This is a genomic window from Sphingomonas sp. BAUL-RG-20F-R05-02, assembly GCF_022662305.1.
Lineage (GTDB): Bacteria > Pseudomonadota > Alphaproteobacteria > Sphingomonadales > Sphingomonadaceae > Sphingomonas.
Genome location: NZ_JAKNQH010000007.1, coordinates 112,921 through 170,029, shown reverse-complemented (window position 1 = coordinate 170,029; position 57,109 = coordinate 112,921). Strand labels below are relative to the sequence as shown.

The following is a 57,109-nucleotide window of genomic DNA, read 5'->3' as shown; positions in this document are numbered from 1 at the left end:
CTGACCGCGAAAGGCGGCGTCGCCGACCGTGTCGACGGGCTGAATGCCGGCGCCGACGACTATCTCGTCAAGCCGTTCGCGATGGCCGAACTGGTCGCGCGCTTGAACGCGCTGGTGCGACGCGCTCCTCTTAATACTGCGGTGACCCGGCTGGAGGTGGGCGATATCACGCTCGACAAGCTGCGCCGGGATGTCGTTCGCGCGGGCCGACCGGTGCATCTGCAACCCCGTGAATTCGCGCTTCTTGAAGTGTTGATGCGCAATGCCGGCCGCATCGTGACACGCACGATGTTCCTTGAGGAAGTGTGGGGTTTCCACTTCGATCCACAGACCAATATCGTCGAAAGCCACCTCAGTCGCCTGCGCGCCAAATTGCGCGAGGGGTTTGCTGACGACCTAATCGAGACCGTGCGCGGCGCAGGCTACCGAATGCGCAGCGATGGCTAAAACCTGCAAAAGTGCCGCATACCGGATCGCATTGGTCTATGCCGCCGCCTTCGCCACTGCCATCCTGTTGCTGGGGACGGCTGTGTATTTTGCCGCCGACGCCGAATTCCGAGGTCAGCGCGACGACCATGTCGCTGCGGAATTGCGTGACCTCACGCAGGAGCCGGGGGGCACGCCCGGCCTGATGACCGAAATCGCCGAACGCGAACGGTGGCACGGGCATCTGCCGGAAAGCTTCGGCTATGCGCTGTTCGACCGCTCCGGGCGCCGTATCGCCGGCGCGGTGCCGATCCCCTATCCCGAGCTCGGCTTCGCAACCATCGCGACGACGGGGGTTGCGGAACGGGGAAGCACGGTGCGAGTCAAGGCGACCGACCTTCCCGGTGACAACCGCCTGGCGGTCGCGCTGGACTCCGCTTCGATCGAAACCATCGACGCGACGATCCTGTCGCTGTTCGGTGCGGCGTTCGCGGGCGTACTGGTGGTGGGAATGGCGGGCGCTTTGCTGCTAGGCCGGTATCTGCGCCACCGGCTCGGCGGGATCAGCCGCACCGCCGATGCGGTCGTCGCCGGCGACCTCACGCAGCGCATGCCGGTCAGCGCCGCCGGGGATGAATTCGACGCCGTAGCTCTCGCACTCAACGCGATGCTAGACCGGATCGCGGGGCTGATGGAAAATCTCCGCCAGGTTTCCAGCGATGTGGCGCACGACCTGCGTACACCGCTGCTGCGGCTGCGTGCACGACTGGAGGACGTCGGCCGGGTCGAGGGTGCCGCCGAACGCGCGATCGAGCAGGGAGAAGCGCTGCTCCAGTTGTTCAGCGCAATCCTGCGAATAGCCGAGGTCGAAGGCGGCGGGCTTGAACAGGGTTTTACGCTGCTGGACCTGTCAGCGCTTGTGCTGGACGTCGGCGAGAGCTTTCAGCCTGCCTTGAGCGATAGCGGGCATGATCTTGCCATGAGCATTGTGCCCGACCTGCAGGCGCGCGGTAACCGCGAGTTGCTCGCGCAGGCGATCGCCAATCTGCTCGATAACGTGCGCGCGCATACCCCGCCCGAAACCGGGGTGCGGCTCGACCTCAGCGCAACCACCGGCGGGGCGCGCATCACCGTAGCGGACGACGGCCCCGGCGTGCCCCCGGACGAGCGAGCCGCGATCCTGCGGCGCTTCTATCGCGGCGAGGCGAGCCGCACCACGCCGGGCAACGGCCTCGGCCTGAGCCTGGTCGAAGCGGTCGCCGCCGCGCATGGCGGAACGATCTCCATCGAAGACGCGCTGCCCGGCCTCGTCGTGGCGCTCACGCTCCCGAGGATGGCATGATCCGCCGCGCAATGCCGGTTTTGTGCCTGCTCATCGCCGGGTGCCAGAGCTATACGCCCGCGCCGCTCGCTTCCGCCCCCTCCACGCTCACGCCCGTCGATATGGCGGCGCTCTCGATCGCGGCGGCGAGGATCGAAAGGCCATACCTCAAACCCGTCGCGATCGACCTTGCCAAGCCGCTCGACGGCAATGCGGTAGCGACGCTGGTGGTGCTCAACAGCCCGGATCTCAAGGCGGCGCGGGCCAAGGCGGGCGTTGCCGAGGCGCAGATCTTCGCCGCGCGGCTTCTTCCTGACCCGACACTGAACATCGGGGCGAGCAAGGTGCTGAGCGGACCCGACCCGCTTGCCGATCTGGTCGGCGCGCTCGCGCTCGATCTGAATGCGCTCAGGACACGCGGCGTGCGGGTCGCGCAGGCGCACGCGGCGGCCGATCAGGTGCGCCTCGATCTCGCCTGGAGCGAATGGCAGGCGGCGGGTTCGGCACGGCTACAGGCGGTGCGGATTGTCGCACTTACGCAGGCGCTAGCGCTCGCGCAGGCGAGCCGCGAAAGTGCGCGCTCGCTGCTGGACCGCAACCTGCGCGCCGCCGGGCGCGGCGACATCGCGGGCGACGCGGTGCAGACCGCAAGGCTCGCCGCGACCGATGCGGAGAGTAAGCTGCAAATTGCGGCTGGCGACCTCAACACGGCGAGGTTCGAATTGACCCGCTTACTCGGCCTGCCGCCGGCCACGGAACTGCGCCTCGCGCCAGCCGCAGAAGATGCGCCACCTCCGACGGCTGCGGCGCTCTTCGAGATTGCGCAGGAAAATCGAACCGATCTGCGCGCGTTACGTGCAGGCTATGCCTCCCAGGAAGCAGCCTATCGCAAGGCTATTCTCGATCAGTTTCCGACGCTGGCGCTTACGCTGACGGCAAACCGCGATACGTCTGGCAACATGATCGTCGGTCCGACCGTCGATTTCACCATGCCGCTGTGGAATCGCAACCGGGGCGGCATCGCCGTCGAGCGGGCAACCCGCGAGCAGCTTCGCGCCGAATATGCGGCGCGGTTGTTCCAGACGCGCGCCGAGATCGCCGCCGCCGTCAGCGGGCTCGGCATCGCGCGAGCGCAGCGCGAAGCGATCCTGCGGGACCTGCCGAACGTCGAGCGTTACGCAACGAGCAGCGCGGCGGCTGCGGCACGCGGCGATCTCGCGCAATCCACTGCTGATGCCGCCGGGCAAGCATGGTGCGACAAGCGTAGCCAGCTTGTCCAGGCAAACCAGGCGATCGCCGAGCAGGACATCGCGCTCGAACTTCTTACCGGAACGCTGCGGGAGGCGTGGACGCGATGACGAGATTCTGGATCGCCGCGCCGCTGGCGTTGCTCGCCGCGTGCTCGGCCAGCGACGAGACCGATACCGCCGCCGTCACGCCGGTCGCGCTGGTAACGCTCGCGCCGGCGACACAGGGTGCCGCGCGTGAGGACATGACACTGTACGGGGCGGTCGAACCCGGGCCGGAGGGGCGGATGTCGCTGGTCGCGCCGGCCGAGGCGACCGTCGCCGAAATCCGCGTGGCGACCGGTACGACGGTACGCCAGGGACAGGTCATCGCCCGGCTGCAAGCATCGGCGCAGGGCCGCGCCGATGCCGCCAAGGCCGCAAGCGATGCCGCCGCCGCTGACAAGGCGTTCGCCCGCGCGACCCGCATGCGCGGTGACGGGCTGATGAGCGACGCCGACGTCGAGACCACCCGCGCGGCCGCCGCCGCCGCCGATGCGCTGCGCAACAGCTTCGCCAGCCGCACCGCCGGGTTTGTGCTGCGCGCGCCGGCGGCCGGGACGGTCGATACCGTCGCGGCTACGGTCGGCGATCTGTTGCAGGCCGGCGCGGCGGTGGCGAGCATGGTACGCGCCGACGCCCTGCGGGTAAGGTTCGGCATCGATCCGGACAGTGCGCAGGCTGTCCATCCCGGCATGACGATCCGCATCGCCGGCACAGGCTCGCACGCGCCGATCGCCGCTGCGGTCGACACGGTCGACGCCAATGTCAATCCACAGACCCGGCTTGCCTCCGTCTACGCGCGCGTGCCCGCCGCCAGTGGCCTGCGCATCGGCGAGACGCTGAGCGCGACGGTGGCTGTCGCGGGTGCCGGCGACGCACTGACTATCCCCTATGCCGCGTTGCTCGACGATGGCGGCCAGCCCTATGTCTTCGTCGTCGCAGGCGGCGTCGCGCATCGCCGCGATGTGGAAACCGCAGCATCGAGCGGCGCACGCGTTGCGATCACCAAGGGCGTGCGCGCCGGTGAGCGGGTCGTCACCGCAGGCGGCACCGCGGTCGAGGACGGCATGAAGGTCCGAACGCGGTGAAGGACGTCTTGCACCGCCATGCGCAGGCGCTGTGGCTCGCCGCGTTCCTGCTCGTCGCGGGCGGGCTGTTCGCGGCGACGCGGATGCCGGTTAGCCTGTTTCCGCATATCGACTTTCCCCGCGTCGTCGTCGCGATCGACGCCGGCGATCGTGACGCTGGCGCGATGACGGCGGAGATCACCCGCCCGATCGAGATCGCCTTGCGCGCGGTGCCGGGCGTCAGCCGCGTGCGTTCGACCACGAGCCGCGGTTCGGCGGAGGTCGCGATGGACTTCCCGTGGAGCCAGGACATGGTGACAGCGACGCTGGCGACGCAGACCGCGCTCGCCACCGTCCTGCCCGATCTCCCCGCTGGCACGCGTTTCGATGTGCGCCGTTCCGATCCGACGATCTTCCCTGTCCTCGGCATCGCGCTGACGTCGGACAGCCTCGACCAGAATGCGCTGCGCCAGATCGCCGAACTGACCATCCGGCCGGCGTTGACCGCAGTGCCGGGCGTCGCCGGTATCGATATCCTGGGCGGCGCTCCGCGCGAGATTGCGGTCGATGTCGACCCGGCGCGGGCGCAGGCGCTCGGCCTCTCCCTCGATGCAATCGCGACGACGATCGGCAAGGCCAATGCGGTACGCGGCGTCGGCAGACTGGAGGATCGTCACCGGCTGTATCTGGTGCTGAGCGAGCGGCGGATCGCGACGATCGACGATCTCGCCGCGACGCCCGTCAAGGCGGCAAGCGGCAGCGGCGCGGGTTTGGTCACGCTCGGCCAGCTCGCCACGATCCACCCCGCCATCGAGCCCGCCTTTACCAAGGTCTCGTCGGGCGGTCACGATGCGGTGCTGGTCAATGTCCGGCAGTCGCTGACCGGCGACACGGTGCGGATCGTCGCCGATGTCGACGCGCGGCTGGCGCAACTCGGTCTGCCACCAAGCGTGAAGGTCACGCCGTTCTACGATCAGTCCGAGCTGGTGACCGGCGCGGCGAATGCGGTACGCGATGCGATCCTGATCGGGTCGGTGCTGGCGGGGCTGGTGCTGTTCGCGTTCCTGCGATCGGTACGGCTGATGGTCATCACCGGGCTCATGCTGCCGGCCGTGCTTGCCGCCACGTGCCTGATCCTCGGTGCGCTTGGCATGAGCTTCAACATGATGACGCTGGGCGGCATGGCGGCAGCGGTCGGTCTTGTTGTCGACGATGCGGTGGTGATGCTCGAACACATCATGCGCCGTTTGCAGGAAGGCGGCACGTCGGTCGGTCGCGCGGCGGCGGAGATGTCGCATCCGCTGATCGGATCGACCGCGGCGACGATCGTGGTGTTCACCCCCCTCGCCTTTGTCAGCGGCGTGACCGGCGGGTTCTTCAAGGCGCTGGCACTCACGATGGTGGCGGCGCTCGGCCTGTCGCTGCTGTTCGCACGGTGCGTGCTGCCGTTGCTCGCCGAACGCTGGGTGCGGCCGCGGGACGTCGCGGCAGCGGAGCGTGCCGGCGCCTTTCAGGCGCGGCTTGCGCGGTGGAACGACGGCGCCGCGCGGCGAGCACTGGCGCGGCCGGGCCTGTTCGTCGGGGTGGTAGGTGTCGCGCTGGCGGTGCTCGGCTATGCGGCGTGGACGCAGGTGCCGTCGGGCTTCATGCCGGCGATGGACGAGGGCGGCTTTATTCTCGACTACAAGGCACAGGCCGGCGCCGCACTCGGCGACACCGACCGGCTACTGCGCGAGGTCGAGCAGATCATCACCGCGACGCCGGAGGTAGCAAGCTACTCGCGGCGGACCGGCGCGCAGCTCGGCGGTGGCCTGACCGAAGCCGACGAGGGCGATCTGTTCATCCGGCTGAAGGGCGGATCGCGCCGCCCGATCGAAGAGGTGATGGCCGACATCCGCAACCAGATCGGCGCAAAGGTGCCCGGCCTCGAAATCGAAACCGCGCAGCTGATGGAAGATCTGATCGGCGATCTGACCGCAGTGCCCCAGCCGATCGAGGTCAAGCTGTTCGGCGACGATCCCAAGCTGCTGTCCGCGTCGGCGAGGCGCGTCGGCACCGCCATCGGTAGAATCACCGGCATCGTCGAGGTGGTGGACGGCCTGCGGGTTGCCGGCGATGCGCTCGCCATCAAGGTCGATGCGGCGGCGGCACTCCAGCAAGGGCTGGATCCCGATGCGGTCGCGACGCAGGTCGAGGCGCTGGTTGCAGGCACGCCATCAACGCAGTTGCGCATCGGCGAGCAGCTCGTCACCGCGCGCGTCCGGGCCGCAGCGGCGCTTCGATCGCGCGCCGATCTGCTCGCCCAACTGCCGCTTACGGCGCCGGACGGGCATCTCGTCAGGCTCGGCCAGATCGCGCGTGTCGACGTCGCCGCCGGCCAGACGCAGATTACCCGCGAGGATCTTGCGCCTTTCGTCGCGGTCACCGCACGGCTGGAGGGCCGCGATCTCGGGTCGGGCATGAAGGACGTCCGCGCTGCCGTTACGCAGTTGCACCTGCCGACGTCGGTGCGGGTCGAATATGGCGGCCTTTACGCACAGCAGCAGCAGAGCTTTGCCGATCTCACGATGGTGTTCCTCGCTGCACTGATGCTGAGCGCACTGCTGCTGACAGTCCTGTTCGGTCGGCTGAGCTGGACACTTGCGGCGATCGTCACCGTACTGCTGTCAGCAGCGGTGGTGCTGGCCGGACTTTGGGCAACGGGGATCGAACTCGACATTTCGGCACTGATGGGGCTGACGATGGTGGTCGGCATGGTGACCGAACTCGTAATCTTCTTCCTCGCCGAACTGCCCCGGTGTGGCGTGGTGGACGCCGCCGCGCTGCGCGAGGCGAGCGCCAAGCGTTTGAGGCCGATCCTGATGTCGGCGCTGATCGCGGCGCTGACGCTGGCACCGCTCGCGCTAGGGCTGTCGCGCGGTGCGGGGCTGCAGCGCCCGCTCGCCACCGCAATCATCTTCGGGTTGAGCGCGGCAGTGCCGCTCGTGCTGGTGTTCCTCCCCACGCTGATGCTCGTGCTGACGCGGCGGCGCGGAACCGCCGCATGAAAGCATAATCCCGCCGGCTATCACAGTCATTCCGCCCGGGCCGCAGCGAAGCGCCGGCGAGACGGATGGAGCAATCGGAACCTGATGTACCCATCCCTCCCGCTATCCAACTACCACGAAGCGAACGTTCGCCTTCCACCACGTATTGTCGTTCCGGACGCCGTCAATCTTCTTAAATTCCTGCCGAAGACAGGTTTTAGGAAGCCGCTGGCGTTCTAATATGCGATCCTTTTCGGGACTGCGCATCGCACTATAAACCGCTGAAGCGGGTGCCAATCAGCGCTGATATTCATGACGTTGAATGTAAAAGAAGGGGACGCTCTGCAAACGAGCATCTACGTGACAGATCGGGGGGCAGTGCCACAAAGCAGCCCTTTCCTGTCATTTACCAGTCACTCCGGCTATGTCGTATCAACGTCATCACGACTTGATTGTGTGACAGCAGGCGGCACAGGATCAAGATAGTTGCGCGATGGCGATGGTCGCGTGCTGCAAGCACTAAAGGTGAGGGTACAACGTCGTAAGTTCGATTGCGGCGCCGGCCAAGCCGATCAGTATTATCGCGATCCGCTGACGCCGCAGGGTCCGGATCATGCGTGCAATCTGCTCGTCCAACGCCTGCTGGGCGATAGTCGGCCTTTTGACCGTCACGTTCGTTCCCCCCGAAAATTGACGATCAATCAAGTTTGCTCCGGCCTGTCGCAAAGAGCATCGTAACGCGGACTTTTAGGACCAATTCAACGATTCTTACAAGCTACTACGCTCAGCGGTATGATGTGAGGTCGCATGCCACACGCGGTAAAGCCGCGACGTCGATGTAAGACACTAAATGCAAGGATCGAATAGAAGCAGTATCAGAGAACGGCCTCAAAGGTAAAGTCACCTGCCACCGCATTTTGACATATCGCGCTTTGTTCTGACGTGAGAAGGCAAGTTTCGGTGTCAAAGGACACGGACGAAAACCAATCGTTAACAGCAAACCTTTACCAGTCCCTGCCGGGCGGCTCGTGCTCATCCCGTAAGTACGTCTCCGAAATGGAAAATCTACTGCCGTGCGGGTAGCGAGTCGTTGGTTGTTCACGCGTCGCCATAGGCGCTGATAGGATTCGGGGGTTTTCATGAAGGCGATGTTTTGGGCTGCGCTGGTCGCGGCAGTGCCGGTGCTTGCCCCGCCTGCGTCCGCGCAGGATAGGTCGGCTTCGAACTCGGGGCACGTCAGCCTGGGTGTGACCGGCGGTACGCTTGGCGTCGGACCGGAAGTCGGTTACCGCGTAAACCAAACGATCGGCGTGCGCGCGAACGCGACGTTCCTGTCGTTCAGCCACACCGTGAAGTCGAACGATGTCCGGTACGACGGCACCGCCAACCTGAAGTCCGGCGGCGCGATGATCGACATCTATCCGTTCGGCGGCGGCTTCCGCCTGTCGGCGGGCGCGCGCGCGAACGGCAATTCAGGCCGCATCCATGCCACGCCGATGCGTGACACCCGGATCGGCGGTATCAACTTTACGCCCGCGCAGATCGGCACCATCGACGGCGATGCGGACACCAAGGACTTCGCACCGCAGCTTACGCTCGGTTACGGCGGCACGCTACGCCGTGGCCTGAGCCTGTCGATCGAGGCGGGCGCGCTGTTCCAGGGCGCGGTGCAGATCCGCGATTACCGTGCAAACGGATCGCTGTCGAACAACGCGTTGTTCATCGCCCAACTCGATCAGGAGCGCCTCAAGGTCCAGGACACGCTCGACAAGTACAAGGTCTATCCGATCCTGCAACTCGGCCTGAAATACCGCCTCTGATCGTCAGCCGAGCGCACGCGAAGCCGGTCGAACCACAAGGTCCGGCCGGCTTCTTCCGTTTCAGCGCAGGTCGGGCGGGGTCGCCTCTGCCACCAGCCGCGCGATCGCCGCGTCGAGCGTCAGCACCTCCTGTTTGGCGCCCTCACCCAGCGGACGTAGCGCGACGGTGCCTTCCTCGGCCTCGCGCTTGCCGACCACCAGCAGGTTCGGCACCTTGGCGAGGCTGTGCTCACGCACCTTGTAGTTGATCTTCTCGTTGCGCAAATCTGTCTCGACACGCAAGCCAGCCGCCTTGAGCCGCCGCGCGACCTCGGCCGCATAGCCGTCCGCGTCCGACACGATCGTCGCCACCACCGCCTGCACAGGCGCCAGCCACAGCGGGAAGCGGCCGGCATGATGTTCGATCAGGATGCCGAGGAAGCGCTCGAACGTGCCGAGGATCGCGCGGTGAAGCATGACCGGGCGATGGCGCTCGCCGTCATCGCCCACATAGGACGCATCGAGTCGCTCGGGCAGCACGCGGTCGGACTGGATGGTGCCGACCTGCCACGTCCGCCCGATCGCGTCGGTGAGGTGGAATTCAAGCTTCGGTGCGTAGAACGCGCCTTCGCCCGGCAGCTCCTCGAACTTGTCCTTGATCGTGTTGCTCAAGTTCGATTGCAGCACCGCCTCGCGCAGTTCGCGCTCGGCCGTGTCCCACATTTCGTCCGAGCCGAAGCGCTTCTCCGGGCGCAGCGCCAGCTTCACCGCATAATCCTCGAAGCCGAGATCGCGGTACACGCTGTCGAGCAGCTCGCAGAAGTCGCGCACCTCGCCGATCAGCTGGTCCTCGCGCACGAAGATATGCGCGTCGTCCTGCGTGAACTGGCGCACACGCATGATGCCGTGCAGCGCGCCATGCGGTTCGTTGCGGTGGCAGCAGCCGAACTCGGCCATGCGGATCGGCAGGTCGCGGTACGATTTGATGCCCTGCCGGAAGATCAGCACGTGCGCGGGGCAGTTCATCGGCTTCAGAGCCATGAGGTCGGCCTTGCCCGACAGTATCGGCCCCTCTTCTTCCGCATTGGGGATTTCGTCGGGCACCACGAACATGTTCTCGCGGTACTTGCCCCAGTGGCCGGACTGCTCCCACTGGCGCGCGTCCATCAACTGCGGCGTCTTGACCTCGGCATAGCCGGCCGCGTCGAGACGGCGGCGCATATACGCCTCCAGCGCGCGCCACAGCACGAAACCGTTGGGGTGCCAGAATACGGACCCCTGCGCCTCGCTCTGGAGGTGGAACAGGTCCATCTCCGCGCCGATGCGGCGGTGGTCGCGCTTGGCAGCCTCCTCCTGCCGCGTGAGATGCTCGGCGAGCTGCTTCTTGTTGAGCCAGCCGGTACCGTAGATGCGGCTCAGCATCGCGTTGTTCTGGTCGCCGCGCCAATAGGCGCCGGATACGCGCGTCAGCTTGAACGCGTCCGGATCGAGCTTGCCCGTTGAGGCGAGATGCGGGCCGCGGCACATGTCGAGCCAGTCCTCGCCCGACCAATAGACCGTCAGCGGCTCGTCACCCGGCAGTTCGGCGGCCCATTCCGCCTTGAACGTCTCACCCTGCTCGCGCCAGCGCGCGATCAGCGCTTCGCGCTCCCACACCTCGCGCTTGAGCGGCTTGTCCGCGCGGATGATGGTGCGCATCTCCGCCTCGATCGCGGGCAGATCTTCTTCGGTGAAGGGGCGATCCTTGGGCGCGAAGTCGTAATAGAAGCCGTCGTCGGTCGACGGACCGAAGGTGATCTGCGTGCCGGGGAAAAGCTGCTGCACCGCTTCGGCCAGGATGTGCGCGTAATCGTGCCGCGCGAATTCGAGCGCATCGGCCTCGTCGCGGTTGGTCACCAGCGCGAGTTGCGAGTCCTGCTCGAACGGCCGCGTGATGTCGCGCAGTTCGCCGTCGACGCGCGCACCGATCGCCGCCTTGGCGAGGCCCGGCCCGATCGCGGCGGCGATGTCCGCCGGGGTAGTACCCGGGGCTACCTCACGGACGGAACCGTCGGGCAGCGTGATTCGGAACATCTCGGACATGAAGGGTTCGCTCGGCTAGGGAAGGGAATGGGACCGCTTATGCGGGCGAACACTATATAGGCAAGCGCGGTGGCTCACGCCACGCCGAACGGCACAACCTTGTTCTGCGCGTCATGCGCGATATCGGCGCGGCCGAGATACGCCACGCCCATCTCGCCGCACCAGCGCACGATCATCTGTTCGGGCGTCTCGGCGAAGGCAGGCACGTTGACCTGTATGTCGGTAACGCGGCCTAGCCGGATGCCGGCGATACCCTTCAACTGCGTGGCGTGCGCCATCTGCGACAGCATCCGGTCGACGCGGTAGAGCGGTTCAGACACCTCCTCGATCATCAGCACGTGGTCGGTCAGGTCGGGCAACCAGTGCGTGCCGATCAGCGCGCTGAGAATCGACAGGTTGAACGCCGCCGCCGGCCGCCCGTCGAGGCTTGGCTCCAGCCCCGAGCGGTCACCGCGCACCAGCCAGCCGAGCGACCGCATCACATCGTGCGCCTGATCGTCCTTGCGGCTGACTTCCGACGGCATCGGCCCATGCGCCGGACGCCCGATCCGCCGCGCATAGAGCGCACCGAGCAGGAAGCCCATGTCGGAATAGCCGAGATAGTGTTTGTGCTGCGCTGCCGGCCCAAGCTGCGGCATCACGGTGTGGAGGATGCGATTCGACCCATACCCGCCACGCGCGAACCAGATCGCGTCGAATGCGGGATCGTTAGCCATTTCCAGGAATGCGGCGGCGCGCACCGCATCGCTGCCGGCGAAATGCCCCTCCTCGAGGTAACATTGCGGGTGAAAGACGATCTCGACCTCCGGAAAGGTGATCGCCGCCAGCGCCTTGATGCGCGGCTCCACGACGGGATCGATCGGACGGGCTGGCGCGCAAACCGCGATTTTCATTTCTGTCGCTCACTCCCGCCCGCCTCCGCCAAAGGCGAACGACGATTGCCCTGATGATGCAAAACGCGTTAGCCGGAGGCGATGCAGTTCACCAACCCATACTTCTTCGTCGGTATCGGCGGCAGCGGGATGATGCCGCTTGCGATGATCCTCGCCGGGCGCGGTGCGCGCGTGTCGGGGTCTGACCGTGCTCTCGACCAGGCGCGGTTGCCCGCGAAATTTGACGCGCTGCGTGCGCTCGGCATCGATCTGTACGCGCAGGACGGCAGCGGCGTTACCTCGGGGGAACATATCGTGGTGGCGTCCGCCGCGATCGAGGCGACCGTGGCCGACATCGTCGCCGCCGAGGCGGTGCGTGCGGCACGGCTTTCCCGCGCGCAGCTGCTTGCTGATTTGTTCAACGCAAGCCGCTTGCCGATCGGTGTCGCCGGTACCAGCGGGAAATCGACCGTGACCGGCATGATCGGCTGGATCCTGCACACATGCGGCCGCGATCCGACCGTGATGAACGGCGCGGTGATGAAGAACTTCGCCGCGCCGCAAGCGCCGTTCGCCAGTGCGCTGGTCGGCAGCGGGGCGGCTTTCGTCAGCGAGGTCGATGAAAGCGACGGCTCGATCGTGCTGTATCGGCCACGGATCGCGGTGCTCAACAACGTCAGCCTCGACCACAAGTCGCTCGAGGAACTGCGTACGTTGTTCGGCGACTTCGCGCGAGGCGCCGAGACGGTGGTGCTCAACATCGGCGATGCCGAAACCGCGGCACTGGCCGCATCGCTGCCCAAGCCGCCGATCACCTTTGCGGTGGAAGGCCCGGCCGATCTCGTCGCCGAGAACCTCGCGCCCGAACCGTTCGCCTGCTCGTTCGATCTGGTGGCGAACGGCGCGCGTCACCGGGTGCGGCTGAAGGTGCCCGGGCGGCACAACGTCTCCAACGCGCTCGCCGCGATCGGCGCGGCGCGGGCCGCTGGCGTGCCGCTTGCCGAAGCGATCGCCGCGATCGAGGGGTTCGTCGGCCTCAAACGGCGATTCGAGCTGGTGGGCGAAGCCGGCGGCGTGGCGGTGATCGACGATTTCGGGCACAACCCCGACAAGATCGGCGCGACGCTCGATACGCTGCACGCTTTCCCCGGGCGGCTGCTCCTGCTGTTCCAGCCGCACGGCTACGGCCCGCTCAAGGTCATGCGACATGCTCTGGTCGAGATGTTGCGGGAGAAACTTGGGGCGGACGACCTGCTGGTGATGCCCGATCCGGTGTATCAGGGCGGCACCGTCAACCGCGAGGTCACCAGCGCCGACCTGATCGCGGATATTGGTCCGCGCGCGCGTCATGTCGCAGATCGCGACGCGGCTGCCGCCGTGCTGATCGCGGAGGCGCGGCCGGGCGACCGGGTGGTGGTGATGGGTGCGCGCGACGACACGCTGAGCGCACTCGCCGCCGACATGCTGACACAAATTGCGGCCAAGGCGTCGCACGCCTAGACTGCCGGCAAAGGAGAAGCCGATGTTCCGCCGCCTGTTCCTCGATCACCCTGCCTCGGTCGGCGAAAGCTATGCCGAGCATTTCGGCGTGGCGACGCGCTTTGGCGTCATCATGATCGGTGCAGGCGTCGCGGCGGTGCTGCACGGCGTGCTGCCGTTTGCATTCAAGACCACCGGCAGCCGCACGATCATTCGCCTCCACCGCGAGATCGCGGCCAAACGCGCGGCCACCGCGCAGGCAACCGAACAGGCGAAAACGGTCGAATATGTGATCTGACCGGGCGGTCCCCGCGTCCTGCCGTTCTTTCCTGGCGAACGCCGGGGTCCAGTCAGAAGCGAGCGTTCATGCCCGTGTAGCGCCTGACGGCGGCCGGGGAAGCAAGCAAGCGCCGCGGCCCGTCCAGCCTACACCGTGACCTGCTCGCCCAGTTCCAGCACCTTGCCCGGTGGGATGTGGAAGAAGTCGGTCGGGTCGCTGGCATTGCGCTGGAGGAACATGAACACGCGGTCCTGCCAGATCGGCATACCCTGATCCGCCGCTGGCTTGATGGTGTTGCGGCCGATGAAATAGCTCGTCTTGGCCGGATTGAGGACCTTGCGCTCGCCCGTGTTCACCAGACCGAGGTCATGCGGCACGTCGGGCGATTCCATGAAGCCGTAGGTCAACACGATCGAACTGAAATTATCGTCGATCGGGTTGGTGCGGATCCGCTCATCCTCATCGACGAACGGTCGGTCGGCGGTGCGGATGCTGACGATCAGGTTACGCTCGTGCAGCACCTTGTTGTGCTTGAGATTGTGGAGCAACGCGCCCGGCGCGCCCTCCGCGTTGGCGGTCAGGAACACCGCCGTCCCCTCGACCCGCTCCGGCGGACGGCGCGACAAGGCGGCGGCGAGATCGGCGAGCGGAACGCTCTGCCGCTTCTCGAACGCGCGCACGATGCCGCGCCCGCGCACCCATGTCGCCACGAGGAAGCCGATCACTGCCGCCACCAGCAGCGGCACCCAGCCCCCCTCGACCACGCGCAGGATATTCGCGCCGAAGAACACCAGATCGAGCGCGAGGAACGGCAGGATCAGCGGAATCGATCGCGCCCGTGACCAGCCCCAGGTATGCCGCACGACGATATAGGCGAGGCAGGTCGTCACCACCATCGTACCGGTCACCGCGATGCCGTATGCCGCCGCCATCGCCGAGGAGGTGCGGAACTGGACGACCAGGATCAGCACGCCGGCCAGCAACAGCCAGTTGATCGACGGCAGGTAGATCTGCCCGGCCTGCGACGCGGAGGTCTGGCGGATGCGCAGGCGCGGCAGCAGGCCGAGCTGGATCGCCTGTTGCGTGAGCGAATAGGCGCCGGTGATGACCGCCTGGCTCGCGATGATCGTGGCCATCAACGACAGCACGATGAGGAACGGCCGCACCGACTCGGGAGCCATCAGGAAGAACCAGTCCTGATCGCCGATGTCGCGACCCGCCGCATGCGCCGTCTCCAGCGCGTTCAATACAAAGGCGCCCTGGCCCAGATAATTCAGGAACAGGCACGGCAGCACGAGGCTGAACCAGCCGATCCGGATTGGGCGGCCCCCGAAATGACCCATGTCGGCGGTCAGCGCCTCCGCGCCGGTCACCGTCAGGAACACCGCGCCCAGCACGAACAGCCCGGTCACGCCGTGCGTCGCGAGGAACATCACGCCGTAGGATGGCAGGAACGCGCGCACGATCGAGAACTCGTCGGAGATATGCCATAGGCCGAGCGCGCCGATGCACAGGAACCACAGGATGCACACCGGCCCGAACAGCCTTGATACGCTGGCAGTGCCGCGCGACTGGATCGCGAACAGACCGATCAGGATCGCGATGGTGAGGAACAGGATCAGGTCATCGCCGAACATCCCGCCCGCGCCGGGCAGTGTTTTAAGGCCTTCGACCGCCGACAGCACCGATAGAGCGGGCGTGATGATCGCATCGCCGTAGAACAGCGCGGCGCCCGATGCGCCCAGCACTAGGGCGATCATCGAGCGTTTGCCGAGCGCCCGCCTGGCCAGCGCGGTCAGCGCGAGCACACCACCCTCACCGTGATTGTCGGCGCGCATCAGGAACACGACGTATTTGATGGTTACGACGAAGATCAGCGACCACAAGGCGAGGCTCAGCACGCCAAGCACCTCGTTCACCTCCGCACCGTCAGCGGTGGTGAGCGCAAGGGCGGCTCGGAAAGCATAGATCGGGCTGGTGCCGATGTCGCCGAACACCACGCCGATCGCGCCGATCGTCAGCGCCGCGATGGCGGGATGCGGGTGCGCCAAGTGCGCTGACGCGGGCTGACCTGTCGTTTCAGGCACGGAGGACATGGGCAGACCTGTCAATGTGGGCGGCTTGAAAGACGGGGCGCTGTACGCTTGCTGAACGGGCGTGCAAAGGGAATTGTTGCGCCGCGCATGTACCGGTCCGGGCTTGATCCGGCAGCGCTTTTGCCGTCATAGCCGGAACATGGTTCGCTTTTCGTTCGCAGGCTACGATCTGATCGCGCTGACGCAAGGCGCGTTGTTCTGGCCGGCGCGCGCCGCGCTGATCGTCGCCGATCTGCACTTCGAGAAGGCGAGCTGGTTCGCAATGCGCGGGCAGATGCTGCCGCCGTATGACTCGCTGGCGACGCTGGCGGATCTGACCGCGCTCGCTGCCGCGACCGAAGCGGCGGAAATCTGGTGTCTGGGCGACAGTTTCCACGACAGCGCGGGCTGCGACCGCTTGCCGGAGGCGGCGCAGGCGATGTTGCGCGATTTGACCGCCACGCGCCGCTGGACCTGGATTACCGGCAATCACGATTTCGCGCTCGTCGATCGCTGCGGCGGCGATGTGGTGGCAGAGGCGGTGGTCGACGGACTGGTGCTGCGCCATGAAGCCGTCGCGGGAGAGGTGCGGGCAGAATTATCCGGCCATTACCATCCCAAGCTACGGCTGCGCGTGCGTGGCCAGAACATCTCGCGGCGGTGCTTCGTAGCGACCGCGCGCAAGCTGGTGCTGCCGGCATTCGGATCGCTGACCGGTGGGCTCGACGTCGGCCATCCCGAGATCGTGCGCGCGGTGGGCGTCGGTGCCGAAGCGCTGGTGCCGGTGCAGGACCGGCTGTTGCGCTTTCCGATCGCGGCTTAGTCCTTCCAGGCCCAGAAGAGGTGCGCGGGCGGCACGTTCCACCATTCGAAGGCGGGGTCGATCCGGGTGAAATGCGGGGCGAGGAAATCGCGCACGCGGGCGCGGAACTGGTATACTAGGAACGCGCCGCCCGGACTCAGTACGGTATGGGTCGCCGCCGCGATGGCATCGCCGACGCCGGGCGGCAGCGTCGAGAACGGCAGGCCCGACAACACGTAATCGGCCGCGTCGAAACCGTGCCCGGCGATGATCGCCGCCACGTCCGCCGCCGATCCCTGGACCGCGATGAAGCGCGAATCGCGGATCTCGCGGCGCAGATGCTGGATGAAATCCGGATTGGTATCGATCACCAGCAGCGTCGCATCGGGGGCGAGCCGGTCGAGGATCGGCTGGCAGAACGTGCCGACTCCGGGGCCATATTCGACGAACAGCTTGGTCTTGCCCCAGTCGACCCGTGCCAGCATCTTCGCGATCAGCCGCTGCGAAGACGGCACGATCGAGCCCACCATCACGGGATGTTTGATGAAACCGCGCAGGAACATCGCCTGCGGAGAGTTCTGCCATTTGCGCGGACGGACGGCTGCGCGATCACTAAGGCTGGAAGGGGGCAACGGCGCATCCTGTCGTGGTTGTCACATCGGCGTAACCACCACGATCGCAAATCGGTTGCAAGCCCGACGTGCACGCGGCATCGCCAAAGCGTGGATCAGGACCGGACTGGCCAGACGATCGTCGTGTTTATGTCGCTTCGGACCGGCGAGGATGATGCCGGCTACGCTGCGGCTGCGGCTGCGGCGGAGATGGCTGCCTTGGCGGCCACGCAACCGGGGTACTGCGGCCTCGAAAGCGCGCGCGGCGACGATCTTTTCGGCATCACCGTCAGTTTCTGGGCGGATGAGGCCAGCGCGATCGCGTGGCGCGAGAACCCACGCCACACTGACATCCGCGAAGCCGGGCGCGGCCGTTGGTATGCGCGATATGAAGTGATCATCGCCAAGGCTACGCGCGGCTATCGCTGGCGGAAGTAGCGACAGCGGCGGGTGCCGCGCCGGCGAACGGCCGGTCGCGACACCCTGCCATCAGCTCTCGCGGGGCCGCAACTGGCCGGGCGCGACAAAGCCGATCGGCTGGAGCGACGATGCGTCCTGCTTGAGCCGGGTCGACATCTGCTCGTACTCGCGTTCCAACTCAGGCGTCACCGAAGCGCGCGATTCCTTCAGCGCTTCGTCGAAATGTGCCTGCGTGACCAGGTCGACCGAGAGCGACTGGCGCAGCGCCACCAGACCTGCCCGCCGCACCAGATCGCCAAGATCCGCGCCGGTGAAGCGATCGGTCCGGCCAGCGAGATCGGCAAGATCGACATCGTCCGCGAGCGGCATCTTCGCCGACTGGATCCGCAGAATTCGTTCTCGCCCGGCGCGGTCGGGCACGCCGACGTAAATCAACTCGTCGAACCGGCCTGGCCTGAGCAACGCCGGGTCGATCAGGTTCGGACGGTTGGTCGCGCCGATCACGACGACCGCCTGCAATTCCTCCAGGCCGTCCATTTCGGCAAGGATGGTGTTGACGACGCGTTCGGTCACCTGCGGCTCGCCCATGCCGCCGCCGCGCGCCGGCACCAGCGAATCGAGTTCGTCGATGAAGATCACGCACGGTGCGACCTGCCGCGCGCGCGCGAACAGCTTGGCAATTTGCTGTTCACTTTCGCCGTACCATTTGCTGAGCAGATCGGACGATTTGGTAGCGATGAAGTTTGCCTGCGCCTCACGCGCGACCGCCTTGGCCAGCAAGGTCTTGCCGGTGCCGGGCGGGCCGTAGAGCAGGAAACCGGTGGCCGGGCGGATGCCAAGACGACGGAACGCATCCGGATCCTTCAAGGGCAGCTCGACGCCTTCCTTGAGCCGCATCTGCGCATCGTCGAGCCCGCCGACATCTTCCCAGCGAACGCGCGGCGCCTCTACCATCACCTCGCGCATCGCGCTCGGCTGGACGCGTTTTAGCGCATCGAGGAAGTCCTCTCGCGTAACCGCCAGCGTATCGAGCACCTCGGGCGGTATCGTCCCCTCGGCGAGATTGAGCCGTGGCATGATCCGCCGCACCGCCTCAATCGCCGCCTCCCGCGCCAGCGCGGAAAGATCGGCGCCGACGAAGCCGTAGGTGGTGCGCGCCAGTTCCGCCAAATCGACCTTGTCGCCAAGCGGCATACCGCGCGTGTGGATGCCGAGGATTTCGCGACGACCGCGTTCGTCCGGCACGCCGACGATGATCTCGCGGTCGAACCGGCCGGGCCGGCGCAGCGCCTCGTCGATCGCCTCGGGGCGGTTGGTAGCGGCGATCACCACCACATTGGCGCGCGCCTCCAGCCCGTCCATCAGCGTCAACAACTGCGCGACGAGGCGCTTCTCCGCCTCGCCCGACACTTGGCCACGCTTGGGCGCGATCGAATCGATCTCGTCGATGAACACGATCGAGGGCGCATTGGCGGCGGCTTCCTCGAACACGTCGCGCAGGCGCTTTTCCGATTCGCCGTACGCAGACCCCATGATCTCCGGACCGTTGATAAGGAAGAACTCCGCCGCCGATTCGTTCGCGACCGCGCGCGCCAGCCGGGTCTTGCCAGTGCCGGGCGGCCCGTGCAGCAACACCCCCTTGGGCGGATCGACGCCGAGTCGCTGGAACAGTTCGGGGTAGCGCAAGGGGAGTTCGACCATCTCGCGCAACTGGTCGATGGTCGGTCCCATGCCGCCGATATCGTCATAGGTGACGTCGGCGCGGCGGGCTTCCTTCGGTTCCTCGTATTCGGGGCGCAGCTCGATCTCGGTATTCTCATCGACATGCACGACGCCCTTCGGCGTGGTGCTGATGACGGCGAGACGGATTTCCTGAAGCGCGTAGGCCGGCGAGCGCAGGAACTGCTGCACGCCCGGCGGCATGTTCTCGACGCGCTGTTGCCCGGCGGTGGCAACGATATCGCCCTGCGTCAGCGGGCGACCGAGAAAGGTGCGTTTCAGTGCGTTCGACGAGCCCTGCAGCCGCAGATTCTGTTGTGCGGGTGCGAACACCACCCGCGTCGCCGGCTTCGACTCGACCCGGCGCACCTCGACGTAATCGCCCGAGCCGACGCCTGCATTGGCACGCTGAAGACCATCGATACGGATGATCTCGAGACCTTCGTCCTCCGGATAGGGCGCGACCGCGCGCGCCGGCGTGGTCGACTTGCCCTCGATCTCGATCACGTCGCCTTCGGTCAGGCCGAGCGCCGCCATGATCGCGCGGGGCACATGGGCGAGACCACGCCCGCTATCCTCCGGGCGCGCGTTGGCGACCTGCAACTTCTTTCCCGGTTCGCTGTCAGCCATCACCCGCTCCCAAATCCGACCGTCAAGCGCGGGAGATAGGAAGGTGGTTCCATCACGGCTAGGGCGAGGCAGCCACGGTCGGCACATCGGCGAAACAAAAAAAAGGCCAACCCGAAAGGGCTGGCCGTAAAAGTTTTTAGGAGAGGATGCCTGAAAGGCACGGGCTTTGTGCAGCGCGGCGGAAACTTGTGCAAGTGCGAAAGGTTTCCGCAAAGATGCGTATATTGCAATCGCACTTCACTTTTTGCATCTTAAAGCTGGTTAGCTTCATCCAGAGCGCTTACGTTGCAGTGCACAAGGAAGCGGGAGTTCGATGCGCAGACTGCCCCCGTTGACCGCGATTGAGGCGTTCGTCCAAGTCGCTCGGCTCGGCTCGATCAAGGCCGCGTCGCAGGAACTGGCGCTGTCGGCGCCGGCGCTGAGCCGGCGCGTCCAGGCGCTGGAGCGTTTCATCGGCAAGCCGCTGTTCGAACGTCGCCATCAGGCGGTGGTGCTGAACGGTGACGGCGAACGGCTGTTGCAGCAGATCGCACCCGCGCTCGACAGCCTGTCCGATGCGGTCGAAGTGATGACAAGCGGCACCGAGATGCTGCGGCTGCGGCTGGGGATCATGCCGCTATATGCGTCGCAGCGGCTGTTCCCGCATCTGGGGGATCTGCGCAGCAAGCACCCCGAACTGCATCTCGATATCGACACCGCCAGCCACGGCTTCGCGCGACTGGGCGAAGGGCTGGACGCGGTGATCGCGTTGGCGCGGGAGATGGACCCGGCGCTGTACGGCAAGCGGCTCGACCGCAATGCGGTGTACGTGATCGGCGCGCGCGCGATGCTGGAGGGACCGAAACCGATCACCCGCCCGGAGCAGCTCGCCGGTATCACCGCGCTCGTGCATAAGGACATGCCCGATCTGTTCACCGAATTCTGGAGCGCGGCGGGGTTGCAAGATACCGCACCGCTCGCGATCGACCATTTCGATTCAGGGCCGCTGATGCTGGAGGCGGCCGCGCAGGGCCTTGGCGTCGCGTTCATGCACGAGAGCCATTTCGAGGATGCGCGCGATCCACGCTTGGTGCGGCTGTTCGATATCGAGATCGAAAGCCCGTATTCCTATTGGTTCGCCTGCCGACCCAGGGCGATGCTGCAACGCCCGGTCAAGCTGTTCCACGACTGGCTGGTTACGGCGATCGCCGACCCAAGCGTCTAGCAGATGCCCCCTCCCCGCGAACGGGGAGGAGGCCGATCCGGTTCAGGCAGCCGTTGCCTTGACGATCTTGCCCGGGGTGCGCGGCGGCTCGCCCTTGGGCAGTGCATCGACATGCTCCATGCCCGAGGTCACTTCGCCCCACACGGTGTACTGGCCGTCAAGGAAGCGGGCGTCGTCGAACACGATGAAGAACTGGCTGTTCGCCGAATTCGGATCGTTGGTACGTGCCATCGACGCGACGCCGCGCACGTGCGGCTCCTTGGAGAATTCCGCCGGCAGGTTCGGCTTGTCCGACCCGCGCATGCCGGTGCCCGACGGATCGCCACCCTGCGCCATGAAGCCCGGGATCACGCGGTGGAACACCACGCCGTCGTAGAAACCTTCGTTGGCCAGTTCGGCGATGCGCGCGACGTGCTTGGGCGCGAGATCGGGGCGCAGCTTGATCACGACATCGCCGGTTTCCAGCGTCAGCGTCAGCGTTTCGGGGGTATCGGCCATCCTGCTATCCTTGTCCTGATGAGATGATCGCCACGTAGGGAGTATCCCTCCCGCTGACAATCACGTCATGTGTAAAGCACAAGCGTTGGCTTTGTGTCCCCGCAGCGTTAGAGCCCGCGAACGGATCGCCGGTTGGCAGGGAGGCGAAAGCATGAGCGAAACCGAACTCCCCCCGGTCGAGGCCGAAGACGAGACCGAAGACCAGCTCGACGAGGACGATCGGCTGAAACCCGAGTTCGTCCGCGCGGTGCTCGACGCGGTGTACGCGGGCGATGCCGAGGGCGCGCGCGCGCTGGTCGAGCCGCTCCACCCCGCCGACATCGCCGATCTGTTCGAGCTGACCCCGCACGAGGACCGCGCCGATCTCGCCAAGGCGGTGACCGACCTGCTCGACGGCGACGTGTTCGCCGAGATGAACGATTACGTCCGCGAGGATCTGATCGACGCGCTAGAACCGCACCAGATCGCCGACATCGCCGCCGAACTCGACACCGACGATGCCGTCGCGATCATCGAGGACATGGACGCGGAGGATCAGCGCGAGGTGCTGCGCGCGCTCGACCCCGACGATCGCGCCGCGATCGAGGAGGCGCTGAGCTATCCAGAGGAATCCGCCGGCCGCCTGATGCAGCGCGAGCTGATCGCGGTGCCGGAACACTGGCGGGTCGGCGACGTGCTCGACTATCTGCGTACGCATGAGGCGCTGACCACCGATTTCTGGGAAATCTACGTGGTCGATCCCGCGCACAAACCGATCGGGACGTGCAAACTGTCGTGGATTCTCCGCACCCCGCGCAACATCGCCATCGCCGACGTTATGCAGCGCGAGCAGACCCTGATCCCGGTCGACATGGATCAGGAGGAAGTCGCGCTGCGCTTCCAGAAATATGCGCTGATCTCCGCCGCCGTGATCGACATGAACGGGCGGCTCGTCGGCATGATCACCGTCGACGACGTGGTGCACATCATCCAGCAGGAAGCCGGCGAGGATATCCTGCGCCTGTCCGGCGCAGGCGAAGGCGATATCAACGAACCGCTGCTGCTGACGGTGCGCACGCGCATCCTGTGGCTGGTGGTCAATCTCGGCACGGCGATGCTCGCCGCGTCGGTGGTCGGGCTGTTCCAGGGCGAGATCGGGCGGTTCGCGCTGCTCGCCGTGCTGATGCCGATCGTGTCGGGCATGGGCGGCAATGCCGGCACACAGACGCTGGCGGTGGTGGTGCGCGCGCTCGCCACCAACCAGCTGACCAGTTCGAACACCGCGCGCATGATCTTCCGCGAATTCCGCATCGCCGCCGCCAACGGTGCGATGCTGGGGTTGCTGATCGGCGTCGGCACGTTCCTGATCTTCGGCAACGCGCACCTCGGCATCGTCATCGGGCTGGCGATGATCATCAACAACCTGATCGCCGGCCTGTCGGGTGTGCTGATCCCGGTGACGCTCGACCGGCTCGATGTCGATCCCGCCGTATCCTCGGCGGTGTTCGTGACGACGATGACCGACGTGATGGGGTTTTTCTCCTTTCTGGGCCTGGCGACCCTGTGGGGGCTTGGCGCTTAGCCACCCCGCGCCCAGATGGAGTGGATGCCACTCCACCTCACCAAGGTCGCGTTCGGGTCCACCAGCTTCGACATGCTCGACGAACGGCTGGCGGCGCGCGTCGCGGCGGGTCCGCTGTTCCTCACCACCCGTTACCTACCCAAGCGGCACGAGGAGATCGCGGGCCAGGGTTCGCTGTTCTGGATCATCAAACATACCCTGGTAGCGCGGTCGACGATCACCGGTTTCGGGGAGGCCGAGGACGGGCGCGTGGCGATCCTGCTTGGCCCCACGCTGATGCGGGTACAGCCCCGGCCCAAGCGCGCGCATCAGGGCTGGCGCTATCTGGAGGCGGAGGATGCGCCGCTCGACTTTGGCGAAGGCGATTATACGGCGGACGCGATGCCGTCGGCGCTGCTGGCCAAGCTGAGCGCGCTGGCGCTGCTTTAGACCACGCCCACCGCGTACCGCGTCAACCCGCCGGCGCGTCCCGCTTGCCGCACACCACCGGACCGCCCGCGTCCGCCCGCACCGTGCAGGCCGGCCTGCCATAGACGGTGACTTCGCCGAGCCCGGTGCTGGTGACGGCGGCGGTATAGCGTGCCTGCGCGTCGATCGTGCCGTTGCCATCGAGCCGGACGATCAGGTCGTTCGCCACCAACGCGGCCGCCGCGACGCTGGCGGTGCCGCTGGTGGTCAGCCGCACCCGCGCCGCGCGCCCGCCGAGCGTCATCGTACCCGAACCAAGCACCGTGGCGACGAGTTGGTCCGCGTCGATCGACGGCGCGGCGAACGAACCGCTGCCGGTGAGCGATACGTCGAGCCGCTGCCCACGCCATGCGGCACCGGCCACCCGCACCTGCGCCGCGCCGATCGTGACGATGCTGCGCAGCGCCGGCGTCGCGACCCGGATCACCGGCGCGGCCGAGCCGCCCGCCCCGCCCTGTTCGCCCCAGCCGCTGGTGCCGGCGCGCACGCTGAGCGTGGTGCCGTCGACGTGCACGTCGAGATTGCCGATGGTGCGGGCGTCACCGCTTGCGGAACCGGCGGGCGACGCGCCGACCGTAACGATCACGCGGAACGGCCCCTCGACGCGCACCCGGTCGAAGCTGCCGATCGCGAACGTCCGCTCCTCCGCGTGCGCGGGAACAGCAAGCACGAGCAGCGGCATGGCGAGGAAAAAGCGGGTCACGCCGCAGGCATCGCCCGCTTTACCGCGGCGCGCAAGGGGTTCAGCCGCAGCGCACCTCGCCAGTGCCGCCCTTGCGGATCGTACAGCGCGCTTTCGGACCGAGATCGACGTCGCCGGTACCAGACGCGGTGACCTGCGCCGCGCCATCCACGGTGACGCGGACATCGCCGGTGCCGGAGACTGCGACGGTGGCCGCCCCGGCCTTCAGCCCGGCGGCATCGACATCGCCGGTACCGGAGAGCTGGATCGCCAAGCGCCGTACGTCGCCGCTCGCGGTGAGCGCACCCGATCCCGCGAGCAACAGTTCCGCCGACTCCGCGCCGAGCGTGCCGATCGCCACGTCGCCCGAACCCTGGCTGTCGAGCCGGAAACGGTCGCCGTCGATCCGGTCGATCGCGAGATCACCCGAACCGACCAGATTGGCGGCGGTGATGCGCGGCATCGTCACGAAGATCTTGACGTGTCCGCTGTCGCCCCAATGCAGACCGGTATTCGGCTTGCGATCGATCCGTAGGGAGTCGCCGTCGCGGGTGATGCGCAGACGATCGAGTTGCGCGCTCGGCCCCTCGGCACGAACCGAAAAGCCGCTGCCGGTGCGGACATCGACATCATCCGGCCCGCGCGCCGCGACGGCGGTGAAGCCGGAGAGATCATATAGGCGCGACGTGCTCTTGGTCGCCCCGGACGTTTCGCTGGCGGCATCGGACCCGCGCGAGGGTTGCGAGCAGGCGATCAGCGGCAGCAAAGCGATCATGACCAAACGGCGCATCTAATCCTCCATCGTGTATTGCACGCATAATACACAACGACACTTCGCACAAACGAAAAGGGGCGACCGTTACCGGCCGCCCCTTTCCTGTCGATCGCGATGCCCGGATCAGGCTGCGACCTTGTCCTTGTTGTGGATCGCAGCGGCTTTGCGCAGGATCTCCAGGATTTTCTCCTGCGCGGCCGGCTCGTCGATCTGCTCCATCGCGGCGAGTTCGCGCGCGAGGCGGCTGGTCGCCGCTTCGAAGATCTGGCGTTCCGAATAGCTCTGCTCGGGCTGATCGTCGGCGCGGAACAGGTCGCGCACGACTTCGGCGATCGAAACGAGATCACCGGAGTTGATCTTCGCCTCATATTCCTGCGCGCGGCGCGACCACATGGTGCGTTTCACGCGCGGCTTGCCGGTCAGCGTTTCGAGCGCCTCACGCAACGTCTTGTCGCTCGACAGCTTGCGCATGCCGACGCTTTCCGCCTTGTTGGTGGGAACGCGGAGCGTCATGCGTTCTTTCTCGAAGCGCAACACATAGAGTTCGAGTTGCATCCCGGCGATTTCCTGCCGCTGCAGTTCGATGACACGGCCGACGCCGTGCTTGGGATAAACGACATAATCGCCGACGTCGAAGGACAGCGCCTTGGCAGCCATTCCGTTAGCCTTTCTGTGGACCGGTGATCCCGTGCAACAGCACCGTGCGAGGGTAATGCAGGGGTGCTACGGGGTGGTGGGTGGTACGTCTCCAGCAGGAAAGCGCGCAACCGCGCTTCCGTCGCCGATCCTATAACAGACTTGCAACAAAATTACCAGCCCGGCGTCGACAACGCGGGCGTACCATCAGCGCGGGGGATCGTTACGGCAGCGACGTGGGCGCTTAGTCGCCCTTGCCCGGTTCGGCCGAGAAGTATTTGTCAAACTTGCCGGTTTCGCCCTTCATCGCATCCGCATCGGCGGGCGTCTGGTCGAGCTTGCGCGTCACGTTGGGCCATTGCCCCGAGAAGGTGGTGTTGAGTTCGAGCCACTGTTCGAGATTGCTCTCGGTATCGGGCAGGATCGCCTCGGCCGGGCATTCCGGCTCGCACACGCCGCAGTCGATACATTCGCTCGGGTTGATGACGAGCATGTTCTCGCCCTCGTAGAAGCAGTCCACCGGACACACCTCGACGCAGTCCATATACTTGCAGCGGATGCAGGCATCGGTGACGACGTAGGTCATTGTACTCACTCCGGGGGACGATACTCGGGCGCCCTGCTATGCGCGCTGGCGTGTCGCGTCAATCACCGGGCGTTTGCTGCGAGGCGTTCTCAAGCAGGTCGGTGTAGCAGGCGCGGCCCTCGGCGGGTGGCCCGCGCCGATCGGGCAGCGCCGCGACCCGAATCGCGCGAACCCGGCCCGAGGGCGTGGCGAACGCGATCACCGCGCCGATGCGGACGGCGGCGGCGGCGCGATCGACCGGACGACCGTTGAGGCGGAGGTGGCCGGCGGTGGCCAGCGCCTGCGCCACGGTCCGCGTCTTCACCAGCCGCGCGAACCACAGGAAGCGGTCGAGCCGCATCGTTTCGCCAGCCCCTTCAGCCAAGCCGCACGCCCAGATCGGCAAGCGCGGCAAAGGCGTTGTCGTGGCTTGGCCGGGTCTCGACCGCGCGGGTCAGGCCGCGCCACACCCAGCGCGGTTCGCCGCTCTCGGGCTTGGCGGTGCGGAAGCCGAGTGCCGCCATCAGCCGCGCGAGCGTATCCGCCGTCATGCCGATCGAGGTGGCGAGCGCGGGATCGGGCGCGAACGGGCGGTGGCCGCTGCGCCCGTCATGCACCGCGCGCGCGATGCGTTCGGCGAGGTCGACACGCACCGCCTGGCTCCCAAGCGGACGGTAGCCGTGCTGGAGACACGCGCCAGCGGCGGCGCGCGGCAGCACGGTCGGCCCGGTCGGCGGCGGCGGCGACACCGCGACACCGCGCGCGGCGAGCAGCGCGCGCCGCCAGCGTGCCGGCTCAGGCTTGAGCAGCCGCGCATCGAACACATCAAGCGCGCCGATCGTCACCCCCAGCGTCCGCAGCCGCTTGCGCGCGGGTGGATCGAGCGCGTCGACCGCGCTGCCGATGCCGATCCGCGCGGCGATGCCGCCCGCGTCGACCAGCGCCGCCGCAACCGCGCGCAGCGGCGGCGTCGCCTGTGGGTCGCGCATCGCCGCATCGAGCGCGGCGAGCACCGGCAGCCGCCGAGCGATCTGTTCGGTGGTCCAGCGTTCGATCCGCGCGCGCACCGCCCCTTGCGCGGCCTTTTCCAGACAATCGAGCCCGCGATCCAGCACCACGCGCGGGCGGGCGAGCGACGGCCCTGGCGCCAACCGCGCCACCTCATGCCCGCCCCAGCGGATCGCCGGCGCATCGTCGGCAAGGCTTAGGTCCGCGTCCACCGCCTCGGCCAGCGTCTTGGCGCGGCGCGCGCGTTCGCTGCCGAGGCGACGTTCGGCGGCGGCGAGCAACATGCGCTTGTCGGCATGGCCCGCCTCCGGCGCGACGACGAAGCGGAAGCCTTGGAGCGTGCCGATCGGATGATCCTCGACGCTCACCTCGCCCTGCGGCCCGACCGTGACCGGCAGTGCGCGCGGGTCCGCACCGATCTGCCGCATCAGCAGCGTGGTGCGTTTGTCGACGAAGCGCTGCGTCAGGCTGGTGTGGAGCGCGTCCGACAGCCGCTCCTCGACCGCGCCGGCGCGCGCGCTCCAGTGCGCGGGATCGGCGAGCCAGTCGACGCGGTTGGCGATATACGCCCAGCTTCGCGCCGCCGCGATCCGCCCGGCGAGCGTCTCGACATCGCCCGCGACATTGTCGAGCCGGGCGATCTCGTTCGCGAACCATTCGTGCGGGACATGGCCGTTGCCGTCGCTAAGATAGCCGAACACGCGACCCACGAAGCGCGCATGCGGATCGACGCCAAGCTTGCGGAAATCGGGCAGGCCGCACGCCGCCCACAGCCGCGTCACCATGCGCTGCCCACGCACGCGCTGCCGCACCCAGTCCTCGCCCGCCAGCCGCTTCAGCACGGCGAGATCGGTCGCCTCCGGTGCGGCACGCAAAACGCGGAAGTCCGGGCGCACCTCCAGGCTGGCGATCAGCGCGTCAATGCTGGAAAGATCGGGCGCACCCTCGCGCCAATAGAGGTGGTCGAGCGGAGCGAAGCGATGCTCCTCGATCGCCAGTACCTCCTCGGAACCGAACGCACTCGGTCCTTCATCGACCAAAGCGCCGAACGTGCCGTCGCGCTGGTGCCGACCGGCCCGGCCGGCGATCTGCGCCATCTCCGCCACGGTGAGGCGACGCTGGCGATGGCCGTCGAACTTGTGGAGGGAGGCGAAGGCGACATGGCTGACGTCCATGTTGAGCCCCATGCCGATCGCGTCGGTGGCAACGAGATAATCGACTTCGCCCGCCTGAAACATCGCCACCTGCGCGTTGCGCGTGCGCGGAGACAGCGCGCCCATCACCACCGCCGCACCCCCGCGCAACCGGCGCAGCATCTCGGCGACGGCGTAGACCTCCTCCGCCGAGAAGGCGACGATCGCCGAGCGTTTGGGCAGCCGGCTGATCTTTCGCGCACCGGCGTAGCTCAAGGTCGAGAAGCGCGGGCGGGTGATGATCTCGGCATCCTTGACCAGCGCCTTGACCATCGGGCGCAACGCCTCGGAGCCAAGCAGCATGGTCTCCTCGCGGCCGCGCGCGCGTAAGATTCGGTCGGTGAAGACGTGGCCGCGCTCCGGGTCGGCACCCAATTGCGCCTCGTCCACCGCGACGAAGGCGACATCGCGGTCGATCGGCATGCTCTCGGCGGTGCACAGGAACCAGCGCGCGTCCTTCGGGACGATCTTCTCCTCGCCGGTGATCAGCGCGACCTGGTTGGCGCCCTTGATCTTCACCACCCGGTCATAGACTTCGCGGGCGAGCAGCCGCAGCGGGAAGCCGATCATGCCGCTGCAATGCGCGCACATCCGCTCAACCGCGAGATGCGTCTTGCCGGTGTTGGTCGGCCCCAGAACGGCGGTGACCCGGTGATCGGCGCGTGACATGACGCCATCAACATCGCCCCGCGCACGGCGATGCGCAACCCCATGGCCGCCGTGATGTTCGGAAAGCCCTTAGGGAGTGGTCCGCGCTAACCATATCGCATGCTTGTGGTATTTGGTTAATCGACAGCATTGTCTCACCTGCCGAACGCTTCACCGCAGCGGCACGGGCGCGGCAGCGCGGTTAAATTGACTTTCACTTTTCATCGCCACACGGGATTCGGCCTCACGCCGGGGGTCTAACGTGTTGGGCGGCGTGGTATCGGGGGCAGTCAGCCTTGTTCTTGCGTAACGAATCCGGGATCGAACAGGCCGGCGGCACGGCGACGGTGTCGTTCGGCCGCGCGCTGGTGCCGCTCCCTGCTCCGACCGCATTCGATCGCCTCCGCAGCGGCGTCGAGAAGATCGACTGGGTGCCGGATCTGGGATCGCAGATCGGATCGGCGCAGTGGTGGCGCGGCGCCCTCACCTGCACCGCGCTGTGCGCGGGCGCGCTGATGCTGTCGCCCGGTCGCGGCCACCCGATCGCCGGCGATGTCGCCGCACCGCTCACCGGCGACCAGTGGGACGAAGCGCGCGCGCAATCGATCGCGCCGCTCGCCTACGGCGCCGACACCGGCCACCGCATGGCGGCGACCGATTTCGTGGCCCCCCTCACCGAAACGCCCGAGCGGCCGAGCATCGACCTGTCGGCAAGTTACGGCACGGGCGACAGCTTCGCCGCGGTGCTGCGCCGCGCCGGCGTGTCGGAGCGGGACTCCGACCAAGCGGTGCGGCTCATCACCAGCGCGACCTCGCTCGGCGATCTCACGCCCGGCACGCAAATCGACCTGACGCTCGGCCGACGCGACAGCAAGGCGGTGGCACGCCCGCTCGACGCGCTGTCGTTCCGCGCGCGCTTTGACCTGCAACTGTCGCTGAAGCGCGTCGGTGGGGCGCTCGCGCTCAGCCGGCAGGTGATCGCGATCGACCATACCCCGCTGCGGATTCAGGGCCTGGTCGGCTCCAGCCTGTACCGCTCCGCGCGCGCTGCCGGCGCGCCCGCCAAGGCGGTCGAATCGTACATCCGCGCGATCGCCAGCCGGCTGTCGGTGGGCAGCGACGTGCATGCCGCGGACAGTTTCGACATCATCGTCGAACAGGCGCGCGCCGCCACCGGCGAGGTGCAACTGGGCGGGTTGCTGTTCGCCGGGCTGAACCGTGGCGGCGGGCGCCGGCTGCAACTGGTGAAATGGGGCGACGGCGACCGCGCGCAGTGGTTCGAGTCGTCCGGCCAGACCGAGCAGCGCGGGGTGATGGGGATGCCGGTGGCGGGGCACATCACCTCCAGCTTCGGCCTGCGGATGCACCCGATCTTGGGGTACCTCAAGATGCACAAGGGGCTGGACATCGGCGCACCATGGGGCTCGCCGATCCACGCCGCGATGGACGGCGTGGTCCAGTTCGCCGGCCGCACCGGTGGCTACGGCAACTTCGTCAAGCTGGCGAGCGGCGGCGGGATCGTGACGGGCTATGGCCACATGAGCCGTATCGCGGTGCGCCCCGGAACGCGTGTCGCGCGCGGGACGGTGATCGGCTATGTCGGTTCAACGGGCCTTTCGACCGGGCCGCACCTGCATTGGGAAGTGTGGAAGAACGGCGTTTCCGTCAATCCGCGCAGCATCTCGATGTCGAGCGTGGTGCAACTCTCGGGCGAGGCGCTGCGTGCGTTCAAGGCGCGGGTGGGATCTTTGTTGGCGGTGAAGGTGGGGCGGTAAGCGACGACACGGCCGCAACCTGCTTGTGCATTAGAATTATACATCAGCGGCGTGCCTGGTTTTGTGCACCTTTCACTTGATGCAAAATTTGTGAATTTCGCATGGTCGCCTAGCTGAAGCCCGCCATTTGTCACTTTTAGGAACACCGCCGACGTGCTTTGATGGCCTGTTACTATTGGAAGCATCCGCGTGGTTGAAGCTCTTCTCCGCATGCCGCTACGGTTCTGGCTTCGCGTCGGCACCATATTTTCCGTGGTTTGGTTAGTTATTGCCACCTTGCTGCGTTGGTCATCGCTATCGCGCGAGCATGTGGGAATATACCTCCGCAACCTTGGGTCGTGCCATTTACATGTCGCTAATTCCGGTAGCGCCTGCGTCAAATTTGCAGAGCATCAATTTGAGGTCAGCGGTAAATCTGTCTTGCCGTTAGCGATCGGAGCAAGCGTTTTTCAGCTAGCGCTGATTTGGGCTCTCGGTGCTGTAATCATAGGCGGCTCAAGATGGGCAAGCCGAGCAGCAATCCGATGATGGTGGCTTTGGATCGCTTCCTAGCTTCCTGATGCAAAACTTTTAAGTTTTGCATCAAGACGCTACCGCCCCTGCGCCCGCCACCGCCTGATCGTGCGGGCAATGATCTCGTCCTCGCCGCCGACTTCCGTCCACGATTCGGAGAACAGCGGGTCTTCGGATGCCGGCCGCTTCGCCTCCTCCAGCCCGTCGAACGCGACGCGGATTGGGATGGCGACACCCTCGCCGCAGATGATGCACTCGCGGTTGCGCAAAGCCGGGATCGAATCGAGGAAGCCGCGTGCGCCCTCCGGCATGGCGGCGCGGACGAACGCCTGATCGCGATCATTGTTGAGCCGCATCGAGATGATCGTGCCGCATTGCGACAGCACGCCTTCCGCCAGATCGGACGGGCGCTGCGTGATGAGCCCGAGCGACACGCCGTATTTGCGGCCTTCCTTCGCGATTCGGCTGAGGATCTTGCCGACCGATGAGGCGTCGCCGTTTCGATCGTTGGGGATGTAGCGGTGCGCTTCCTCGCAGACGAGCAGGATCGGGCGCTGCGGTTCGTTACGCGACCAGATCGCGAAATCGAACACCATCCGACTCAGCACCGCCACCACTACAGAGGTGATTTCGGACGGCACGCCCGACACGTCGATGATCGAGATCGGCTTGCCGCCGCCGGGCAGGCGAAAGATGCGTTCGATGAACGCGGCCATCGTGTCCGCCACCAGCAGCCCGGAGAACATGAAACCATAGCGAGGATCGCTCTTGATCTCCTCGATCTTGGTTTTCAGCCGCATGTACGGCGCGGTGTCGCCCGCCCGGTCGAGCTTGCCCATTTCCGCCTGGATAAAGTTGAGCAGATCGCTGAGCAGATACGGAATCGGCGCATCCACCGTCAGTTTGGCGATCTCCTGCCCCAGCCGGCTCTTGGCGCGTGCGAGCAGCAGGCATTTGGCCAAAATGTCGGCATCCATCTGCCGCGACGATCCGGTCGAGGTCAGGAACACCTCGCAATGTTCCGCGAAATTCATCAGCCAGTACGGCATCTGGAGATTGGACACGTCGAAGATCGCGCCGTTCGACCGAAACGCAGCGGCATACTCGCCGTGCGGATCAATCATCAGGATATGCCCCTGCGGCGCGAGATCGCAGATGCGGTGCAGGATCAGGGCGGCGGTGGTCGACTTGCCGGTGCCGGTCGATCCCAACAGCGCGAAATGCTTACCGAGCATCGCATCGACATACAGCGCGGCGCGCACGTCGCGCGTGGGATATACCGTACCGATCTCGATATGGGCGCGATCCTCGGTGGCGTAGATCTGCTTGAGATCTGCCGTGGCGGCCGGGTAGACGTAGCAGCCCGGCGTCGGATAGCGCGTCACGCCACGCCGGAAGCGGCTTAGCACGCCGGTGCCGGGATGTTCGTCGCCTTCACCAAGGAAATCGACCACCGCCGCGATCCGATCGCCGCCATCGGTGAGTTTCAGCGAACGCACACTCGCGACCAGCCAGATACCGCCGACGCGCATCTTGATCGGGCTGCCGACAGAACCGGCCGCCGCGACGATCGGATCGGGATGACCCCCGATCGCCGTCAGGCAATCGGGATCGAGCATCACCTGGCTGCTCGATCCGGCAATCTCCATCACCATGCCGATCGGGTCGCGCACGGCCGCGAGCGAATCGGCGGATGTGACGAAGGCGTCGGCGCCCGGCATCTCGGTCATTGCGTCTGTTGGTCCCACCCTGTTGATTGGACGACCCTTACGGATGAGTCGTAAAGATCGGGTTTGGCGCGCTTGCCCGATCTTCGGTGCGGGGTGAAGGCAGCGCGCGGCTAGAACCGCCGCGCCACCATGCCCGCGCCCCAGCCGAACGCGACCGACAGCGCCACCGCGACGAGCCCGTACAACAATGCATGCCGCTCGGCCGAGCGGGCGACGAATCGCTCGAAGCCAGACTTGCGAATCTCGATCTCGCGCGTCGCCACCGCAAGCACCCGGCCATCGCGGACGAGAAACGTCTCCGCGGTAAAGCGCCCGACCGGCACGCGCGCGGGGATCGTCACCACCGCGCGGTACAGCACGCCATCGGTGATCTCGACCTTGCCCGGCGCCTGTACGTACAGGCCGGTCCGCCGTTTGAGATCGACCAGACCGCGCGCGAAGCGAGTCTGCTCGGCGCTGGCCGCGCTGGAGGCGGCCGAGAGTTGCAGGCTGTCGAGGCCGAGTTCGTAGATCGCCCGCGTCCGATCGTCGAGCAGTCGCGCGATCGGCCGCGACGAGGCGATCGCGTAGAAGCTCGGCGCGGAGCGGTAGCGCTGGCGCGCGGCGTTGACCCAGATCAGCCCGCCCAGCTTCTCCTTCTCGCGCATCAGGATCGATTGCGTCGGGCCTTTCACCACCACGACGATGTCGGTGGGCTTGTCGTCATCGGGCAGGCGTCCGCCGGGGTAGAGGATCGCGCCGAACAGCAGCAGGTCCGCGCCGGTGAAGCTGTAGACGATCTCGACCTGCCGTTGCGCCACGTCGGGGACCAGCACGGGCTTGTTCGCGGTCGCCATCAGCAAGGGCGCAAGCAACAGCAGTGCCGACGCTAAAACCCTCACGACACTTCGACCGAATAGATTTCCGCCGGTCGCCACCCCAGCCCGATCGCGATCCACACCGCCAGCGCCAGCACCACCACCGCGAGGCCGAGCCGAAGATATTCCGGTTTGGCCTTGGCGGCGAAACGCGCGCCGACCTGCGCGCCCGCCACCGAGCCGAGCAGCAGCAGCGCCGCCAGCACGATATCGACCGCCTTGGTGGTGGTGGCGTGCACCATCGTTGCCATCGCGGTGGTGAACAGCGTCTGGAACAGCGAGGTGCCGACCACCACCTGCGTGGTCATGCCGAGCAGATACAGCATCGCCGGCACCAGAATGAAGCCGCCGCCGACACCGAGCAGGATCGTCAGGATGCCGACGAAGAAGCCCAGCAACAGCGGCGCCAGCGGCGAGATATACAGGCCCGAGCGGTAGAAGCGCGTGCGGAACGGCAGCGCCGCGACCAGCGGGTGATGCCGCCGTTTGCGCGCACGCGGCGCCCGCGCCCCGCGCGCGACGCGGATCGCACCGATCGATTCGCGCGCCATCATCGTTCCGATGAAGCCGAGCAGCAGCACGTAGACGATCGCGATCACCGTATCGATCTGCCCGGTCGCCTGCAGCAGCCGGAACACCTGCCCGCCCGCAAGCGACCCGAGCAGCCCGCCCGCGACCAGCACGCCGCCCATCTTGGTATCCACGCCCCCCCGTCGGAAATGCGCGAACACGCCCGACACGCTCGCGCCGGTTACCTGGCTGGCCGCGGACGCGGCAGCGACGGTGGGCGGAATGCCGTAGACGATCAGCAACGGCGTGGTCAGGAACCCCCCGCCGACGCCGAGCAGGCCCGACAGCAACCCGACCCCGCCGCCGAGCAGCACGATCACCAGCGCGTTCACCGACAGGTTCGCGATCGGCAGGTAGATGTCCATTGCCGATGGGCGATACCCGGTTGCGCGGGTCGGGGCAAAGCTCGGTTGACGGGGAGCGGCGGAAAAATGCGCTGGCCGCCCACGACCTCCCGAAAGGCGCATAGTGCACGCCTGCTCTAGAAATCCGCCCCTAGCGTCAGCGCCACGCCCGAGCCCGGCCGCGCCTGCCCGGCTACCCGTTCACGCCAGTCGAGCGAGAGCCGCGCCTGTCGCCCGGCGATCGGCAGCGTGGCCGAAACCGAGGGACCTATGTCGAGCCGCTCGGCCCCGCGCTGCGCACCACCCCACAGGCCCGCGCCGAGATCGAGCGGGATCGCGCCGAGCGTCATCACCCGGTGCGAAACACGCGCCGCGCCATCGACGAACCCTTCGGTGCGCTCGCGGTGGATCGCGCCCGCCTGCGCATAGGTTTCCAGCCGGAAACCGCCGCCGATCGGCAGCGGACCGAAGCCGCCGACCAGCGTCACCGCCGGGCCGCCCTTGCCGGCGTTCAGCGCCACGCGCTGTTCTGCGACGATGCGCACCGGCAGTCGCGTCGGCTGCCATTCCAGCCCCACCGCCGCCTCGCGCAGGCCGGAACCGAGCGGGCTGGTGACACGCGCCATCGCTGCGATGCGGTGCTTGCGAGCCAGCAGATAGGCCAGCCGCAGACCCGCCTGCGATCCGCCGAGCTGCCCGCCGAGCGGTGCGCTCGTCACGCCGCCACCGCCGCGCGCCACCAGCCAGAAACTGCCAGACCAGCGGGACGGCACGGCCGTACCTGGGGCAAGCGGCGGCGGCGCCGGCCGGGGCAGACCGGCGAGCAGTTGCGGTGCGGCAGGCTCGGGCGCGGCATCGTCGGGCGGCCCGAACTGAGCGAAGCCAAGCAACGCGAGCGCCAGCCGATCGGGATCCCGATGCCGCCCGCCGCGCACCGTCGCCGCGCGCGCAGAGGGCATCCACCAGGCCAGCGGTGCATGCGGCGTTGCCGTCATCATCGGCAGTTGCGCGAGCGGCGGCAGCACCGTTCGCACCGGCAGCCCCGGTACGAGCGCGCGGGCAAGGTCCGGCACGGTCGCGACGTGCGGCCACAACATCACCGCGCGCAAGCCGATCCAGCCCGCCAGCGACATGCCAAGGAAGCGGAGCGGACGCCCTGGCCCGCTGATCACGTCTCCAGCGCCGAGGCTTCGGGAAACACGTGCGCGGTCTTGTCCCAGTGCAGATCCGCACCGCGCAACAGTCGCGCATAGTGCCAGACCGCGCGACGAACCGCGACCAGTGCGATGAAATTGCCGACCAGCGCGCGCGGGAGCGACCACAGCCCTTCGATCCAGCCATAATCCCGGGTGGTGAACGCCACCCGCATCATCATGCGCCAGATGAGCAGCGCCGCATTCACCTCCAGCAATCGCGCGGTCGTGCCGCTGATGCGCGGCCGCGGCGTGGCGGCGATCCAATGCGCCACGGCAGACCCGGCCGAGACAACCAGCGCGATGTAGGCCACTGCAAGGATCAGCACCGCAAATGGCGCGCGGCGATCACGCATGCGCATCCAGTGTTCCGCCAGATCATGTACCGGCGCCCAGCCGATCCGGTCCCACCCGGCAAGCGCGATGCCGGTCATCCAGCGCGCCTTCTGACGGACCGACGTTGCGACCGTGGACGGGAAATAGGCGCGCACCGCCACCAGCGGTCCGCCCGCCCGCTCTCGTACGCGGGCGATCACGCTGTCCGCGCCGAGCCGGCTGAGCGTCAGGCCCAGTTCGTAATCTTCGGTGATGCTGCCGGAATCGAACGGCTTGCCTTCGCTTGCCTGCGACAACGTCTCCAAAGTCTCCCGCAGGATACAACAGCCGACACCAGCAAGCGGGATGCCGGCACCAAGGGCCTGCCGCACGAGCAGGTTCTTGGCGTGCGCCTCCGCGAACTCATCCGCATAATGGCCCGAAACGAGCCGGGCGCGTCGATCGATCAGCGGCAGCACCGGCAACTGGACGACCGAATAGCGGTCGAGCAACGCATCATAAATCCGCAATTCCTGCGGGTGCACCACGTCTTCGGCGTCATGCTGCACGATCGCGGCCGCTTGCCTGGATCCCGCGGCCTCATCTCGCTTCAGCGCATGCCACAGCGTGTTGAGGCAATCCGCCTTGGTGGTCGGCCCGTTATTTTCGCCGATCACCAACCGCACGCGCGCGTCTCTTTCCGCAACGGCGGCGACTGCGTCGATTGTCGCGCGATCATTAGGGTAGGTGCCGACGTAAAGCCGATAATCGACACTTTCATAGCGAGCGAGCGTGGTGCGCAGCATCGCGCCGATCACCGGCGCTTCGTCCCAGGCAGGTACGAACACCGCGAAGCAGCGCGGTGTTGCCTTGATCGGATAATCCGCAACAAAGCCATCGCCGATGTCGACCCGCCGCAGTCGGCGCCGCGCCCAGACGGCGAGGAACACCCCATCGATGGCAAGATCATCGAGTCCGCCGATCAGAAATCCGATCGCAGCAAACAGCATGCTTTCCCGCGACACCGCGTCCACCGCCGCGATGACGATACCCCCTGCCCCCAAAGCGCTTCGCCCCCGAATTCGCAATCTTTCGTTCGTCGCCACGGTGTGTCGCACAACGCGCTTGATAATCAAGCTCAACAAACCAGCGCTGGACGCAGATCAACCGCCGACGATCGTCTCGCCGTTTCAGCCGGGACGAAATTAGTGCAGCGGCCGGGCCGTTTTACACTGATGGTGCCGGCGAGCGGCAATACGAAGCGGATGAGAAGCAAAGGTTGCTGTCGTGCCCGACGTTGGTGCGCCTGCGGAGTCTGCGTCGCCAGGAATTATCGCCTTTGGCGCGTCGTTTCGTCTGCACGCGGTCGTTCAAATGCTGTTTATCGTTCGGCGCACAAAAAGCCGGAGAACCATTCTGGGTCAGGCGCGTTCACGCCGGAGTCCCTTTCCCCCCTTTCGGGACTAGTGCCCAGTAGCTTTGTACCGGCACCGGCCGCGCACCCTCCCCCACCCGTGCGCGGCCGATCCGGCATCGACGGCGCAGCGCGCCACACGCATCCATCAAGATGACGGTCGCATACGTACAGCAGACGTGACGGGCGGGCCGAGGTGTCTTCCGCCGAACGCACCTTTACCTTGCCGAATGCGGCATAGCGATGCGCTTAGCCCTGCGTAGCGGATACGACGCGTTACGGCTTGTCGCGGCCGGTGTTGCTCGGCTGACTGCTGCCACCGCCGCCGATCGCGCCGACCGTGCCGATGTTGCCGAACAACTGCTGGAAGAAGCTGGTCTTGCGGCCAAGCGTCGGCGTGGTCTTCTTCATCGGCGAGATCGAGGCGATCTGTTCCTTGCCGGTGCGGTCGATTCCCGTAACAGTGCCCTTCGCGTCGAAGCTGATGCGGAGCGTGGTCTGTGATTTCACGTGCGGGTTGTTGTAGGCGAAGTTGCGCGCATCCCGCGAGATGTAATACCAGTCGCCTTGCTGCTGGAACCCGGCGGCGAAGGTCGGCGTGCCCAGCACGGACAATACCGACTTGCGGGTGTCGACGCCGGGCTGCACCGAATTGACCAGATCGGCATCGATTACGTAGCCCTGATGCGTGCGCAACTGCGTGCAACCGCTGGCGCCAAATGCCGCGAGGACCAAAGCGGGCGCCAGGAACCGTCGCGCCGAAATCACCGTCATCATTATCTCCTCGGCACGCAGCCAGTTGCCGAACCCGCTACCGCAACGAAAAACCGCGCATTGCATCGTGCCGCGATCGCCTCAATATGCCGAGCTTGATGGCCAAACAAGGGCCGCGCTTGCGGGAGTCGACGCACTTGAACTGGATCGGCCGAATGTTCGGGGCGCAGGATACCGAGGCGCTGCCGCTGTATAGCGCGATCGTGGCACGTGGCCGCGCGCCGCACTGGTACCTCGACGGCGCGGTGCCCGATACGGTGGACGGCCGGTTCGACATGATCGCGAGCCTGCTCGCCTTCGTGCTGCTGCGGCTGGAGGACGATCCCGCCGGCGCCGAGACGGTTGCGCGCGTGACGGAGCGGTTCGTCGACGACATGGACGGGCAGCTGCGCCAGATCGGCATCGGTGACATCATCGTCGGCAAGCATATCAGCAAGATGATGAGCATGCTCGGCGGGCGGATCGGCGCGTATCGCGAGGGGCTGGCCGCAGGCGGCCTCGACGCCGCGCTGGTGCGCAACGTCTATCGCGGCACCGCCCCGTCACCCGCCGCGCTGACCCACGTCGCGGCAGCGCTCCACGACTTTCGCGACGCGCTCACGCGCACCCCCACGGCCACGATCATCGCCGGAGATTTGCCATGACAGCCCCTGAATTTTCGCGCCCCGAGCGGATCGACACAATCGGAGCGGGTGAGCGCAGCGTGACGATCACCGCGGACGCCGCCGAACGTGCCGCGCTCGCCGCGCGGTTCGGGCTGGTCTCGATCGTCCGGCTCGACGCAACGTTGGCAGTGCGGCAAGAGGCGGCGGGTATCGCGGTGCGCGGTCGTGTCGGCGCGGACGTGGTGCAGGCCTGCACCGTGACCGACGAACCGATCCCGGTCACTGTGGACGAGCCGGTCGCGCTGCTGTTCGTGGCCGAAGGCTTTGCGGGCGAGGACGAGGAAATCGAACTGGACGAAGGCTCGCTCGACACCATCCCTTATGAAGGCGGTGCGATCGATCTCGGCGAAGCGGCGGCCGAGACGATGGCGCTTGCGCTCGATCCGTTCCCGCGCAGCGCGAACGCGGCGGCGGTGCTGCGCGACGCGGGCGTACTGACCGAGGAGGAGGCGAAGCCGAAAGGCGCGCTCGCCGGGCTTGGCGATCTGCTGGGCAAGAAGCCGAGCTGAGCTTCCCGCCTGCACTCCGGCAGGCAGGGCCCAGCTCGGAGCGCGCGGGATCAGTCCTGGTCCGGCCCCAGCGTCCGGTCGAGATCGCGCGGCCGTACGAACAATGCCAGCGCACCGCCGCCGGTCGTCACGCCGCTCCAGTCGTCCACCGCGAACGTCATTCGCGCGACACTCGCAGTGGGGTACTTCAGCTCGACCGCGCTGCGCAGATCGCCCGTGCCGCCCGGCACCAGCATCAGCACCAGGTCCTCAAGCCCCGGATTGTGCCCGACCAGCAGCACGTCGGCCGCCGTATCGGGCAGCGCCTGGATAAGATCGAGCAGCGTTTCCGCCGAGGCGAGATACAGCCGGCGGTCCCACCCGATGCCCAGCGCCCGGCCATAACCGCGTTCGATCTCGTCGAGCGTCTCCATCACCCGCACCGCAGGCGAGGCGACGACATGATCGAACGACAGGCGGAGATCACGCAGGTGCCGCCCGACCATCGCGGCCGCGCGCTTGCCCTTGCCGTTGAGCGGCCGATCGAAATCGCGGGCGACGGGATCGTCCCAGCCCGATTTGGCATGGCGGAGCAGGGTAAGCGTTTTCAACTCGGGCCTTCTCCGTCAGGCGTCCTCGACCGCCTCTTGCCCCGATTCGACCACGGAAGGAAGCCGTCTTACGCGCGCGATCGCTTCATCGAGCGTGACGCGCGCTACCGGAACGCCGGGCGGGAAGGCTGACAGCAGCCGCGACGGCATCGCCGAGGATAGCAATACGAACGCACCGCGATCGTCAGCGCGGCGGATCAGCCGGCCGAACGCCTGTGCAAGCCGCGCCCGCACGATGCGGTCGTCATAGGCGGAACCGCCGCCCGCGAGTCGGCGCGCGGCATGGAGCACGCTCGGCTTCGGCCAGGGCACGCCCTCCATCACCACCAGCCGCAGCGAACGCCCCGGCACGTCCACCCCGTCCCGCAACGCATCGGTGCCGAGCAAGGAGGCGGAGAGATCGTCGCGGAAGATATCGACCAGCGTGCCGGTGTCGATCGGATCGACATGCTGCGCGTAGAGCGGCAGCCCTTCGCGGGCGAGCCGGTCGGCGATGCGGGCGTGAACTGCACGCAGCCGGCGAATCGCGGTGAACAGCCCGAGCATCCCACCGCCGCTCGCCAGCGCTAGTCGCGCATAGGCGTTGGCGAGGCCGCCGAGATCGCCGCGCTTGACGTCGGTGACGATCAGCACTTGCGCGTGGTTGGCGTAATCGAACGGGCTTTGCGCAGAGAAGCGGGAGCCGGGGCGAATCAGATGCTGCGCACCGCTGCGCGCCTCTGCCACGTCCCACCCCTCGTTCGCGTCGGCGCCCCCGCCGCGCAGCGTGGCCGACGTGACGAGCGCACCGTGCGCAGGCCGCAGCACCACCTCGGCGAAGGGCTTGGAAGGGTCGAGCCAGTGGCGCAGCAGGCCGATATCGTAATCGCGCCCCTCGATGCGGTTGACGATCAGCCAGTCGACGAACTGCTCCGCCGCCGGGCCGCCGACGCGGGCGAGCAGCGCCAGCCACGATGCCACCGTCTCCGCTCGCCAGCCGAGCGAGGCGATCGCGCCCTCGATCCGCGCGCGCGCGGGCGCATCCATCCAGTCAGGCGCATCCGCCAGCACCGCCTCCAGCCGCCGGCCGAGCGCGACCAGCGGCCGCACCAACGCATCGAGCGCATGCGCCGCCTGCCCCGCCGCCTCGACCAACGCCGCGTCAGGTTCGACCAGTTCGGTTTCGAGACCATACCCCGCATCACCATCCGTCTCGGCGCGCGCATAGGTCAGCCCGCGCACGGCGGCGAGAAGATGCTCTACGGGTCCGAACGGCGCGCCCTCCGCCAGCCGTTGTAACCAGCCGTCGGCGGCGAGCGCGCCCGCCGCCTTGACCGCATCGGCGATGGCGAGCGCCCCCGCCTCGTCATCGCTCGCCACGTCGGACAGCCGCGCCGCCAGCCCACGCCGCCGCCCGCGCCCGCCCGATTCGGGGCCGAGCAGCCAGCGGCGTAGCTCGATTGTTTCCTGACCGGTCAGCGCGGTCGAGAACATCATGTCGGCGGCATCGAACAGGTGATGCCCCTCGTCGAACACATAGCGGGTCGGCCGCGTGTTGAGTTCGCGCCCGCGCACCGCATTGACCATCACCAACGCATGGTTGGCGATGACGATATCCGCCTCGACACTGGCGCGCGCGGCGCGCTCGATGAAGCATTTGCGGTAGTGCGGGCAGCCGGCATAAACGCACTCGCCGCGCCGGTCGGTCAGTGCGGTGTGACCGGCGCGGCGGAACAAGGTCGTCAGCCAGCCGGGCAGATCGCCGCCGACCATGTCGCCATCCGCGCTATACGCCGCCCAGCGCGCGACCAGTTGCGCGAGGATGGCGGCGCGCCCGGCGAACCCGCCCTGCAAGGCATCCTCCAGGTTGAGCAGGCAAAGGTAGTTCTCGCGGCCCTTGCGTGTCACCACCTTGAGCCGCCGCTCGGCCGGATCGGGGAACAGCCGCGTGGTCTCGGCGGCCAACTGGCGTTGCAGCGCCTTGGTATAGGTCGACACCCACACCGCCCCGCCCGCCTTCTCCGCCCACAGCGACGCGGGCGCGAGATAGCCGAGCGTCTTGCCGATGCCCGTCCCTGCCTCCGCCAGCACGAGATTGGGCGCGTCGCGGACCATACGCGGCGCGAACGCCTCAGTCGCGGCCTGTGCGAAGGCGCGCTGGCCGACGCGTTCCTCGGCGGCGCTGCCGGTGAGATGGGCGAGCCGCGCGGCGGTTTCCTCCACGCCGAGCGTGACGGTGCGCGGCGCGGGACGCGGTGCGCTTTCCGACCATTCGGGAAGCTTGGTGAACAGCCAGCGCTCCGCCGTCGCCGGGCGGTGCAGCCGCGCCGCCAGGATCGGCGCCCACGGCCAGCGCAATCGGCCGAGGTTCTGCGTCGCGCTCCACGCGCCTTCGCGCTCGGGCCAGTCGCCCTCGGTCACATCGAGCAACGCCGAGGCGGCACGCCGCAGGAACGCGGCGACGTCGCCGTCGCTCGCCGGCGCGTCGAGTCCGGCCGCCCGCGCGAGCCCCTTGGGCGTCGGCACCATGAAGCGCGCCGGGAACAGCAACGCGAACAGTTCGAGCACGTCGAGACCCGACAATTCCGCATAGCCAAGCCGCTGCGCCACCAGCGGCGCGTTGAGCAGGATCACCGGCGTGTCGGCGGCGATGCGGATCGCCTCGCCCCGCCCGATCGGCCGCGTGCCATCCGCATCGGCGATCCAGATGCCGCCGTGGCTGGCGTGGAGGGCGGGATGCGGCAGCACAAGTCAGAAATAACGGTTCGGAACAGAATGGCAACCGCTGCCGGTCAACGTCGCGGCATCATCCCGCCAGCGCCACGCGCAACTGCCGCACCAGCGATGGCGCGCTGAGATGCGACAGCACGCTGTCGTGGCGTTCCCGCACCAGCGTGCGGCGAATATCGTCGACGCTGCGGCAACCACCGCCGCGCGCGAGTTCGAACGCGCGCGACCGTACCCTTCTCGGGTGCCGAGCCGCTCACGCCTTGATATCCGTCTTGACCGCGTTCTTGGACGAGGGCTCGGCGAGCGGCTTCTTGACCGTCTCCTTCTTGGGCTTGCGGACCTCGCGGTTGCTCTTCTTCTGGCCTTTGGCCATCGTGTTTCTCCGATAAGGTTAGCGGGCTGAGGTGTCAGACCTGCGCCCATTTCGCGCGGACCACCGGCGCGGTGATGATCTTGGTGCGATAGGCGGTGCGGATGATCTCGGCATCGGCGCCGGTGTTCAGCACGACGCGCGTGCCACCGGACACCAAAGATTCGATCGCGCTGATCGTCACGCCGCGCTTCGCGCACATCGCGACGACATCCTCGCGCGGGGCGTCGATCTGGACTGCGCGCGACATCAACGCGCCTCACGGAACGAAAGGGTGTGAAGCTGGATCATGAATCGGGTCCCCGGCTGGTAAGCGGGAGCACGAGTCTCTCAGCCGCCGGCGCTTACACGAGAAGCGGTGCCGACGATGGCACGTCCCTAACACATCCGCGTGACATAACGAAACGCACGCCGGGGTGACGCGCGCGCGCGATCGCGCTAGTCCGCTCGCACCATGACAGACGACATCCGCGCCGCCGCCCTCGAATCCAAAGCCTGGCCCTACGAGGAAGCACGCAAACTGCTCAAGCGCTATCCGAACGGCAAGCCGGACGGTGCGGCCATCATCTTCGAAACCGGCTACGGCCCATCGGGGCTGCCGCACATCGGCACGTTCAACGAAGTGCTGCGCACGACGATGGTGCGCAACGCCTTTCACGCGCTGTCGGACCAGCCAACCCGCCTGATCGCGTTCAGCGACGATATGGACGGCCTGCGCAAGGTGCCGGACAATGTGCCCAACAAGGCGATGCTCGCCGAACATCTCGGCAAGCCGTTGTCGCGCATCCCCGATCCGTTCGGCACGCACGACAGCTTCGCCGCGCACAACAACGCGCGGCTGCGCGCCTTTCTCGACGATTACGGCTTTCAATACGAGTTCGCCTCCTCGACCGACTATTATGCCGACGGCCGCTTCGACGACGCGCTGAAGGGCGCGCTGCGCCACTATCAGGCGATCCTGGACGTGATGCTGCCGACATTGGGCGCGGATCGCCGCGCGACCTATTCGCCGGTGCTGCCGGTCAGCCCCAAGTCGGGCATCGTGTTGCAGGTGCCGGTCGAGGTGATCGATGCCGACGGCGGTCTGATCGCCTTCACCGACGCGGACGGCGAACGCATCACCCAGACCGTCCTCGGCGGCCATGCCAAGCTGCAATGGAAGGTCGATTGGGCGATGCGCTGGGTCGCGCTCGGCGTCGATTATGAGATGGCGGGCAAGGATCTGATCGATTCGGTCACGCAGTCCTCCAAGATCTGCCGCGTGCTTGGCGGCCGCCCGCCCGAGGGGTTCAACTACGAGATGTTCCTCGATGAAAAGGGCGAGAAGATCTCCAAGTCGAAGGGCAATGGCCTGTCGATCGAACAATGGCTGACCTATGGCTCGCCCGAAAGCCTCGCCTTCTTCGCGTATCGCGAGCCGAAGAAGGCCAAGTCGCTGCACATGGGCGTGATCCCGCGCGCGGTGGACGAATACTGGCAGTTCTGCGGCAACTATGCCGGGCAGACCGTGAAGGAACGGCTCGGCAATCCGGTGCATCACATTCACGACGGCAAGCTGCCGGAGGGTGCGTTGCCGGTGACGTTCGGGCTGCTGCTCAACCTCGTCAGCGTGATGGGCGAGGCCACGAGCGAGCAGGTGTGGGGGTACCTCGCCAATTACGTGCCGGATGCGACGCCCGAGGTATATCCAGAACTCGACCGGATGATCGGCTACGCGATCGCCTATGGCCGCGATTTCGTCGCGCCGACGCTGGTGAAACGCGCGCCCGATGCGGTGGAGCGGGCCGCGCTCGAACGGCTCGATCACGAATTGGCGGCACTGCCGGCGGATGGCGATGCCGAGGCGATCCAGAACATCGTCTACGAGATCGGCAAGACGCAGTTTGCCGGCGTCGGCGGTTTCGCGACGCTGCGCGACTGGTTCAAGGCGTTGTACGAGACGTTGCTCGGCTCAAGCCAGGGCCCGCGCATGGGCAGTTTCATCGCGCTGTACGGCATCGCAAACTCGCGCAGGCTGATCGCCGAGGCGCTGGCACGCGACTAATCGCGTGCCGTTGCGTTAAGAGCCCGCCCACCCCAACGGAGCTATAGTATGGACACCACGACGAGCGCCCAGCACAGCACCGCCTCGATCGATCTGATGGGGCCGATCACCATGGTCCACATCGTGCTGATGATCGTGCTCGCTGCGGCTGCGATCCTCATCATCTGGTGGGGCAGCGTGCTGCGCCGCCGCCGCCGCCAGGCCGACCGACAGGTCGCCGAGAATCGCGAGATCGCCGAGGAGGCGGGCGCGACCGCCCCGCCTGCTGTCGAAGCGCCGTTGGGCAGCGACGTTCCCGCCACCTCCCCGGTCCGCCGCGACGCGGAACCGATCACACCACCTGCGCCGCCACCACATGCCGAGAGCATTTCCGAGCCTGCCGCCGCCGCTGTGCCGCCGGCCCCGCCCGCTGCGGAACCCACGGTCGAACCGGTCTCTGTCGTGACCCCGGTCGCTGCTCCGGCGGCGTCCAGCGCATCGGAACTGACGCAGTTGAAAGGTCTCGGCCCCAAGCTTGCCAGCACGCTTGCCGAACTCGGCTACACCCGCGTCGACCAGATCGCCGATCTCAGCCCCGCGGAAGCGGAAGCGCTCGACGCGCGGCTTGGCGCGTTCCAAGGCCGCATGGCGCGTGATCGGTGGATCGAACAGGCGCGGCTGCTCACCGCAGGCGATCGTAGCGGCTACGAAGCCGCGTTCGGAAGGCTCTGAGCGCGCATTAGCGTGGCCGTTGCCACAGCGTAGCCGGGCGCTCCGTCGGCGGATACCGCACCGCCCTGGTCCGCGCCTCCGCCAGCCCACGCAGGATGAAGCGCACCTTCTCCCCCGTCGAGGTGGTGACGCGGTGGTCCCACGCATGCTCGCCACGCTCCGCCACCTTTTGCCCGATCGCGCCATAGATCGCCGCCGCCGACAGCACTGCCCAGGCAGAGCGGAACGGCAGTACGGGCGCGCCGTGGCGCGCACTCTCCTCAAACGCGGCGGCGCGATCGGCGAGACGGCGCGACAACACGGCTAAACGCTTGCGAAACGGCGGTTTCATGTGCTGGCCGGGCGGGAAGTCCATCTCCACCAGCCATTCGACCGGCAGGTAACAGCGCCCACCGCGATCATCCTCCTCTATGTCGCGCGCGATGTTGGCGAGTTGGAATGCCATGCCGAGATCGCACGCGCGGTCGAGCGTCGCGTCATCGTCTGGCGAGACGCCCATCACCACCGCCATCATGCAGCCGACCACGCCCGCGACATGGTAGCAGTACCGGTACAGATCGCCCTCGCTACGCGGTCGCCAATCCTCCGCATCGAGCGCGAAACCGGCGATCAGATCCCGCGCGAAACGGTGCGGCATGTTCGTTTCGGCGGCGACGATCCGCAGTGCGTCAAATGGCGGATCGCCGACCACCTTCCCCGCCAGCGCAGTTTCGGTCTTGGCGGTAATCTCCGCCAGCCGCGCCTGCGGGTCCGTAACGCGGGTCAGGTCGCCGCCATGGTCCTGTCCGTCGGCGATATCGTCGCAGGCGCGACACCAGGCATAGAGCAGCCATGCCCGCTCGCGCGTCTCACGATCGAACAGCCGGCTGGCGGCGGCAAAGCTCTTCGATCCAAGCGCAATCGAGCGCTGCGCGGCGGCAACCGTCGCGCTACGGCTGGCTACGGCGCCGGATCGCACCCGTTACAGGTCCGACTTGCGCATCTTGGTGATGGTCTCGACCGGCTCATGCGCCGCCATCTTGGCGAGCAACCCGTCGAGCGTGTCGTCGACGATCAGGATATTCTGATGCTGCGGACGCAGGAAACCGACCTCGCCCATCTTCGCGACGAAGGCGATGAGGTGATCGTAATAACCCGCCACATTGAGCAACCCGACCGGCTTGGCGTGATAGCCGATCTGCGCCCAGCTCAGAGCTTCCCACAATTCGTCCATCGTGCCGGTGCCGCCGGGCAGGTTGATGAAACCGTCCGACAAATCGGTGAACGCCTGCTTGCGTTGGTGCATCGTCTCGACGACGTGCAGCTCCGTGCAGCCTTTGTGTGCAACTTCAGCATTCACCAGCGCGGTCGGGATGATGCCGATCACCTCGCCACCCGCCGCTAGCGCGCCATCGGCGACCGCACCCATCAGGCCAAGGCGACCGCCACCGTACACCACGCCGATGCCACGCTCCGCCAGCGTGCGCCCGACCGCGCGCGCCGATTCGATATAGACGGGATCCGCCGGCGAGGCCGATCCGCAATATACCGCCAGCCGCTTCATCACCGCAGTTCCTCCAGCATCAACGCCGCCGTCGCCTTGGCGCTTCCCACCACGCCGGGGATGCCCGCGCCGGGATGCGTGCCGGCACCGACGAAGTACAGGTTCGGGATCTGGTCGTCACGGTTGTGGACGCGGAACCACGCGCTCTGCGTGAGGATCGGTTCCAGCGAAAACGCACTGCCGAGATGCGCGTTGAGATCCTGCGCGAAATCATTCGGCGTGTAGCTGAACTTGGTGACGATCCGCTCGTGAATGTCCGGGATCAGCCGCCGCCCGATCTCGTCGAGGATGCGCTTCTCGAGGATCGGCGCGATCTCCGCCCAATCGACCGGGAACTTGCCCATGTGCGGCACCGGCGCGAGCGCGTAGAAGGTAGAATGCCCCTCCGGCGCCATGCTCGGATCGGTCACGGTTGGGTGGTGGAGGTACAGCGAGAAGTCCTCCGGCAGCACGCCGTGATCGTAGATGTCGGCGAGCAGCCCCTTATAGCGCGGTCCGAACAGGATCATGTGGTGCGGGATGCCCGGCCACGTGCCCTTGATGCCGAAATGCACGACGAACAGCGACGGCGAATAGCGCTTGCGGTCGAGCCGCTTCTTGGTGCGTTGCGCGCTGCGCGAGGTTTTGAGCAGATCGCGGTAGACGTGCATCACGTCACCGTTGCAGGCAATCATGTCCGCCTGCGCCGACCAGCCACTGGCGGTGGTGACGCCGGTGGCGCGGTCTCCCACCGTCTCAATGCTGGTAGCGGCATCGTTCAGCCGCAGCACGCCGCCCAGCCGCTCGAAATGCGTCACCATCCCGGCGATCAGCCGATTGGTACCGCCTTGTGCGAACCATACACCGCCGTCGCGTTCCAGCTTGTGGATCAACGCGTAGATCGCGCTGGTCGTCATCGGGTTGCCGCCGACCAACAGCGTGTGAAACGACAGCGCCTGACGGAGATGCTCGTCCTTCACGAACGACGAAACCACCGAATAGACCGAACGCCACGCCTGATAACGCGCCAGCGCGGGCGCCGCCTTGATCATCGACGCGAAATCCAGGAACGCCTTGGCGCCGAGCTTTACATACCCTTCCTCGTACACGCCGGCGGCATAATCGAGGAATTTGCGGTAGCCGGCGACATCGTCCGGATTAAGCTTGGCAATCTCGGCGGTGAGCGCGGGGTCGTCGTTGGAATAATCGAAGCTGACGCCGTCCGCCCAGTTGAGCCGGTAGAACGGGGTGACCGGCACCAGCGACACGTCCTCGGCCATGTCGCGGCCGCTCAGTGCCCATAGCTCGCTGAGGCACGCCGGATCGGTAATAACGGTCGGGCCGGCGTCGAAGGTGAAGCCGTCGCGCTCCCAGACGTACGCGCGGCCGCCGGCCTTGTCGCGCGCCTCGACGATGGTCGTGTCGATGCCCGCCGATTGCAGGCGGATGCCGAGCGCCAGCCCGCCGAAGCCGGCGCCGACCACGATCGCGGAGCGTGTCACCGGCGGCATCAACGCGCACCCCCGCCAAAGCCGGCGAGCGCGGCGACAGCGCGCGTGATCGGCACCGGCGGCTTGCCGGAAAGGATACGGATCTTGTCCGGCATCGTCGTGTTTCCTGCGTAGAAGCGCCCGATCAGGCCCGGATCGAGACGGTAGAAGCGTTCGAGGACGCGGTAACGTTCCGCCGGCTCGGCGGCACGAAACAACATCCGTGCGAGAATACGATAGAAGCCCCGCGCACGCCACAGCTGACGTGCGTGATCCAAGGTAAGATCATGCAGCGCCGCACCCGACAGATCGCCCGTCCCAGCCACCAGTGTCGCGAGCCGCACCGCATCGGGCAGCGAGTAACCGGTCATCGGGTGGAACAGCCCGGCGCGCATACCGGCTTTCGCAACGCCAGCGCCGCCGCTCTTCCAATAGCTCTCGAAATCGCCGTCCATCGCCACCGGCAGCACGCCCGCCTCCTCGCGCAGCAGCCGCTCCGGCGCCCATCCGCGGAGCGCGGCATAGGCGTGGATGCGCGCGCCCAGCCCGGGCCCGTCGAGGTCAGGCGTGTCGCTATAATAGGTGTCCTCGATGAACATCCGTGTCGCCATGAATGGCAGACAATAGACGAAGCGATACCCCTCCGCCTGCGATACGGTGGCATCCATGACGGTTGGCCGGTCGATCCCGTGGGGATCGGCAAGGTCATATTCGTGGCCGACAAACTTCTGCCAGCCGAGATCGAGCTGGCCCAGATCAGCCGGGCCGCGCGCATCGATCACACCCTTGGCGGCGATCCGGTCACCGCCCGCCAGCATCACGCCGTCGCGCGCGACCGCCAGGACACGCTGCCCGGTCATCAGCGCGGCCGGTGCGAGCCGCTGGCGGATGCGCTGGTCGAGCCGTTCCGATTCGATCGAGTAATAATGTTGGTCGATGGTGCGTGCGTGACCAGGGAAAACAACGTCATACCCAGCCCAGCCGTAACTGACGAGCGGCGCGATCAGCCAGCGATTCTCCGGCGCGACATCGGCGGCGAAGAACGACCAGACGTGGTTGCCGCCGAAGCGATCGCTCTCCTCCACAAGGCGCAGATCGAGATCGGGGCGGCGCTGGTGAATCGCGAGCGCGAGCAGACCGCCTGCGAGGCCGCCGCCGACGATCGCAAGGTCGCAGTGGTGGACTTCGGCCATCGCCTGCCCCTAGCGGATTCACGCAACAGTGCAAATGCCGCGCCAAGCGTGTACGGGTGTTCTCGTGACAACACTGCTCGCCATCTCCCTGTCCGCACTCGCCATGTCGGTGATCGTGGGACTGCGGTACCTGCTGGTCAGCGGCGCGTTCGCCGCCGCGACGCGGGCGCGCCATCCCGGATTGTACGCGGGGCTGAACACGCAGATCCGCCGCGAAATCGGCTGGAGCCTTGCTGCGGCCGTGATCTACGGTGTGCCCGCCGGGGTGGTCGCCTGGGGTTGGCGCGATCGCGGCTGGACGCGCATATACGGCGACCTGCACGCTTTCCCGCTATGGTATCTGCCGGTGTCGGTGCTGCTGTACATGTTCGCGCACGACACCTGGTTTTACTGGTCGCATCGCTGGATGCACCAGCCGAAATGGTTTCGCCGCGTCCATGCCGTTCACCATGCCAGCCGGCCGCCGACGGCGTGGGCGGCGATGGCGTTCTCGGTGTCCGAATCGCTGAGTGGCGCACTGGTGGTGCCGTTGCTGGTGTTCGTGATCCCGATCCACCCGATCGGACTCGGCATCGTCCTGACCGTGATGACGGTGATGGGCGTCACCAATCACATGGGGTGGGAGATGTTCCCGCCGGTGCTGTGGCGTGGTCCGGTCGGGCGCTGGATCATCACCGCGAGCCATCACCAGCGGCATCATGAGCATTACAAGGGTAATTACGGCCTGTATTTCCGGGTCTGGGACCGGCTGTGCGGCACCGATCTCGGCCTCGGCACCTTCGCACGCGATCATGCGCGCGCGGCGGCCCGCACTGGGAATGCTGCCGGCGGCAACGCCCGGCAATGAACTATCGCTCGACGTCGCGATCATCCACCCGGGAAATGGCGACAGGAAGCTCGATACGACCGTGGGCGTCGTGAAGCGGAAACAGGCATTATCTGCTGTAACCGCACGCGCGCTGGCCGATCGACACAGTTCGCGCGGAACTTCACGCAGACGCCCTCGTCCGTAATCGCGGGGTTACCTTTCGAGGGACGGCGGCGTTTTCCTGGCCGCCGTCCAGGCCGTCAGCGCCCGCGCATGCGGCGTCACGGGCGTCGGAATTTGTAGACGAACTGATCGGTTTTGCCACGGATCGCGGGGTCGAACACCTTCAGCGTGTGATCGTCAGCGGGATTGGCGAGCGCCTTCGATTCGCCGACGAACGTGAAGCCCGCGTTGGTCACCTCGCGCTTGACGACAGCGGGGTCGATCCGGTGCAGCGTTTCGGTATCCGCTAGGCCGGAGCCTGCCGGCGCGGCATGATCGACCACGACGTAGATGCCACCGGGCTTCAGTGCCTTGAACACCGCCGCGTTGAACGCGCCGAGTGCCGCTTCGCCGCCGCCGTTGTTGGCGAGATCGTGATAGTTCTGGACCGTCCAGACGAGATCGACCGGCTTGGTGACGGTGATGATCGCCGGATCGACAGCCACGGTGACGTTGGCGAGGTTCTTCGCCTGAAGCGCCGCCACACCCTTCGCCCCGTAAGCGGCGGCAGCCTTCGGCCATACCGCATAGACGTGGCCGCTCGAGCCGACCACGCCGGTGAAAATCCGCGTCCAATAGCCGCCGCCCGGCAGCACGTCGACGACCTGCTGGCCGGGCTTCACCCCTGCGAACGCCAGCAGCTCCGCTGGTTTGCGGTGTGCATCATCCGGCTGCTGATCGGCACGCGCGGGATCGGCGAGCGCCTTCTGGATCGCGGGCGATACCACTGGTGCAGCAAGGATCGCCCCCGGTACGAACGCGGCGACGGCGGCGAGAGCAAGGTAACGCATCGGCTGATCCTCTTATGGTTCGTCGCACTGTATCGAGCCTGCGCGACTCCGCAATGACTGCGGGTCGCCCAGGCGCTTAAACGTCGAGGTTGGCGACGTTGAGCGCATTCTCCTGGATGAACTCGCGGCGCGGTTCGACCACGTCGCCCATCAGCCGGGTGAAGATCTCGTCCGCGACATCGGCCTGCTCGACCTCGACGCGCAGCATCGAACGGACCTGCGGGTCGAGCGTGGTTTCCCAAAGCTGTTCCGGGTTCATCTCGCCGAGACCCTTGTAGCGCTGGATCGCCAGCCCCTTGCGACCGGCGGCGAGAACCGCCTCGAGCAACTGCGAGGGCCGTGCCACCATCGACTCGCCTTTGCCGATCGCGATCGGCGCGGCGGTTTCGGCGTTGCCTTCCTCCTCGATGGCGGTGGCATCGGCTTCCGCCTCGGCGGCGTTTGCCGCAGCCGCGGCGGCGCGCGACGGCACCAGCCGCGCGGTCTGCGTATAATCCTCCGCATTCTCGGCAGCGAGGGCGTGCAGCTTGCGCGCCTCGGCAGAAATCAGGAACGCCGCCTCGAGAATGTGGTGATCGGTCACGCCGCGCCACAGTCGCTTGAAGTGGATGCCGCCCTCCTCGCTAACGTCGGCCGACCAGCGCGCCTCGGGATCGGCGGCGTCGAGACCCTGCACGACGGTAGCGACGAGCGCACCACGCGCCGCCACGTCGAGGGTAGGATCGAACGCGCCACCCATCGCCAGCGCCTCGACGATAGTCTGATCGTAGCGGCGTGGCACGTAGCGCATGAGGGTGCGCATCCGCCGGGCATGATCGACGAGGCTGCGCAGATCCGCGCCCGAACGCGTGCCGCCGGCAGCCCCTTCCAGCACCGTCGAGGCGACGCCGTTCTCGACCAGATATTCGTCGAGCGCGGGATCATCCTTGAGGTATACTTCCGACCGCCCGCGCGTCGCTTTGTACAGCGGCGGCTGTGCGATGTAGAGGTGCCCTTGCGTGATGATCTCGGGCATCTGCCGGTAGAAGAACGTCAGCAACAGCGTGCGGATATGCGCGCCATCGACGTCCGCGTCGGTCATGATGACGATCTTGTGGTAGCGCAGTTTGTCGATCTTGAAGTCGTCGCGGCCGATGCCGGTGCCCATCGCCTGGATAAGCGTGCCGATCTCGCGGCTCGACAACATCCGGTCGAAGCGCGCGCGCTCGACGTTGAGGATCTTGCCCCTGAGCGGCAGGATCGCCTGAAAGTGCCGGTCACGGCCCTGCTTGGCGGAACCACCGGCCGAATCGCCCTCGACCAGGAACAGTTCGGATTTGGCGGGGTCGCGCTCCTGACAATCGGCGAGCTTGCCGGGCAGCGAGGCGATGTCCATCACGCCCTTGCGCCGGGTCAGCTCGCGCGCCTTCTTGGCGGCTTCGCGTGCGGCGGCGGCATCGATGATCTTGAGCACGATCGACTTGCCGTGCGCCGGGTTCTCCTCGAGCCATTCGGCGAGCTTGTCCGCCATCAACGATTCGAGCGGCTGGCGCACCTCGGACGAGACGAGCTTGTCCTTGGTCTGCGACGAGAACTTCGGATCCGGCAGCTTGACCGAGACGATCGCGGTCAATCCCTCACGCATGTCGTCACCGGTGAGCGAGACTTTCTCCTTCTTCAACATGCCGGATTTCTCGGCATAGTTGTTGAGCGTGCGGGTCAGCGCTGCACGGAATGCGGCAAGATGCGTGCCGCCATCGCGCTGCGGAATGTTGTTGGTGAAGCACAGCACGTTTTCGTAATACGAATCGTTCCACTCCAGCGCGACGTCGATCGTCACGTCGTCGCGGGTGCCGGAAATCGCCACCGGCTCGGGCATCAGCGGCTGCTTGTTGCGGTCGAGATACTTCACGAACGCGGCGATACCGCCTTCGTAGAACAGCTCGACCGTCTTGCTCTCCTCATGCCGCGCGTCGGTGAGGAACAGCCGCACGCCCGAGTTGAGAAACGCCAGTTCGCGGTAGCGATGCTCGAGCTTTTCGAAGTCGAAATCCGTGATCTTGAAGGTGGCGGGTGACGGGAAGAACGTCACCTTGGTACCCTTCTTGCCGTTCGCGTCACCGACGATCTTGAGCGGGGCGACCGCATCGCCGAATGCGAAGCGCATATAATGCTCCTGCCCGTCGCGCCAGATCGTCAGATCGAGCCACTCGGAGAGCGCGTTGACCACCGACACGCCGACGCCGTGCAGACCGCCCGACACCTTGTACGCATTGTCGTCCGAGGTGTTCTCGAACTTACCGCCGGCGTGAAGCTGGGTCATGATGACCTCGGCCGCCGACACGCCTTCCTCGCTGTGGATCCCGGTCGGGATACCACGGCCGTTATCCTCGACCGAAACCGAGCCGTCCGCGTTCAGCGTGATGTCGATCCGGTCGCAATGCCCGGCGAGCGCCTCGTCAATCGCATTGTCCGACACCTCAAACACCATGTGATGCAGGCCGGAGCCGTCATCGGTATCGCCGATATACATGCCGGGGCGCTTGCGGACCGCATCGAGGCCCTTGAGCACCTTGATGGAGTCGGCGCCATAATCGTTCTGATTGGAAGCTGCGGGTATGGGTGTCGTCATGGTGAGGATATAGGGATTCGCGCGTCCGAACGGAAGCAAAATGGGCGAGTCGCGGGACCGCGCGTCAGGCGAGCAACGCGGCGACCTCGGTAAAGTCGGCCGCGATCGCCGAGACACCAAGCGCGCGGAGCCGCTCGGCATGATCGGACGCGCAGTGGCTGCCGCCGCAGAAGCCGATCACATACCCGCCCGATGCTACCGCTCCGGTTGCGCCAACGACCGAATCCTCGAGAATTGCGGCCCGCGTGATGTCCACGCCGATCGCGCGCGCGGCGTGGAGGTACAGATCGGGCGCGGGCTTCCCATTGGCGACATGCTCCTTGCCGGAGTAGATGTGGTCGCCGAACGCATCGCGCAGCCCGATATGATCGAGATGCCGCGCGATCCACGCGGTCGAGCTGGACGAAGCGATCGCCTTGGGCAAATCGGCGGGCATTGCGCGCACGAACGCGACTGCACCGGCGACGGCATCGATGCCTTCCGACATCACGCGTGCATCCTCCTCTGCCCGCGCGGCGTAGAAATCCTCACCGAGGGGCTGGCCGATATGTGTTTCGATCGCGTCGATGAAGCTGCGTCCCGACAACCCCATGAAGCGCGTCATCGCCTCCTGCCGCGACATCGCATGGCCGATGCCGGTGAGATAGTCGGCAAGATGCGCGTTGCCGAGCGCCTCGCTGTCGATCAACACGCCGTCGAAATCGAAGATCAGCGCATCGAACTTGCCGGACAGCAGCCCCGAAGGCTGATGGCCTTTGCTGCGCGCGTCGAACGTCATGCCCGTGCTCCGAACAGCGCGCTACCGACGCGGACATGCGTCGCGCCGAGCGTCACCGCCGTTTCAAAGTCGGACGACATGCCCATGCTGAGGCCGGTAAGATCGTGATCGCGCGCCAGTTTGGCGAGCAAGGCGAAGTACGGCGCCGGCTCGACAAGGGCGGGCGGGACCGCCATCAACCCGACGACCGGCAGCCCGGCAGCCCGCGCGGCGCCGAGCAAAGCAGGCACATCTGCGACCGCGCAGCCGCCCTTCTGCGGTTCGTCACCAATGTTGACCTGAAGGTAGCACTCGGGGCGTTTGCCCTGCTTTTCCATAGCCTTGGCCAGCGCGGTGACCAGCGACAGCCGGTCGACCGAGTGAATCGCATCGAACAGCGCAACCGCTTCATCGGCCTTGTTCGACTGGAGCTGACCGACCAGATGCAGCGTCACATCCTGGAACCGGGCGCGCAGGGCGGGCCATTTCGCCTCGGCCTCCTGCACGCGGTTTTCACCGAACGCGCGCTGACCCGCTTCGAGCAGCGGCACGATCGCCTCGGCCGGGTGCGTTTTGGAGATCGCGATCAGCGTCACCTCGCCGGGATCGCGGCGGGCGAGGCGCGCGCTCTGGCCGATCGCCTGGTTGATGGTCGCGAGCGCGGCGGCGGGATCGTCGGAAGGCATCGCCGGCGCTATAGGGTGCGACATGCCGCGCCGCCACCCCGTTCCCACGCTCTGGCTGATGACCGACGAGCGGCTGGGCGATGCGTTATGGGAGGCAGTTGCGCGGCTGCCGCGTGGGAGCGGCGTGGTGTTTCGCCATTATGCCACGCCACTTGCCGAACGCCGCGCCCTGTTTGCGCGATTGGCAACGCTGGCCCGGCGGCGTGGACTGGTGCTGCTGCGCGCTGGCAACGCCAGACTGGCGCGACGGGAGGACGGCGTCCACAACGGTTTTGCGGCGCACGGATTGTCGACCCGCTCTGCGCACCGCCGCACAGACGCTGTCGCCGCATGTCGTGCCGGAGCAGACGCGGTACTGGTGTCGCCGGTCTTTCCGACACGGTCGCACCCCGGCGCGCGTGCGCTCGGCCCGGCAAGAGCGGCGGCAATCGGGCGGGGGCTGCCGATCGCTGCCATTGCATTAGGTGGAATGGATGGCGTTCGGTTCCGACGGCTGCGTGGCCTCGGCTTTCATGGCTGGGCGGCGATCGATGCCTGGAGCGGTGCCGATGGTCCCGCGCAAACCCGGCCGGCAACGCGAGGCTAATGCAGGGCTACGTCGTTTATGGTGGCGAAAATGATTGGCGGTTCGCGCGGCGCGAACGGCGAAACCGTACCGCCTAGAAGCGGAAGGCGGTCCCGACATAAACGGCCTGGCTGTCGCGCCGATCGACATTGAGGTCCGCCAGCCGGTCGCTGTGTTCGGCCTTGTAGCGCACGCCGGCGGTAACGTCGAAGTTCCGCGTCAGCCGGTACGATCCACCTACGTCG

The 57,109-nt window shown here is 66.7% G+C and carries 51 protein-coding genes (2 of these 51 running past the window's edge); 21 read left to right on the top strand and 30 right to left on the bottom strand.

Annotation, left to right across the window (positions count from 1 at the left end; all coding sequences use genetic code 11):
* The 7 genes from L8F97_RS15695 to L8F97_RS15665 form a co-directional block, all read left to right on the top strand.
* Positions 1-447 carry the 3' portion of a response regulator transcription factor gene (locus tag L8F97_RS15695; RefSeq protein WP_242152236.1) on the top strand. The gene continues 231 nt to the left of window position 1, outside the view, so only the last 447 of its 678 coding nucleotides appear in the window; its start codon lies beyond the left edge, outside the window; its stop codon occupies positions 445-447.
* Positions 440-1,768, top strand: coding sequence for a sensor histidine kinase (locus L8F97_RS15690; protein ID WP_242152234.1), 1,329 nt, complete (start codon positions 440-442; stop codon positions 1,766-1,768). The genes L8F97_RS15695 and L8F97_RS15690 overlap by 8 nt, the downstream gene beginning before the upstream one ends.
* On the top strand, positions 1,765-3,105 hold the full coding sequence (locus L8F97_RS15685; protein ID WP_242152231.1) for a TolC family protein: 1,341 nt from the start codon (positions 1,765-1,767) through the stop codon (positions 3,103-3,105). Before L8F97_RS15690 ends, L8F97_RS15685 begins: the two co-directional genes overlap by 4 nt.
* Positions 3,102-4,124, top strand: a complete 1,023-nt coding sequence (locus L8F97_RS15680) for an efflux RND transporter periplasmic adaptor subunit (RefSeq protein ID WP_242152229.1) — start codon at positions 3,102-3,104, stop codon at positions 4,122-4,124. The genes L8F97_RS15685 and L8F97_RS15680 overlap by 4 nt, the downstream gene beginning before the upstream one ends.
* Complete coding sequence (locus L8F97_RS15675) at positions 4,121-7,150, top strand: efflux RND transporter permease subunit (protein WP_242152226.1); 3,030 nt, start codon at positions 4,121-4,123, stop codon at positions 7,148-7,150. The genes L8F97_RS15680 and L8F97_RS15675 overlap by 4 nt, the downstream gene beginning before the upstream one ends.
* A gap of 465 nt (positions 7,151-7,615) precedes the next feature.
* On the top strand, positions 7,616-7,867 hold the full coding sequence (locus L8F97_RS15670) for a hypothetical protein (protein ID WP_242152223.1): 252 nt from the start codon (positions 7,616-7,618) through the stop codon (positions 7,865-7,867).
* Between the two features lie 401 nt (positions 7,868-8,268).
* Positions 8,269-8,949: a hypothetical protein gene (locus L8F97_RS15665; protein WP_242152220.1), complete on the top strand. Its 681-nt coding sequence runs from the start codon at positions 8,269-8,271 to the stop codon at positions 8,947-8,949.
* Positions 8,950-9,009: 60 nt separating this feature from the next.
* Here L8F97_RS15665 and thrS read toward each other — a convergent pair whose 3' ends face one another.
* Positions 9,010-11,010 (bottom strand): threonine--tRNA ligase, encoded by a 2,001-nt coding sequence (gene thrS, locus L8F97_RS15660; RefSeq protein WP_242152217.1) that lies wholly within the window; start codon positions 11,008-11,010, stop codon positions 9,010-9,012.
* 74 nt (positions 11,011-11,084) lie between these two features.
* Positions 11,085-11,903, bottom strand: coding sequence for an LD-carboxypeptidase (locus L8F97_RS15655; protein ID WP_242152214.1), 819 nt, complete (start codon positions 11,901-11,903; stop codon positions 11,085-11,087).
* Between the two features lie 81 nt (positions 11,904-11,984).
* On the opposite strand from L8F97_RS15655, the gene L8F97_RS15650 reads away from it, so the two are divergent.
* Both L8F97_RS15650 and L8F97_RS15645 read left to right on the top strand, forming a co-directional pair.
* Complete coding sequence (locus tag L8F97_RS15650) at positions 11,985-13,382, top strand: glutamate ligase domain-containing protein (protein ID WP_242152211.1); 1,398 nt, start codon at positions 11,985-11,987, stop codon at positions 13,380-13,382.
* 22 nt (positions 13,383-13,404) lie between these two features.
* A complete protein-coding gene (locus L8F97_RS15645; RefSeq protein ID WP_242152208.1) occupies positions 13,405-13,659 on the top strand; it encodes a DUF6356 family protein in 255 nt (84 codons plus the stop codon).
* Positions 13,660-13,787: 128 nt separating this feature from the next.
* Here L8F97_RS15645 and L8F97_RS15640 read toward each other — a convergent pair whose 3' ends face one another.
* A complete protein-coding gene (locus L8F97_RS15640) occupies positions 13,788-15,737 on the bottom strand; it encodes a potassium transporter Kup (protein ID WP_242152205.1) in 1,950 nt (649 codons plus the stop codon).
* 139 nt (positions 15,738-15,876) lie between these two features.
* Between L8F97_RS15640 and pdeM the strand changes: the two genes are divergently transcribed.
* Positions 15,877-16,539, top strand: coding sequence for a ligase-associated DNA damage response endonuclease PdeM (pdeM, locus tag L8F97_RS15635; RefSeq protein ID WP_242152202.1), 663 nt, complete (start codon positions 15,877-15,879; stop codon positions 16,537-16,539).
* Here pdeM and L8F97_RS15630 read toward each other — a convergent pair.
* Positions 16,536-17,150 carry a class I SAM-dependent methyltransferase gene (locus L8F97_RS15630; protein WP_242152199.1) on the bottom strand — a complete coding sequence of 205 codons (615 nt, stop codon included), beginning with the start codon at positions 17,148-17,150 and terminating at the stop codon, positions 16,536-16,538. The genes pdeM and L8F97_RS15630 overlap by 4 nt on opposite strands.
* 129 nt (positions 17,151-17,279) lie before the next feature.
* Between L8F97_RS15630 and L8F97_RS15625 the strand changes: the two genes are divergently transcribed.
* Complete coding sequence (locus L8F97_RS15625; protein WP_242152196.1) at positions 17,280-17,567, top strand: antibiotic biosynthesis monooxygenase family protein; 288 nt, start codon at positions 17,280-17,282, stop codon at positions 17,565-17,567.
* Between the two features lie 51 nt (positions 17,568-17,618).
* Here the strand turns inward: L8F97_RS15625 and L8F97_RS15620 are convergent, their stop codons facing one another.
* On the bottom strand, positions 17,619-19,898 hold the full coding sequence (locus L8F97_RS15620; RefSeq protein WP_242152193.1) for a CDC48 family AAA ATPase: 2,280 nt from the start codon (positions 19,896-19,898) through the stop codon (positions 17,619-17,621).
* A 313-nt stretch (positions 19,899-20,211) separates the two neighbouring features.
* Between L8F97_RS15620 and L8F97_RS15615 the strand changes: the two genes are divergently transcribed.
* Complete coding sequence (locus L8F97_RS15615) at positions 20,212-21,102, top strand: LysR substrate-binding domain-containing protein (protein ID WP_242152190.1); 891 nt, start codon at positions 20,212-20,214, stop codon at positions 21,100-21,102.
* A gap of 42 nt (positions 21,103-21,144) precedes the next feature.
* Here L8F97_RS15615 and L8F97_RS15610 read toward each other — a convergent pair whose 3' ends face one another.
* Positions 21,145-21,600: a peptidylprolyl isomerase gene (locus L8F97_RS15610; protein WP_242152187.1), complete on the bottom strand. Its 456-nt coding sequence runs from the start codon at positions 21,598-21,600 to the stop codon at positions 21,145-21,147.
* A gap of 151 nt (positions 21,601-21,751) precedes the next feature.
* Between L8F97_RS15610 and mgtE the strand changes: the two genes are divergently transcribed.
* Both mgtE and L8F97_RS15600 read left to right on the top strand, forming a co-directional pair.
* The gene (gene mgtE, locus L8F97_RS15605) at positions 21,752-23,161 is read left to right on the top strand and encodes a magnesium transporter (RefSeq protein ID WP_242152185.1); all 1,410 of its coding nucleotides are present in this window, start codon (positions 21,752-21,754) and stop codon (positions 23,159-23,161) included.
* 24 nt (positions 23,162-23,185) lie between these two features.
* The gene (locus L8F97_RS15600; RefSeq protein ID WP_242152180.1) at positions 23,186-23,590 is read left to right on the top strand and encodes a DUF1489 family protein; all 405 of its coding nucleotides are present in this window, start codon (positions 23,186-23,188) and stop codon (positions 23,588-23,590) included.
* Between the two features lie 22 nt (positions 23,591-23,612).
* On the opposite strand, the gene L8F97_RS15595 is transcribed toward L8F97_RS15600, so the two are convergent.
* From L8F97_RS15595 to L8F97_RS15570, 6 genes are all read right to left on the bottom strand, one after another.
* On the bottom strand, positions 23,613-24,332 hold the full coding sequence (locus L8F97_RS15595; protein WP_242152178.1) for a GIN domain-containing protein: 720 nt from the start codon (positions 24,330-24,332) through the stop codon (positions 23,613-23,615).
* 40 nt (positions 24,333-24,372) lie between these two features.
* A complete protein-coding gene (locus L8F97_RS15590) occupies positions 24,373-25,101 on the bottom strand; it encodes a head GIN domain-containing protein (protein ID WP_242152175.1) in 729 nt (242 codons plus the stop codon).
* 108 nt (positions 25,102-25,209) lie between these two features.
* Positions 25,210-25,743, bottom strand: a complete 534-nt coding sequence (locus tag L8F97_RS15585) for a CarD family transcriptional regulator (RefSeq protein WP_242152172.1) — start codon at positions 25,741-25,743, stop codon at positions 25,210-25,212.
* Positions 25,744-25,966: 223 nt separating this feature from the next.
* A complete protein-coding gene (fdxA, locus tag L8F97_RS15580; RefSeq protein ID WP_242152169.1) occupies positions 25,967-26,308 on the bottom strand; it encodes a ferredoxin FdxA in 342 nt (113 codons plus the stop codon).
* A 58-nt stretch (positions 26,309-26,366) separates the two neighbouring features.
* Positions 26,367-26,672 (bottom strand): RNA-binding S4 domain-containing protein, encoded by a 306-nt coding sequence (locus L8F97_RS15575; RefSeq protein WP_409929054.1) that lies wholly within the window; start codon positions 26,670-26,672, stop codon positions 26,367-26,369.
* A complete protein-coding gene (locus L8F97_RS15570; RefSeq protein ID WP_242152167.1) occupies positions 26,665-29,157 on the bottom strand; it encodes a helicase-related protein in 2,493 nt (830 codons plus the stop codon). Before L8F97_RS15570 ends, L8F97_RS15575 begins: the two co-directional genes overlap by 8 nt.
* A gap of 275 nt (positions 29,158-29,432) precedes the next feature.
* On the opposite strand from L8F97_RS15570, the gene L8F97_RS15565 reads away from it, so the two are divergent.
* Positions 29,433-30,911: a M23 family metallopeptidase gene (locus L8F97_RS15565; RefSeq protein WP_242152164.1), complete on the top strand. Its 1,479-nt coding sequence runs from the start codon at positions 29,433-29,435 to the stop codon at positions 30,909-30,911.
* Positions 30,912-31,501: 590 nt separating this feature from the next.
* On the opposite strand, the gene L8F97_RS15560 is transcribed toward L8F97_RS15565, so the two are convergent.
* The 6 genes from L8F97_RS15560 to L8F97_RS15535 form a co-directional block, all read right to left on the bottom strand.
* Positions 31,502-33,154, bottom strand: a complete 1,653-nt coding sequence (locus L8F97_RS15560; RefSeq protein ID WP_242152159.1) for an ATP-binding protein — start codon at positions 33,152-33,154, stop codon at positions 31,502-31,504.
* 110 nt (positions 33,155-33,264) lie between these two features.
* Positions 33,265-33,990: a TIGR02186 family protein gene (locus L8F97_RS15555; RefSeq protein WP_242152343.1), complete on the bottom strand. Its 726-nt coding sequence runs from the start codon at positions 33,988-33,990 to the stop codon at positions 33,265-33,267.
* 41 nt (positions 33,991-34,031) lie between these two features.
* Positions 34,032-34,946 (bottom strand): sulfite exporter TauE/SafE family protein, encoded by a 915-nt coding sequence (locus L8F97_RS15550; protein ID WP_242152156.1) that lies wholly within the window; start codon positions 34,944-34,946, stop codon positions 34,032-34,034.
* A gap of 116 nt (positions 34,947-35,062) precedes the next feature.
* On the bottom strand, positions 35,063-36,097 hold the full coding sequence (locus L8F97_RS15545) for a hypothetical protein (protein WP_242152153.1): 1,035 nt from the start codon (positions 36,095-36,097) through the stop codon (positions 35,063-35,065).
* Positions 36,094-37,497, bottom strand: a complete 1,404-nt coding sequence (locus L8F97_RS15540) for a glycosyl transferase family protein (RefSeq protein WP_242152149.1) — start codon at positions 37,495-37,497, stop codon at positions 36,094-36,096. The genes L8F97_RS15545 and L8F97_RS15540 overlap by 4 nt, the downstream gene beginning before the upstream one ends.
* A gap of 626 nt (positions 37,498-38,123) precedes the next feature.
* Complete coding sequence (locus L8F97_RS15535; protein WP_242152146.1) at positions 38,124-38,621, bottom strand: outer membrane protein assembly factor BamE; 498 nt, start codon at positions 38,619-38,621, stop codon at positions 38,124-38,126.
* Positions 38,622-38,776: 155 nt separating this feature from the next.
* On the opposite strand from L8F97_RS15535, the gene L8F97_RS15530 reads away from it, so the two are divergent.
* Together L8F97_RS15530 and L8F97_RS15525 are read left to right on the top strand one after the other, a co-directional pair.
* Positions 38,777-39,265 (top strand): ubiquinol-cytochrome C chaperone family protein, encoded by a 489-nt coding sequence (locus L8F97_RS15530; RefSeq protein ID WP_242152143.1) that lies wholly within the window; start codon positions 38,777-38,779, stop codon positions 39,263-39,265.
* A complete protein-coding gene (locus L8F97_RS15525) occupies positions 39,262-39,795 on the top strand; it encodes a YceD family protein (RefSeq protein ID WP_242152140.1) in 534 nt (177 codons plus the stop codon). The genes L8F97_RS15530 and L8F97_RS15525 overlap by 4 nt, the downstream gene beginning before the upstream one ends.
* A 50-nt stretch (positions 39,796-39,845) precedes the next feature.
* Here L8F97_RS15525 and L8F97_RS15520 read toward each other — a convergent pair whose 3' ends face one another.
* The 3 genes from L8F97_RS15520 to L8F97_RS15510 all read right to left on the bottom strand — a co-directional run bounded on the left by L8F97_RS15520 (position 39,846) and on the right by L8F97_RS15510 (position 43,714).
* Positions 39,846-40,385, bottom strand: coding sequence for a SixA phosphatase family protein (locus L8F97_RS15520; protein ID WP_242152137.1), 540 nt, complete (start codon positions 40,383-40,385; stop codon positions 39,846-39,848).
* Between the two features lie 15 nt (positions 40,386-40,400).
* Positions 40,401-43,112 (bottom strand): ATP-dependent DNA helicase, encoded by a 2,712-nt coding sequence (locus tag L8F97_RS15515; RefSeq protein ID WP_242152135.1) that lies wholly within the window; start codon positions 43,110-43,112, stop codon positions 40,401-40,403.
* A 389-nt stretch (positions 43,113-43,501) separates the two neighbouring features.
* Entirely contained in the window at positions 43,502-43,714 is a 213-nt protein-coding gene (locus L8F97_RS15510; protein WP_242152132.1) for a hypothetical protein, read from the bottom strand.
* 204 nt (positions 43,715-43,918) lie between these two features.
* On the opposite strand from L8F97_RS15510, the gene L8F97_RS15505 reads away from it, so the two are divergent.
* Together L8F97_RS15505 and L8F97_RS15500 are read left to right on the top strand one after the other, a co-directional pair.
* Positions 43,919-45,508 carry a lysine--tRNA ligase gene (locus L8F97_RS15505; RefSeq protein WP_242152130.1) on the top strand — a complete coding sequence of 530 codons (1,590 nt, stop codon included), beginning with the start codon at positions 43,919-43,921 and terminating at the stop codon, positions 45,506-45,508.
* A gap of 48 nt (positions 45,509-45,556) precedes the next feature.
* Positions 45,557-46,219, top strand: coding sequence for a hypothetical protein (locus L8F97_RS15500; protein ID WP_242152127.1), 663 nt, complete (start codon positions 45,557-45,559; stop codon positions 46,217-46,219).
* Between the two features lie 7 nt (positions 46,220-46,226).
* Here the strand turns inward: L8F97_RS15500 and L8F97_RS15495 are convergent, their stop codons facing one another.
* The 4 genes from L8F97_RS15495 to crtY are packed head-to-tail and all read right to left on the bottom strand — an operon-like array spanning position 46,227 to position 50,424.
* Complete coding sequence (locus L8F97_RS15495) at positions 46,227-47,177, bottom strand: phytoene/squalene synthase family protein (protein ID WP_242152124.1); 951 nt, start codon at positions 47,175-47,177, stop codon at positions 46,227-46,229.
* A gap of 3 nt (positions 47,178-47,180) precedes the next feature.
* Positions 47,181-47,762: a TIGR00730 family Rossman fold protein gene (locus L8F97_RS15490; RefSeq protein WP_242152340.1), complete on the bottom strand. Its 582-nt coding sequence runs from the start codon at positions 47,760-47,762 to the stop codon at positions 47,181-47,183.
* A complete protein-coding gene (locus tag L8F97_RS15485; protein ID WP_409929053.1) occupies positions 47,762-49,252 on the bottom strand; it encodes a phytoene desaturase in 1,491 nt (496 codons plus the stop codon). Before L8F97_RS15485 ends, L8F97_RS15490 begins: the two co-directional genes overlap by 1 nt.
* A complete protein-coding gene (gene crtY / locus L8F97_RS15480) occupies positions 49,252-50,424 on the bottom strand; it encodes a lycopene beta-cyclase CrtY (protein ID WP_242152118.1) in 1,173 nt (390 codons plus the stop codon). The genes L8F97_RS15485 and crtY overlap by 1 nt, the downstream gene beginning before the upstream one ends.
* Before the next feature lie 34 nt (positions 50,425-50,458).
* Between crtY and L8F97_RS15475 the strand changes: the two genes are divergently transcribed.
* On the top strand, positions 50,459-51,271 hold the full coding sequence (locus tag L8F97_RS15475; protein WP_409929052.1) for a sterol desaturase family protein: 813 nt from the start codon (positions 50,459-50,461) through the stop codon (positions 51,269-51,271).
* 242 nt (positions 51,272-51,513) lie between these two features.
* Here L8F97_RS15475 and L8F97_RS15470 read toward each other — a convergent pair whose 3' ends face one another.
* The 4 genes from L8F97_RS15470 to L8F97_RS15455 form a co-directional block, all read right to left on the bottom strand.
* The gene (locus tag L8F97_RS15470) at positions 51,514-52,245 is read right to left on the bottom strand and encodes a class I SAM-dependent methyltransferase (protein WP_242152112.1); all 732 of its coding nucleotides are present in this window, start codon (positions 52,243-52,245) and stop codon (positions 51,514-51,516) included.
* A gap of 76 nt (positions 52,246-52,321) precedes the next feature.
* Positions 52,322-54,856 (bottom strand): DNA topoisomerase (ATP-hydrolyzing) subunit B, encoded by a 2,535-nt coding sequence (gene gyrB / locus L8F97_RS15465; protein ID WP_242152109.1) that lies wholly within the window; start codon positions 54,854-54,856, stop codon positions 52,322-52,324.
* Between the two features lie 64 nt (positions 54,857-54,920).
* Entirely contained in the window at positions 54,921-55,634 is a 714-nt protein-coding gene (locus tag L8F97_RS15460) for an HAD family hydrolase (protein WP_242152106.1), read from the bottom strand.
* Positions 55,631-56,299, bottom strand: coding sequence for a YggS family pyridoxal phosphate-dependent enzyme (locus L8F97_RS15455; protein WP_242152337.1), 669 nt, complete (start codon positions 56,297-56,299; stop codon positions 55,631-55,633). Before L8F97_RS15455 ends, L8F97_RS15460 begins: the two co-directional genes overlap by 4 nt.
* 22 nt (positions 56,300-56,321) lie before the next feature.
* On the opposite strand from L8F97_RS15455, the gene L8F97_RS15450 reads away from it, so the two are divergent.
* On the top strand, positions 56,322-56,885 hold the full coding sequence (locus L8F97_RS15450; protein WP_242152104.1) for a thiamine phosphate synthase: 564 nt from the start codon (positions 56,322-56,324) through the stop codon (positions 56,883-56,885).
* A 73-nt stretch (positions 56,886-56,958) separates the two neighbouring features.
* Here L8F97_RS15450 and L8F97_RS15445 read toward each other — a convergent pair whose 3' ends face one another.
* Positions 56,959-57,109 carry the 3' end of a hypothetical protein gene (locus tag L8F97_RS15445; RefSeq protein WP_242152101.1) on the bottom strand. 539 nt of this gene lie beyond the right edge of the window, so the window shows 151 of its 690 coding nt (coding positions 540-690); its start codon lies off the right edge, out of view — the gene reads right to left on this strand; it ends in the stop codon at positions 56,959-56,961.

Coding starts and splice junctions, on each gene's coding strand:
- L8F97_RS15690 (WP_242152234.1), top strand. CDS start 440: ATGGCTAAAACCTGCAAAAGTGCCGCATACCGGATCGCATTGGTCTAT.
- L8F97_RS15685 (WP_242152231.1), top strand. CDS start 1,765: ATGATCCGCCGCGCAATGCCGGTTTTGTGCCTGCTCATCGCCGGGTGC.
- L8F97_RS15680 (WP_242152229.1), top strand. CDS start 3,102: ATGACGAGATTCTGGATCGCCGCGCCGCTGGCGTTGCTCGCCGCGTGC.
- L8F97_RS15665 (WP_242152220.1), top strand. CDS start 8,269: ATGAAGGCGATGTTTTGGGCTGCGCTGGTCGCGGCAGTGCCGGTGCTT.
- thrS (WP_242152217.1), bottom strand. CDS start 11,010: ATGTCCGAGATGTTCCGAATCACGCTGCCCGACGGTTCCGTCCGTGAG.
- L8F97_RS15655 (WP_242152214.1), bottom strand. CDS start 11,903: ATGAAAATCGCGGTTTGCGCGCCAGCCCGTCCGATCGATCCCGTCGTG.
- L8F97_RS15650 (WP_242152211.1), top strand. CDS start 11,985: ATGCAGTTCACCAACCCATACTTCTTCGTCGGTATCGGCGGCAGCGGG.
- L8F97_RS15645 (WP_242152208.1), top strand. CDS start 13,405: ATGTTCCGCCGCCTGTTCCTCGATCACCCTGCCTCGGTCGGCGAAAGC.
- L8F97_RS15640 (WP_242152205.1), bottom strand. CDS start 15,737: ATGTCCTCCGTGCCTGAAACGACAGGTCAGCCCGCGTCAGCGCACTTG.
- pdeM (WP_242152202.1), top strand. CDS start 15,877: ATGGTTCGCTTTTCGTTCGCAGGCTACGATCTGATCGCGCTGACGCAA.
- L8F97_RS15625 (WP_242152196.1), top strand. CDS start 17,280: ATGTCGCTTCGGACCGGCGAGGATGATGCCGGCTACGCTGCGGCTGCG.
- L8F97_RS15620 (WP_242152193.1), bottom strand. CDS start 19,898: ATGGCTGACAGCGAACCGGGAAAGAAGTTGCAGGTCGCCAACGCGCGC.
- L8F97_RS15615 (WP_242152190.1), top strand. CDS start 20,212: ATGCGCAGACTGCCCCCGTTGACCGCGATTGAGGCGTTCGTCCAAGTC.
- L8F97_RS15610 (WP_242152187.1), bottom strand. CDS start 21,600: ATGGCCGATACCCCCGAAACGCTGACGCTGACGCTGGAAACCGGCGAT.
- mgtE (WP_242152185.1), top strand. CDS start 21,752: ATGAGCGAAACCGAACTCCCCCCGGTCGAGGCCGAAGACGAGACCGAA.
- L8F97_RS15600 (WP_242152180.1), top strand. CDS start 23,186: ATGCCACTCCACCTCACCAAGGTCGCGTTCGGGTCCACCAGCTTCGAC.
- L8F97_RS15590 (WP_242152175.1), bottom strand. CDS start 25,101: ATGCGCCGTTTGGTCATGATCGCTTTGCTGCCGCTGATCGCCTGCTCG.
- L8F97_RS15585 (WP_242152172.1), bottom strand. CDS start 25,743: ATGGCTGCCAAGGCGCTGTCCTTCGACGTCGGCGATTATGTCGTTTAT.
- fdxA (WP_242152169.1), bottom strand. CDS start 26,308: ATGACCTACGTCGTCACCGATGCCTGCATCCGCTGCAAGTATATGGAC.
- L8F97_RS15570 (WP_242152167.1), bottom strand. CDS start 29,157: ATGTCACGCGCCGATCACCGGGTCACCGCCGTTCTGGGGCCGACCAAC.
- L8F97_RS15560 (WP_242152159.1), bottom strand. CDS start 33,154: ATGACCGAGATGCCGGGCGCCGACGCCTTCGTCACATCCGCCGATTCG.
- L8F97_RS15555 (WP_242152343.1), bottom strand. CDS start 33,990: ATGGCGACCGCGAACAAGCCCGTGCTGGTCCCCGACGTGGCGCAACGG.
- L8F97_RS15550 (WP_242152156.1), bottom strand. CDS start 34,946: ATGGACATCTACCTGCCGATCGCGAACCTGTCGGTGAACGCGCTGGTG.
- L8F97_RS15535 (WP_242152146.1), bottom strand. CDS start 38,621: ATGACGGTGATTTCGGCGCGACGGTTCCTGGCGCCCGCTTTGGTCCTC.
- L8F97_RS15530 (WP_242152143.1), top strand. CDS start 38,777: ATGTTCGGGGCGCAGGATACCGAGGCGCTGCCGCTGTATAGCGCGATC.
- L8F97_RS15525 (WP_242152140.1), top strand. CDS start 39,262: ATGACAGCCCCTGAATTTTCGCGCCCCGAGCGGATCGACACAATCGGA.
- L8F97_RS15510 (WP_242152132.1), bottom strand. CDS start 43,714: ATGTCGCGCGCAGTCCAGATCGACGCCCCGCGCGAGGATGTCGTCGCG.
- L8F97_RS15505 (WP_242152130.1), top strand. CDS start 43,919: ATGACAGACGACATCCGCGCCGCCGCCCTCGAATCCAAAGCCTGGCCC.
- L8F97_RS15500 (WP_242152127.1), top strand. CDS start 45,557: ATGGACACCACGACGAGCGCCCAGCACAGCACCGCCTCGATCGATCTG.
- L8F97_RS15490 (WP_242152340.1), bottom strand. CDS start 47,762: ATGAAGCGGCTGGCGGTATATTGCGGATCGGCCTCGCCGGCGGATCCC.
- L8F97_RS15485 (WP_409929053.1), bottom strand. CDS start 49,252: ATGCCGCCGGTGACACGCTCCGCGATCGTGGTCGGCGCCGGCTTCGGC.
- crtY (WP_242152118.1), bottom strand. CDS start 50,424: ATGGCCGAAGTCCACCACTGCGACCTTGCGATCGTCGGCGGCGGCCTC.
- L8F97_RS15475 (WP_409929052.1), top strand. CDS start 50,459: ATGCCGCGCCAAGCGTGTACGGGTGTTCTCGTGACAACACTGCTCGCC.
- L8F97_RS15470 (WP_242152112.1), bottom strand. CDS start 52,245: ATGCGTTACCTTGCTCTCGCCGCCGTCGCCGCGTTCGTACCGGGGGCG.
- gyrB (WP_242152109.1), bottom strand. CDS start 54,856: ATGACGACACCCATACCCGCAGCTTCCAATCAGAACGATTATGGCGCC.
- L8F97_RS15460 (WP_242152106.1), bottom strand. CDS start 55,634: ATGACGTTCGACGCGCGCAGCAAAGGCCATCAGCCTTCGGGGCTGCTG.
- L8F97_RS15455 (WP_242152337.1), bottom strand. CDS start 56,299: ATGCCTTCCGACGATCCCGCCGCCGCGCTCGCGACCATCAACCAGGCG.
- L8F97_RS15450 (WP_242152104.1), top strand. CDS start 56,322: ATGCCGCGCCGCCACCCCGTTCCCACGCTCTGGCTGATGACCGACGAG.